The organism is Exiguobacterium sp. s146, assembly GCF_018618415.1.
In the GTDB taxonomy this organism is placed as follows: Bacteria; Bacillota; Bacilli; order Exiguobacteriales; family Exiguobacteriaceae; genus Exiguobacterium.
Genome location: NZ_JACSMA010000001.1, coordinates 970,654 through 1,025,878, shown reverse-complemented (window position 1 = coordinate 1,025,878; position 55,225 = coordinate 970,654). Strand labels below are relative to the sequence as shown.

At 55.0% G+C, this 55,225-nt stretch carries 66 protein-coding genes (1 of these 66 cut by a window edge); 9 read left to right on the top strand and 57 right to left on the bottom strand.

Annotation, left to right across the window (positions count from 1 at the left end):
* Both KNP83_RS05300 and KNP83_RS05295 read right to left on the bottom strand, forming a co-directional pair.
* A protein-coding gene (locus tag KNP83_RS05300) for a peptidase U32 family protein (RefSeq protein WP_214761171.1) crosses the window boundary here: on the bottom strand, positions 1-728 show its 5' portion. 526 nt of this gene lie to the left of the window's left edge; the window shows 728 of its 1,254 coding nt (coding positions 1-728); its start codon is at positions 726-728; the stop codon falls past the left edge of the window.
* Between the two features lie 9 nt (positions 729-737).
* On the bottom strand, positions 738-1,640 hold the full coding sequence (locus KNP83_RS05295) for a peptidase U32 family protein (RefSeq protein ID WP_214761169.1): 903 nt from the start codon (positions 1,638-1,640) through the stop codon (positions 738-740).
* 150 nt (positions 1,641-1,790) lie between these two features.
* Between KNP83_RS05295 and KNP83_RS05290 the strand changes: the two genes are divergently transcribed.
* A complete protein-coding gene (locus KNP83_RS05290) occupies positions 1,791-2,585 on the top strand; it encodes an SDR family NAD(P)-dependent oxidoreductase (RefSeq protein WP_251139189.1) in 795 nt (264 codons plus the stop codon).
* Positions 2,586-2,655: 70 nt separating this feature from the next.
* Here the strand turns inward: KNP83_RS05290 and KNP83_RS05285 are convergent, their stop codons facing one another.
* From KNP83_RS05285 to rnz, 7 genes are read right to left on the bottom strand one after another with little or no spacing between them, the layout of a single operon-like run.
* Positions 2,656-2,976, bottom strand: a complete 321-nt coding sequence (locus KNP83_RS05285) for a hypothetical protein (RefSeq protein ID WP_214761167.1) — start codon at positions 2,974-2,976, stop codon at positions 2,656-2,658.
* Positions 2,977-3,011: 35 nt separating this feature from the next.
* Positions 3,012-3,557, bottom strand: coding sequence for a hypothetical protein (locus tag KNP83_RS05280; RefSeq protein WP_214761165.1), 546 nt, complete (start codon positions 3,555-3,557; stop codon positions 3,012-3,014).
* Entirely contained in the window at positions 3,530-4,492 is a 963-nt protein-coding gene (locus tag KNP83_RS05275) for an ATP-binding cassette domain-containing protein (RefSeq protein ID WP_214761163.1), read from the bottom strand. Before KNP83_RS05275 ends, KNP83_RS05280 begins: the two co-directional genes overlap by 28 nt.
* A complete protein-coding gene (locus tag KNP83_RS05270; protein ID WP_214761161.1) occupies positions 4,461-5,129 on the bottom strand; it encodes a hypothetical protein in 669 nt (222 codons plus the stop codon). The genes KNP83_RS05275 and KNP83_RS05270 overlap by 32 nt, the downstream gene beginning before the upstream one ends.
* Positions 5,107-5,517 carry a DUF4430 domain-containing protein gene (locus KNP83_RS05265; RefSeq protein ID WP_214711459.1) on the bottom strand — a complete coding sequence of 137 codons (411 nt, stop codon included), beginning with the start codon at positions 5,515-5,517 and terminating at the stop codon, positions 5,107-5,109. Before KNP83_RS05265 ends, KNP83_RS05270 begins: the two co-directional genes overlap by 23 nt.
* Positions 5,514-6,404, bottom strand: a complete 891-nt coding sequence (locus tag KNP83_RS05260; RefSeq protein WP_214761159.1) for a hypothetical protein — start codon at positions 6,402-6,404, stop codon at positions 5,514-5,516. The genes KNP83_RS05265 and KNP83_RS05260 overlap by 4 nt, the downstream gene beginning before the upstream one ends.
* A 1-nt stretch (position 6,405) precedes the next feature.
* Complete coding sequence (rnz, locus tag KNP83_RS05255; protein ID WP_214761156.1) at positions 6,406-7,311, bottom strand: ribonuclease Z; 906 nt, start codon at positions 7,309-7,311, stop codon at positions 6,406-6,408.
* Positions 7,312-7,386: 75 nt separating this feature from the next.
* Between rnz and KNP83_RS05250 the strand changes: the two genes are divergently transcribed.
* Positions 7,387-7,560, top strand: coding sequence for a hypothetical protein (locus tag KNP83_RS05250; RefSeq protein ID WP_214761154.1), 174 nt, complete (start codon positions 7,387-7,389; stop codon positions 7,558-7,560).
* Positions 7,561-7,604: 44 nt separating this feature from the next.
* On the opposite strand, the gene KNP83_RS05245 is transcribed toward KNP83_RS05250, so the two are convergent.
* A complete protein-coding gene (locus tag KNP83_RS05245) occupies positions 7,605-8,735 on the bottom strand; it encodes a M20/M25/M40 family metallo-hydrolase (protein ID WP_214761152.1) in 1,131 nt (376 codons plus the stop codon).
* Positions 8,736-8,914: 179 nt separating this feature from the next.
* Positions 8,915-9,904 (bottom strand): aromatic acid exporter family protein, encoded by a 990-nt coding sequence (locus KNP83_RS05240; protein WP_214761150.1) that lies wholly within the window; start codon positions 9,902-9,904, stop codon positions 8,915-8,917.
* A 67-nt stretch (positions 9,905-9,971) separates the two neighbouring features.
* Here KNP83_RS05240 and KNP83_RS05235 point away from each other — a divergent pair, with 67 nt between their 5' ends.
* On the top strand, positions 9,972-11,051 hold the full coding sequence (locus KNP83_RS05235) for an N-acetylglucosaminidase (RefSeq protein WP_353048523.1): 1,080 nt from the start codon (positions 9,972-9,974) through the stop codon (positions 11,049-11,051).
* Positions 11,052-11,144: 93 nt separating this feature from the next.
* Positions 11,145-11,909: a 2,4-dienoyl-CoA reductase gene (gene fadH / locus KNP83_RS05230; RefSeq protein ID WP_214761145.1), complete on the top strand. Its 765-nt coding sequence runs from the start codon at positions 11,145-11,147 to the stop codon at positions 11,907-11,909.
* Between the two features lie 33 nt (positions 11,910-11,942).
* Here fadH and KNP83_RS05225 read toward each other — a convergent pair whose 3' ends face one another.
* The 8 genes from KNP83_RS05225 to KNP83_RS05190 all read right to left on the bottom strand — a co-directional run bounded on the left by KNP83_RS05225 (position 11,943) and on the right by KNP83_RS05190 (position 17,698).
* Positions 11,943-12,530, bottom strand: a complete 588-nt coding sequence (locus KNP83_RS05225) for an HD domain-containing protein (protein WP_214761143.1) — start codon at positions 12,528-12,530, stop codon at positions 11,943-11,945.
* Positions 12,530-13,204 (bottom strand): metal-dependent hydrolase, encoded by a 675-nt coding sequence (locus KNP83_RS05220; protein ID WP_214761141.1) that lies wholly within the window; start codon positions 13,202-13,204, stop codon positions 12,530-12,532. Before KNP83_RS05220 ends, KNP83_RS05225 begins: the two co-directional genes overlap by 1 nt.
* 39 nt (positions 13,205-13,243) lie before the next feature.
* Positions 13,244-13,966 (bottom strand): amino acid ABC transporter ATP-binding protein, encoded by a 723-nt coding sequence (locus KNP83_RS05215; RefSeq protein WP_214761140.1) that lies wholly within the window; start codon positions 13,964-13,966, stop codon positions 13,244-13,246.
* On the bottom strand, positions 13,963-14,622 hold the full coding sequence (locus KNP83_RS05210) for an amino acid ABC transporter permease (RefSeq protein WP_214761137.1): 660 nt from the start codon (positions 14,620-14,622) through the stop codon (positions 13,963-13,965). Before KNP83_RS05210 ends, KNP83_RS05215 begins: the two co-directional genes overlap by 4 nt.
* 59 nt (positions 14,623-14,681) lie before the next feature.
* On the bottom strand, positions 14,682-15,470 hold the full coding sequence (locus KNP83_RS05205) for a transporter substrate-binding domain-containing protein (RefSeq protein ID WP_214761136.1): 789 nt from the start codon (positions 15,468-15,470) through the stop codon (positions 14,682-14,684).
* 183 nt (positions 15,471-15,653) lie between these two features.
* Positions 15,654-15,995, bottom strand: coding sequence for a DUF952 domain-containing protein (locus tag KNP83_RS05200; protein WP_214761134.1), 342 nt, complete (start codon positions 15,993-15,995; stop codon positions 15,654-15,656).
* Between the two features lie 55 nt (positions 15,996-16,050).
* Positions 16,051-16,479, bottom strand: coding sequence for a BrxA/BrxB family bacilliredoxin (locus tag KNP83_RS05195; RefSeq protein ID WP_034777946.1), 429 nt, complete (start codon positions 16,477-16,479; stop codon positions 16,051-16,053).
* A 34-nt stretch (positions 16,480-16,513) separates the two neighbouring features.
* Positions 16,514-17,698 carry a class I SAM-dependent methyltransferase gene (locus KNP83_RS05190; protein ID WP_353048514.1) on the bottom strand — a complete coding sequence of 395 codons (1,185 nt, stop codon included), beginning with the start codon at positions 17,696-17,698 and terminating at the stop codon, positions 16,514-16,516.
* A gap of 99 nt (positions 17,699-17,797) precedes the next feature.
* Here KNP83_RS05190 and KNP83_RS05185 point away from each other — a divergent pair, with 99 nt between their 5' ends.
* Positions 17,798-18,574, top strand: coding sequence for a sporulation protein (locus tag KNP83_RS05185; RefSeq protein ID WP_214761130.1), 777 nt, complete (start codon positions 17,798-17,800; stop codon positions 18,572-18,574).
* A gap of 81 nt (positions 18,575-18,655) precedes the next feature.
* On the opposite strand, the gene KNP83_RS05180 is transcribed toward KNP83_RS05185, so the two are convergent.
* The 8 genes from KNP83_RS05180 to KNP83_RS05145 form a co-directional block, all read right to left on the bottom strand.
* Positions 18,656-19,975, bottom strand: a complete 1,320-nt coding sequence (locus KNP83_RS05180; RefSeq protein ID WP_214761128.1) for a dihydrolipoamide acetyltransferase family protein — start codon at positions 19,973-19,975, stop codon at positions 18,656-18,658.
* A gap of 11 nt (positions 19,976-19,986) precedes the next feature.
* Entirely contained in the window at positions 19,987-20,964 is a 978-nt protein-coding gene (locus tag KNP83_RS05175) for an alpha-ketoacid dehydrogenase subunit beta (RefSeq protein WP_214761126.1), read from the bottom strand.
* Complete coding sequence (locus tag KNP83_RS05170) at positions 20,964-21,962, bottom strand: thiamine pyrophosphate-dependent dehydrogenase E1 component subunit alpha (protein WP_029595280.1); 999 nt, start codon at positions 21,960-21,962, stop codon at positions 20,964-20,966. The genes KNP83_RS05175 and KNP83_RS05170 overlap by 1 nt, the downstream gene beginning before the upstream one ends.
* A 21-nt stretch (positions 21,963-21,983) precedes the next feature.
* A complete protein-coding gene (lpdA, locus tag KNP83_RS05165; protein WP_214761124.1) occupies positions 21,984-23,393 on the bottom strand; it encodes a dihydrolipoyl dehydrogenase in 1,410 nt (469 codons plus the stop codon).
* Positions 23,377-24,468: a butyrate kinase gene (buk, locus tag KNP83_RS05160; RefSeq protein ID WP_214761121.1), complete on the bottom strand. Its 1,092-nt coding sequence runs from the start codon at positions 24,466-24,468 to the stop codon at positions 23,377-23,379. The genes lpdA and buk overlap by 17 nt, the downstream gene beginning before the upstream one ends.
* Position 24,469: 1 nt before the next feature.
* On the bottom strand, positions 24,470-25,591 hold the full coding sequence (locus tag KNP83_RS05155; protein WP_214761119.1) for a Glu/Leu/Phe/Val family dehydrogenase: 1,122 nt from the start codon (positions 25,589-25,591) through the stop codon (positions 24,470-24,472).
* A gap of 19 nt (positions 25,592-25,610) precedes the next feature.
* Entirely contained in the window at positions 25,611-26,507 is an 897-nt protein-coding gene (gene yqiS, locus KNP83_RS05150) for a phosphate butyryltransferase (protein WP_214761117.1), read from the bottom strand.
* A 122-nt stretch (positions 26,508-26,629) separates the two neighbouring features.
* Positions 26,630-28,267 (bottom strand): sigma 54-interacting transcriptional regulator, encoded by a 1,638-nt coding sequence (locus KNP83_RS05145; protein WP_214761115.1) that lies wholly within the window; start codon positions 28,265-28,267, stop codon positions 26,630-26,632.
* A 131-nt stretch (positions 28,268-28,398) separates the two neighbouring features.
* Here KNP83_RS05145 and KNP83_RS05140 point away from each other — a divergent pair, with 131 nt between their 5' ends.
* Positions 28,399-28,647 carry a DUF2627 family protein gene (locus KNP83_RS05140; protein ID WP_021067693.1) on the top strand — a complete coding sequence of 83 codons (249 nt, stop codon included), beginning with the start codon at positions 28,399-28,401 and terminating at the stop codon, positions 28,645-28,647.
* 612 nt (positions 28,648-29,259) lie between these two features.
* On the opposite strand, the gene spo0A is transcribed toward KNP83_RS05140, so the two are convergent.
* The 15 genes from spo0A to aroQ form a co-directional block, all read right to left on the bottom strand.
* Positions 29,260-29,991: a sporulation transcription factor Spo0A gene (gene spo0A, locus KNP83_RS05135; RefSeq protein ID WP_214753187.1), complete on the bottom strand. Its 732-nt coding sequence runs from the start codon at positions 29,989-29,991 to the stop codon at positions 29,260-29,262.
* The gene (recN, locus tag KNP83_RS05130) at positions 29,992-31,689 is read right to left on the bottom strand and encodes a DNA repair protein RecN (protein WP_214761112.1); all 1,698 of its coding nucleotides are present in this window, start codon (positions 31,687-31,689) and stop codon (positions 29,992-29,994) included.
* A 13-nt stretch (positions 31,690-31,702) separates the two neighbouring features.
* The gene (gene ahrC / locus KNP83_RS05125; RefSeq protein WP_214761110.1) at positions 31,703-32,152 is read right to left on the bottom strand and encodes a transcriptional regulator AhrC/ArgR; all 450 of its coding nucleotides are present in this window, start codon (positions 32,150-32,152) and stop codon (positions 31,703-31,705) included.
* Positions 32,153-32,293: 141 nt separating this feature from the next.
* Complete coding sequence (locus tag KNP83_RS05120) at positions 32,294-33,115, bottom strand: TlyA family RNA methyltransferase (RefSeq protein ID WP_214761107.1); 822 nt, start codon at positions 33,113-33,115, stop codon at positions 32,294-32,296.
* Between the two features lie 6 nt (positions 33,116-33,121).
* Positions 33,122-35,014 carry a 1-deoxy-D-xylulose-5-phosphate synthase gene (gene dxs, locus KNP83_RS05115; protein WP_214761105.1) on the bottom strand — a complete coding sequence of 631 codons (1,893 nt, stop codon included), beginning with the start codon at positions 35,012-35,014 and terminating at the stop codon, positions 33,122-33,124.
* Positions 35,015-35,137: 123 nt separating this feature from the next.
* On the bottom strand, positions 35,138-36,016 hold the full coding sequence (locus tag KNP83_RS05110) for a polyprenyl synthetase family protein (RefSeq protein ID WP_214761103.1): 879 nt from the start codon (positions 36,014-36,016) through the stop codon (positions 35,138-35,140).
* Entirely contained in the window at positions 36,013-36,243 is a 231-nt protein-coding gene (gene xseB / locus KNP83_RS05105; protein WP_214761101.1) for an exodeoxyribonuclease VII small subunit, read from the bottom strand. Before xseB ends, KNP83_RS05110 begins: the two co-directional genes overlap by 4 nt.
* Positions 36,212-37,561, bottom strand: a complete 1,350-nt coding sequence (xseA, locus tag KNP83_RS05100) for an exodeoxyribonuclease VII large subunit (RefSeq protein ID WP_214761099.1) — start codon at positions 37,559-37,561, stop codon at positions 36,212-36,214. Before xseA ends, xseB begins: the two co-directional genes overlap by 32 nt.
* Complete coding sequence (folD, locus tag KNP83_RS05095) at positions 37,554-38,390, bottom strand: bifunctional methylenetetrahydrofolate dehydrogenase/methenyltetrahydrofolate cyclohydrolase FolD (protein ID WP_214761097.1); 837 nt, start codon at positions 38,388-38,390, stop codon at positions 37,554-37,556. Before folD ends, xseA begins: the two co-directional genes overlap by 8 nt.
* A gap of 87 nt (positions 38,391-38,477) precedes the next feature.
* Positions 38,478-38,861: a transcription antitermination factor NusB gene (gene nusB, locus KNP83_RS05090; RefSeq protein ID WP_214720370.1), complete on the bottom strand. Its 384-nt coding sequence runs from the start codon at positions 38,859-38,861 to the stop codon at positions 38,478-38,480.
* Positions 38,862-38,973: 112 nt separating this feature from the next.
* Positions 38,974-40,317, bottom strand: a complete 1,344-nt coding sequence (gene accC / locus KNP83_RS05085; RefSeq protein WP_214761095.1) for an acetyl-CoA carboxylase biotin carboxylase subunit — start codon at positions 40,315-40,317, stop codon at positions 38,974-38,976.
* 7 nt (positions 40,318-40,324) lie between these two features.
* The gene (accB, locus tag KNP83_RS05080) at positions 40,325-40,780 is read right to left on the bottom strand and encodes an acetyl-CoA carboxylase biotin carboxyl carrier protein (protein WP_214761092.1); all 456 of its coding nucleotides are present in this window, start codon (positions 40,778-40,780) and stop codon (positions 40,325-40,327) included.
* A 113-nt stretch (positions 40,781-40,893) separates the two neighbouring features.
* A complete protein-coding gene (gene efp / locus KNP83_RS05075) occupies positions 40,894-41,460 on the bottom strand; it encodes an elongation factor P (protein WP_021067706.1) in 567 nt (188 codons plus the stop codon).
* A 29-nt stretch (positions 41,461-41,489) separates the two neighbouring features.
* Positions 41,490-42,557, bottom strand: coding sequence for a M24 family metallopeptidase (locus KNP83_RS05070; RefSeq protein ID WP_483297897.1), 1,068 nt, complete (start codon positions 42,555-42,557; stop codon positions 41,490-41,492).
* Complete coding sequence (aroQ, locus tag KNP83_RS05065) at positions 42,553-42,990, bottom strand: type II 3-dehydroquinate dehydratase (protein WP_128122294.1); 438 nt, start codon at positions 42,988-42,990, stop codon at positions 42,553-42,555. Before aroQ ends, KNP83_RS05070 begins: the two co-directional genes overlap by 5 nt.
* 142 nt (positions 42,991-43,132) lie before the next feature.
* Here aroQ and KNP83_RS05060 point away from each other — a divergent pair, with 142 nt between their 5' ends.
* Together KNP83_RS05060 and KNP83_RS05055 are read left to right on the top strand one after the other, a co-directional pair.
* Positions 43,133-44,077, top strand: coding sequence for a DUF1385 domain-containing protein (locus KNP83_RS05060; RefSeq protein ID WP_214761088.1), 945 nt, complete (start codon positions 43,133-43,135; stop codon positions 44,075-44,077).
* 16 nt (positions 44,078-44,093) lie between these two features.
* Entirely contained in the window at positions 44,094-44,507 is a 414-nt protein-coding gene (locus KNP83_RS05055; protein ID WP_214761086.1) for an SA1362 family protein, read from the top strand.
* 37 nt (positions 44,508-44,544) lie between these two features.
* Here KNP83_RS05055 and hpt read toward each other — a convergent pair whose 3' ends face one another.
* A complete protein-coding gene (gene hpt, locus KNP83_RS05050) occupies positions 44,545-45,072 on the bottom strand; it encodes a hypoxanthine phosphoribosyltransferase (RefSeq protein WP_214761671.1) in 528 nt (175 codons plus the stop codon).
* A gap of 177 nt (positions 45,073-45,249) precedes the next feature.
* Positions 45,250-45,678, bottom strand: a complete 429-nt coding sequence (mntR, locus tag KNP83_RS05045) for a transcriptional regulator MntR (protein ID WP_214761084.1) — start codon at positions 45,676-45,678, stop codon at positions 45,250-45,252.
* Positions 45,679-45,848: 170 nt separating this feature from the next.
* Between mntR and KNP83_RS05040 the strand changes: the two genes are divergently transcribed.
* A complete protein-coding gene (locus KNP83_RS05040; protein WP_081637957.1) occupies positions 45,849-46,223 on the top strand; it encodes a rhodanese-like domain-containing protein in 375 nt (124 codons plus the stop codon).
* An 86-nt stretch (positions 46,224-46,309) separates the two neighbouring features.
* On the opposite strand, the gene gcvPB is transcribed toward KNP83_RS05040, so the two are convergent.
* From gcvPB to KNP83_RS04975, 13 genes are all read right to left on the bottom strand, one after another.
* On the bottom strand, positions 46,310-47,785 hold the full coding sequence (gene gcvPB / locus KNP83_RS05035) for an aminomethyl-transferring glycine dehydrogenase subunit GcvPB (protein WP_214761081.1): 1,476 nt from the start codon (positions 47,783-47,785) through the stop codon (positions 46,310-46,312).
* A complete protein-coding gene (gene gcvPA / locus KNP83_RS05030) occupies positions 47,785-49,122 on the bottom strand; it encodes an aminomethyl-transferring glycine dehydrogenase subunit GcvPA (protein ID WP_214761669.1) in 1,338 nt (445 codons plus the stop codon). The genes gcvPB and gcvPA overlap by 1 nt, the downstream gene beginning before the upstream one ends.
* Before the next feature lie 25 nt (positions 49,123-49,147).
* Positions 49,148-50,221: a glycine cleavage system aminomethyltransferase GcvT gene (gcvT, locus tag KNP83_RS05025; RefSeq protein ID WP_214761079.1), complete on the bottom strand. Its 1,074-nt coding sequence runs from the start codon at positions 50,219-50,221 to the stop codon at positions 49,148-49,150.
* Positions 50,222-50,368: 147 nt separating this feature from the next.
* The gene (locus KNP83_RS05020; RefSeq protein ID WP_214761076.1) at positions 50,369-50,707 is read right to left on the bottom strand and encodes a hypothetical protein; all 339 of its coding nucleotides are present in this window, start codon (positions 50,705-50,707) and stop codon (positions 50,369-50,371) included.
* Entirely contained in the window at positions 50,704-51,189 is a 486-nt protein-coding gene (locus KNP83_RS05015; RefSeq protein WP_251139187.1) for a shikimate kinase, read from the bottom strand. Before KNP83_RS05015 ends, KNP83_RS05020 begins: the two co-directional genes overlap by 4 nt.
* Positions 51,182-51,460, bottom strand: coding sequence for a hypothetical protein (locus KNP83_RS05010; protein ID WP_214761073.1), 279 nt, complete (start codon positions 51,458-51,460; stop codon positions 51,182-51,184). Before KNP83_RS05010 ends, KNP83_RS05015 begins: the two co-directional genes overlap by 8 nt.
* The gene (locus KNP83_RS05005; protein ID WP_214761071.1) at positions 51,460-51,942 is read right to left on the bottom strand and encodes a hypothetical protein; all 483 of its coding nucleotides are present in this window, start codon (positions 51,940-51,942) and stop codon (positions 51,460-51,462) included. The genes KNP83_RS05010 and KNP83_RS05005 overlap by 1 nt, the downstream gene beginning before the upstream one ends.
* The gene (locus tag KNP83_RS05000; protein ID WP_214761069.1) at positions 51,878-52,111 is read right to left on the bottom strand and encodes a hypothetical protein; all 234 of its coding nucleotides are present in this window, start codon (positions 52,109-52,111) and stop codon (positions 51,878-51,880) included. The genes KNP83_RS05005 and KNP83_RS05000 overlap by 65 nt, the downstream gene beginning before the upstream one ends.
* A complete protein-coding gene (locus KNP83_RS04995; protein ID WP_214761067.1) occupies positions 52,101-52,538 on the bottom strand; it encodes a prepilin-type N-terminal cleavage/methylation domain-containing protein in 438 nt (145 codons plus the stop codon). Before KNP83_RS04995 ends, KNP83_RS05000 begins: the two co-directional genes overlap by 11 nt.
* Positions 52,535-52,846, bottom strand: coding sequence for a prepilin-type N-terminal cleavage/methylation domain-containing protein (locus tag KNP83_RS04990; RefSeq protein WP_214761065.1), 312 nt, complete (start codon positions 52,844-52,846; stop codon positions 52,535-52,537). The genes KNP83_RS04995 and KNP83_RS04990 overlap by 4 nt, the downstream gene beginning before the upstream one ends.
* Positions 52,847-52,863: 17 nt before the next feature.
* Positions 52,864-53,841 (bottom strand): type II secretion system F family protein, encoded by a 978-nt coding sequence (locus KNP83_RS04985; protein ID WP_214761063.1) that lies wholly within the window; start codon positions 53,839-53,841, stop codon positions 52,864-52,866.
* Entirely contained in the window at positions 53,823-54,629 is an 807-nt protein-coding gene (locus KNP83_RS04980; RefSeq protein WP_214761061.1) for an ATPase, T2SS/T4P/T4SS family, read from the bottom strand. The genes KNP83_RS04985 and KNP83_RS04980 overlap by 19 nt, the downstream gene beginning before the upstream one ends.
* Positions 54,630-54,687: 58 nt before the next feature.
* Positions 54,688-55,074 (bottom strand): Spx/MgsR family RNA polymerase-binding regulatory protein, encoded by a 387-nt coding sequence (locus KNP83_RS04975; RefSeq protein ID WP_021067726.1) that lies wholly within the window; start codon positions 55,072-55,074, stop codon positions 54,688-54,690.
* Between the last annotated feature and the right edge of the window lie 151 nt (positions 55,075-55,225).

The window sequence follows — 55,225 nt, the reverse complement described above, 5'->3', positions numbered from 1 at the left end:
ACACCAGCCTCGACCAAATCGGGGATATGGCGCACCATCGCCAAATCGACCGAGCTCATCGAGAACGGTTCTTCGTCACGTGCCGCCATCTCATCGGTCAATAGCTCATCCGCTTCAAAGAAACCGTATTTCCAACGGCACGACTGGGCGCAACCACCACGGTTCGCATCACGAAGTGCCATATGGTTCGACAGCGTGCAACGACCCGAGTACGAAATGCACATCGCCCCATGGACGAACGCCTCAATCTCGACATCGACTTGGCGCTTCATTTCTTTAATCTCTTCCATCGATACTTCTCGGGCGAGGACAATTCGCTCCAACCCTTCCTCTCGCCAAAAACGAAGCGTCTCATAGTTCGTCGCCGATGCCTGCGTCGACAGATGGACCGGCAGCCCCGGAGCATCCGTGAGACAAACCTCAATCATGGCCGGGTCGGAGACGATGACTGCATCGATGCCGATATCACGGAGTTTACAGAAAAACGCTCCCGCGCCATCGATATCGCCTTCATGGGTGACCATGTTCGCGGCGACGTATACTTTCGCCCCACGTTCATGGGCGAACGCGACGCCCTCGGCCATCTCGTCATAGCCGAAGTTGCCGGCCCGCGAGCGGAGCCCGAACTGTTGCCCGCCGATAAAGACCGCATCCGCCCCATACAAAATCGCCATCTTCAATTTTTCTAAATTGCCGGCCGGTGCTAATAATTCTGGACGTTTTTTCATCTCAATCCCTCACTTGATCTCTTCTGGATTTCGTAACAATAATCCCGTCCCGAGCCGGAATTGTTCCGGTTGCAGTTCGGCGAGGCGCCGTTCCATGCCGAGACGGTCGAAGCGACCGTTCAACAAATCGGAGCGGGCCTTATCAAACAGGCGGACGATGTCGACGAACGCGTCACCCGCGTGCCAACCCTCGAGCTTCCACGTATGCAATCCACCCGTCAACAGGACGGGCAGTTGTCCCATGAGCGTCAAATCTTCAGAGAACACATGCGTCCCGTTTTCATCTTCATACACGGGATAGCGGCTCGTCGCGTCGGATGGTTCACTGACGTAATATTCACGCATGCCCGCCTGGTCACTCGGCCGACCGATTTCTTTGAAATAGTTCGTCAACAACGGGCGCTTCGAGTGGTGGATGCACGTCGGGCCATACACTTGAACTTCGACCGGCAATCCGATTTGCTGTTGAATCAGCCCGAGTTCGACCAGCGTCACTTCCCGGGCCGCGATGGCCCCGATGGCATCGCGCTTTCCCCAAAATTGAATGTGTCGGGCCGAGGTGACGAGCGTTTGAGCATCATACCAATAGGGGATATTTGCATTACGGATTAAGCGGATGGCGCCCGGGTCACCGGCCGTCACACTATCGATTCCGATGTCTTTCAATGCCGTTAAATAATCAGGCAACGTCTCAATCTGATGATTGTGCATCAAATTATTGACGGCGACGGTGACTTCTTTGCCATAACGGTGGGCGATGGCTGTGACTTCCCGCACAGCCTCCAACGACCAATCCCCTTTGTGGCGTAACCCGTATGTTGCTTCTCCGATATAGATGCGGTCAGAACCGGCCATCATTAGCGCCTCGGCCTGTTCGACGCTCTGTGCTGTAGTCACTAGCTGAATCATCATCTGGTTTCTTCTCCTCACTTTGTGAGCCTAATCACATATTCTCGCTATACTCTAGCACACGTTTTGACGGGATGACCGAGCAGGAATTTAACAACTCGTGAAGAAATCAGTAACAATGTATGACTTTTTACATCGAAGGAGTGAACGATTTTGACAAAAACAGCCTTAATCACTGGAGCCTCGACCGGAATCGGACTCGACCTTGCCGTCTTGGCGGCGCGGGATGGATTTGATTGCATCCTCGTGTCTCGCAATGAGCCGCGGTTACACGAATTAAAAAAAGTACTCGAGAAGCGTTACCGTGTCAGCGTTCATGTCTTCGCTCTCGACTTGTCTGAACATCAGGCCGTAAAACGGCTGACGAGTGCGATTGCCGACGCCGGGCTGACGGTCGACTTTTTAATCAACAACGCCGGTTTCGGAACGGCCGGCGAGTTCATCGAGCTCGATGCCGAGACCGAGGCCGAAGAAGTCCGATTGAACGTCAACGCCTTGACGGAATTGACGAAAGCGTATTTGCCGGGCATGGTGGAACGGAACCATGGCTACGTGTTGAACGTCGCCTCGGTCGCCGCCTTCCAACCAGGTCCGTATATGGCGGTCTACTATGCGACGAAAGCGTACGTATTATCACTCACCGAAGCGCTGCATGCCGAGATGAAAGGGACTGGCGTGCATGTGAGCGTCCTCTGTCCGGGTCCGACCGATACCGGTTTCTTCAATCGGGCCGGCAGTGAGATGATGGTGTCGAAAATGCCGTCTCATCTCGTCGCGTTCTTCGGCTATAAAGGTGTCATGACCAACAAACGTGTCATCGTGCCGGGCGTCTCGAACCAACTGCTCGTCGCCGCGGCCAAGCTGATGCCGCGTGCGGTCAGCCTGGAGATATTGCGCCGCTTCCAAAAACCATCGGATGGCGGATCGGAAGAAGCGTCAACGGTCTGAAGTGATGTTGTATATAAAAAAAGGAGGAGGTCCCCGTTGTGGGGCCTCCTCCTTGCGTTATGACATTTTCTTAAGACTTTGACAGCTGAATCATGCGCCGGATGAGTGACACGCCCGGGATACACACCATCAGTGCCGTCGCCACGACGACCGACCAAGCCAACGCGCTTTCGAGCGTGAGCGCTCGCTCCGTCAGCCCGCCAAGGACACTTCCGCCTCGGACGGACAAGACGATCATGAGTGCCGGCCAGACGCTAGCCCCGAGGATGCTGAGCATCCCGTAGCGCGTCCGTAAGAACCGACGTGACATCAACAATAGATTGAGTCCCATAAACAACAGTCCGATGAAAAGAAACCAACCAATTTCAACCAGATTGACGTATCCGCTCATGCACGTGTCACCTCACTCGGTGTGATATCCTTTTTTTACCCGTCTTCCCGCACAAATATGCGAACGAATAGATCGTGCAACAAGACGAGGAAGACGGCGTTCCCGATGCCGTGGGCCGCATCGAACGGCAGACTGAGTACGAGCAGCTTGACGAAGTCGGCTCCGATGACCTCCGCGAACGATAGATTGGCCGTCCAGCCGTAGAGGAACCCGGACAAGAGACCGACGCCAGCAAGCAGAGAGCGCGAGCGTCGGAGCAACGGTTTGAGCAGGATGACCACGAGTACGACGAGGAGCCATCCTAAAAATTGAAACAAGACGAACGGTCCGAGCCCGAGCAACAGTCCCGATAAAATCGGGACGAACAGCGCCAGCATGGCGGCGCTCGTAAACCCGAAATACAAGGCCGTCAACATGAGCAACGCCGTCGATGGTTGCACGTTCGGGATGGCCACGAACAGCCAGCGTCCGATGACGGCCAGGGCGAGAATTTGGGTCAAAACGGCGATCGGGAGATCCGTCCGCTCAAATCTTGACATGACTCCCGCCGCAATCAACAGGATGACGACGTATGTGACCATAGCGCACTCCGTTCCGTATACTCGGCTACAGTTCCATCAAAGACGAGTGTGCCGTTCGACAGGCACACGATTCGATCCGCCGCCTGAATCAATCGTTCGTCATGGGTCGCACATAAAATATGTGCCGTCATGGCTTTCTCGATTAACGCCCGTTCAAACTGAAATCGCTCTTGCTCGGTCAAGCCGACGCTCGGCTCGTCCAGTAAGAACAGCGAGGCTTCGGATGCGAAGACAGCCTGCAGTTGGGCGACGCGACGATTCTTCGCATGCGGGAACGGGCCATACTCTTGTTCGGCCGGTAAATAGACCGGCCGTTCTGTCCACTTGACCTTCCCATACAACGGACGGACGCTTTTGGCGATCAATTCGAGCAATGTCGATTTGCCGCTCCCGTTCGTTCCGATGCAGATGGTCAGTCCCGCTCGCTCCGCCTTATACGATACATGCTCGACCGCATAGGACGCCTGTAACGGATGACGATAGGACACGTCCGTGACGACGAGCCGGGGCTCGTTCACGGTCGGATTGACGTCGAAGGTCACCGACGAGGTATGTTCGCGCGTCCTGTCCGTGTAAGCGACCCGAACACCGAGTGCGGTCAGTCGGCTGAGTAACATCGTCAAATGCTCGACGCGAAACCGATCCAAATGTCGGAACGGCTCAATCAAGACGAGTGCCTCGGATGAATCCGCGAGCGCGTGCGCGATTCGAACGAGTTGCCGTTCCCCGCTCGAGCATTCGTCGAACCGTTTATGGAATAGGTGATCGATTTGAAGAATGGCTGCCAGCTCGGCTCCGCGCAGGGCGTCACTTCCAGAAATGAGCGACGCGACCTTCCCGGCGAGCGGGGTATCGAGGTGGACGACTCGCGCGTGTTCCGCCTCTACCCATTGCTCCAATTCCTCATGTCCGTCTACCAAGGATAACCAACGCATCTCGTACCCCTCCCTTCGTCAAATATGGATACAGAAGCCAAACGACCGGTGTGACCAGCAACGCCAGCGACCCGAATCCAGCAAGGACGAGGCATTGAATCCAGTCATGTTTTTCAAAGCCTTGCATCCGATTCGTCACGTACACCGGCTCGAGGCGTTGACTGTCGATGCCGACGACGACCGCCTCTTGCCAGTCACGTCGCGGATGACTGGCCAACGATAGACGGACCGCCCGTTCCATCGTCGGGACGAGCGCCCACCCGCCGTAAAGCAATCGCGTCGAGCGGGGCCACTTGTTCAAGAGCGGCAATAAGCGTTCGAGACGCATGAACCGATTGACCCAAATCATGCCGAACAAAAAAGTCGCCAGCGGAATCAGTTGATTCGACACAGCACCGAGCGAGATTCGCCATCCGAGGACGAACGGAGTGAGTGAAATCAGTAAGAACGCCAGGATGATACCAAGCATCGCCAGGGGAAACCGTCGTTCGAGTAGCAATAAACCGAATAGACCGAGGAGAAGCCAAATCGAGTCGTTCACGTACGTTAATACGTACAAATGGACGAGTAAGAAGAAAAGGAGCGTGACCGGATGTCTGCGCTCCCAATCTGCCTCATTCGAAGAAAGAAATCGCATCTTCTTCGAACCGCCATTGAATGATGTCGGTTGATTCCACTTCTTTGGCTCCGGCGCCTTCATCGCCCGGGCTGCCATTGAAGGCATAGACCCAACCGGATGATTGTCCGGCCGACTTCTCTTCGATGTCGTCAATCGCTGTCACATACGTCATCTCACCACTGCCGACCGATTCGATGTCCAACTCGGTCGCTTCAAGGGCATCGAGCACCGTCGCCCCCTCTTCCAAGCAGACACTCTTCTCATTGAACAACGTCTCTTCTGTCGACGCATTGTAAACCGAGATGGTCGGCTCGACGTCACAAGTCTTCTTCTCGGTCGAGGTTGTATCCCCTCCACATGCGGTTAAGAGTGGGACGAGTAAACTCATCAGTAGCAATTTTTTCATAAATCAGTCAAATCCTCTCGTTGATGGATAGAGTAGTTGTATAAAATCGTATATTTTTCACCCGTGGTCCGCCCTTGCTGGCTCAGACCCGACAATTGGATGCTGTTCGCGAGCACCGGCTCGCGTTGCAACCAAAACTTGACGAGACGGTTGTCCCGATTGATCATGAGCATCGACTCGTTCTCGAACGTATACATGTCATACAGCCCGTCGAATGAGAGCTGCAACAACGGCGCATCGACTTGTGCCGTGAACTCGGACCAGGCCGGTTTCCGGATTGCGTCGAGCATATGTTCAAAGTCGACGAGCTTCTCGAAGAACGCACTGCCCGAATCCTTGTTCAGTTCGTCGACTTGACGATACGTCAGCTCGCCCGACTCATCGTAGTTGATTCGAATCTGTTGGTATGAGTTCGCGCGTTCGACCATGAGCAAATATTCGAGCGAACGGAGTTCACCGTCCTCGGTGACAATCATTTTGCTGCGATCGAGTTTGATCGAGTCGCTGTTGATGCGGCGCAGAATGTTGTCCGTCAGCTCGTCAAACGTCTCATCTTGAACCGACACCGTGCCAATCTGTTGCGACTCGGCACGAAATTCGGATTGATCGAACAGCGGGACGAACAACAGGACGATGAAGAAAAAGAATCCGACGAGCGCCCCGTACCATTTATAGCGGCTATTGCGTTTCGGGAAGAATAAGAACGACATCAAAAAGCCGATCGGAATATGAAAGCCGCCGATTGGGAACGAGACGATTCCGAGCAATGAGAAAAATAAAAACTTGATGAAAAAGTTCGGTTCCGGTTCTTTCAATTGATTTAAGCGTAAACCTAGCAACGTACTGATGACGAAAAAGCCTAGCCATACGTATAGTTGTACTGTCACGTTAATCCCCCACTGTAAACTCGAAGAAGTCACTAGCTACATGGCTATCTGGAAACACGCTGCGCACTTCGTCGACAAACGCCTCGTCTCGTCCTTGATAGCGGGCCGAGATATGCGTGACGATTAAACGGCCGACTTGCGCCGTGTTCGCCAGCGTCGCCGCCTCGACTGTCGTCGAGTGACCGTATTGACGGGCGAGCTTTGCTTCCGCCTGCATGAACGTCGCTTCATGGACGAGCACGTCGACCCCTGCGGCGAGGATAGCGGCGTTCGGACAAGGGACCGTGTCGCCTAGAATCGCCACGACGGGCCCTGGGACCGCATCAGTGACGTATTCTTTAGAGGCGTACGTTTTTCCTTCAAATTCGAATGTGTCAGACTGCTTGATCGTCCGATAAATCGGTCCGCTCGGGATGCCGAGCGCCTTCACTTTGTCGACGCGCAGTGCGCCCGGTCGTTCCGGTGCTTCAATGCGGAATCCGTATGACGGGAAGCGATGGTCGAGTCGTTTGACCGTGACGAGGTGCCCATCTTGCTCGAACGTATCGCCGTCCTCGTACTCGACGATCGTCAAATCATAGCCGAGATAAGAGCCGGTCACTTTCATCGTCAACTCGAGCCATTTCTTGATGCCTTTCGGTCCATACAACGTAAGCGGACTCGACCCATCGAGCGCTGAACGCGTCGATAGGAATCCGGGCAGACCGAAGACGTGGTCTCCGTGAAGGTGTGTCACCCAGACGGCGGAGACTTTGCGCGGTTTGACTTTTGTATGCAGCATTTGGTGCTGGGTCGCCTCGCCACAATCGATGAGCCACGTCTGTTTCGCCAGCGTAACGGCCAGTCCCGAGACGTTCCGTTGTTTCGAGGGCATGCCTGATCCAGTTCCTAGAAATTGTAACTTCATAAATAATATTGTCCTTTCTTGTCGTCCATTCCATGCTATACTGAAGGCAATCGTCGAAAAAGGATGTGATCCGTGATGAATAAAGTTGAACATACCGACTCGATCTATCAACTGATCCGGGAACGGGCGACTTCAATGAATCGCAAACACCAACAAGAATTAGGCACCTCGATCCACATTCACGACATAGCGATGGAACTTCACTGTTCAGACGAACTCGTCTTAGAATCGTTGGAGTTCGCCGCATAATAGCTCGAACACATAGGAAGAGCCGACAACATGTCGGCTCTTTTTTATTTCGTTTCCGGTGTCGCGACATGCTCGACAATTTGAACGACATATTCAACCAACTTGTACAGTTCGACGAGTGGCATGCGCTCGTTCGTCGTATGAATCTCTTCATATCCGACAGCGAGGTTGACGGTCGGAATCCCACCGCCCGCAATCACGTTCGCGTCCGAACCGCCGCCCGAATGCAAGATTCGTGTCGGACGTCCGATGGCCGCGGCCGCTGCTTTGGCGACTTCCACGACTTCGTCCCCTTCTTCGAACTTGAAGCCTGGATACATGATGTCGATGTCGACTTCCGCACGTCCACCATGGGCCGCGGCGGCTTCGACGTATGCCTGTTTCATCGCTTCCGCCTGTGTTTCCATCTTGTCATGAATCAATGAACGCGCCTCGGCGAGCACCTCGACATAATCGCAGACGATGTTCGTGGCACGGCCGCCTTCGAAGCGTCCGATGTTCGCCGTCGTCTCGTCATCGATTCGACCGAGCGGCATCTTCGCGATCGCTTTCGCCGCGATTTGAATCGCCGAGATTCCTTTTTCAGGAGCGACGCCGGCATGCGCCGTCTTGCCGTAGATTTTGGCATTCACTTTCGCCTGGGTCGGTGCTGCGACGATGATGTCGCCGACCGGGCCGTCCGAGTCGAGCGCGAAGCCGAACTTCGCATCGATTTTCGACAGATCGAGCACTTTCGCCCCGACGAGCCCAGATTCTTCCCCGACCGTGATCACGAACTGGATCTGACCGTGTGGAATCGCCTGTTCTGTCAACACGCGAACGAGTTCGATCATCGCCGTCAATCCGGTTTTATCATCTGCCCCGAGGATGGTCGTCCCGTCCGTCACGACGTAACCGTCTTGAATACTCGTCTTGATGCCTTTACCTGGGGTGACCGTATCCATATGAGCTGTGAAATAAATCGGGTCGACGCCCTGCTTTGTCGCAGGTAGCGTGATGATCAAGTTGTTACCTGAATGATCCGTTTTCGTCGACGCATCGTCTTCATAGACGTCGCATCCGAGCTCTGTGAAGACCGCCTTTAAATGCTCACAGATGACTGCTTCTTCTTTCGTCTCTGAGTCGATCCCGACCAGTTGTAAAAATGTGTCAAGCACTCGTTTCTCGTTTACCATGAAAACATCCCTCCATCCAAACATTTCTAGGTCATTATAACAAACTCGTGCCGTTTGCACGAACCTTTTCCATTCTGTACAATGAGGACAAACACATTTGGAGGCACGTCATGAGTAATAAACAGAAAAAGCGTCAACGCATCATTCAAATCGGTGTCGTCGTCATCGTATCCATCTTTTTATTGAGCACGTTTTTGTCTGGGATGGCTATGTTCTTGTAACAACAGGATATACCGCTCTTTCAAAATCAAGTAGCTCTTCACATCCGACAATATATTTAATAGCGATGAACGTACCTCAAATTCCTCACGCGATGTGGGGAGGGGTACGTTTTTTCGATAATGCTCAATCGTCTCTTCAAGCTCACGTAGGAACGTCGAAGCATCGGCCCGTTGGTTGACGTTGTCCCCGACGCGTCGCAGGAACGTCGCCACCGGTTTGGCCTCATTGACGACCATCGTGATTTCCCGAGAGTTCTCGGCGATGCGCTTCAAAATGTCATACTGCCGTTCCCTCATCCGAAAATACAAATAATCGATGTCTTCGTTCCGCTTCCCGATCGAGTTCCCCATGCGACGGAGCGCGAGGTCTTTCCCTTGTTTCAAATAATCCCGCGTCTTCAAGAGCATCATCGAATGATCGTTATAGACACCGGTCTCGACACAGGCGGCTACATCATAAAAGTGAACGGCGAGGGCCCGGTCGATATTGTCCTTGATGCGCTCGATCTCTTTATCGAGTGTTGGCATGTACATGTTGACGACGAGTCCGACCCCGACGCCGATCGCAATCAATAACAGCTCGTTGACGAACAGGTCAAGCGAGAAACGCCCTTCCGTATACAGATGGGTCAAGATGACGACACTCGTGATCATGCCGTCCTGCAGTTTGAGCTGTTGTACGAGCGGGATGAACATGACAAAATAAAGTGTGAGCGTCGCCGGTGAATATCCGAGCAAGGTGAACATCAACGCTCCCATGCCGATGGCAATCAGGCTGGCCATGACCCGCTCATAGGAGGCCCGAAACGATTTTTTCCGCGTCTCCTGAATACTGAGGATGGCGATGATGGCTGCGAAGACGTAGTAATCGAGATGAATCGTCTCGGAGATGAGCATGGCGATTCCGGCCGCCGCCGCCGTCTTGAGCGTGCGTGATCCGATTTTCATAATATCTCCTCCTCTCTCACAAAATTGTTCACTAGTTTCTTCCGTTTGGCAATCCATATGTTTGGAAGTGATCGTATTGAAAAGAAAAAAACGCGGCGTGATTCCCACACTGCTCACGCTCGCCCTCGCCGTTCTCGGCTTCCTGTGGCTCCAAGACCGTCCGAGCGGCTCATATACCGTTCAGACGTATGATAATGGCGACGTCTCGACCCGGTCGTTCGAGTCGCTCGACGAGGCGCGGGCTTATATGGAACGGGGCGGCAACCGGACCTTGCTTGACTCGTCTGGGGACGTCATCGACTTCACGGGCAGCGGCATCGCCGTCACCCCGACCGACCGCATCACGAACCTGTATCAAGACGCCGAGTTCAAGAAACGGCAATCGTACGTCGCCGGTGGGACCCGCCTCCGTCTCGTGCAGACGAGTGACAAGCATTTGTTGGTGAACATCTCCGGCGCCGACGTCTACGTGAAACCGGCCGACATGACGCTTTACCCCGACGCCATCGTCGAGCGGCGCGGCTTCTATCAGATGCGGGAAGGGCAGGTGTTCCATACTGTCGAGGCGAACGGCAATCTGGCCGGGACGTTCCTCGTCGGTCCGGCACCGCAAGAATCGTCCGACCGCTATTATACCGAGGACGTGCGCGACGTGTTCGATTCGCCATATCAATTCGCCTCAATCGCGTCGAAGGCACCGTATACGGCCCGTGAGCTCGATACGTTCCTCGCCTCACTCGATGACAGCCCGCTCGCCGGGAAGGGCGACGCCTTCAAGGACGCCGAGGCGGAGTTCGGCATCAATGCCTTGTTCCTCATGGCCGTCGCCGGACACGAATCCGGTTTCGGTACGTCCGCCATCGCCCGGGACAAGAATAACTTGTTCGGCTTCCAGGCGACCGATAACGACCCGAGCGGAAATGCGGCCTCCTATCCGTCGGTCGAGGCGAGCATCGACGCCGCGGCTCGGCTATTCGCCGAAAAGTACGTGACGGGCGCCTATGACCGCGGGCCCTTCCCTGGCAATAAACAAGAGGGCGTCAACGTCAATTACGCCTCAGATCCGTATTGGGGTGAGAAAGTCGCGGGGACGATGTATCGCATCGACCGCGTCCTCGGGTTGACCTATTTAGAGCAACTGAAGTGACGGCCTTACGGTCGTCACTTTTTTTTGCAGGAATCCCCCCACATTGGGCGAATACATAAACTGAACGATCATTCATTCCAAAGGGGGATTCGTATGAAAACGATTTGGATCACAGGTGGCTCATCGGGGATGGGCAAGGCGATGGCGCTAAAATTCAAGACCGAGGGCTGGAACGTCGCCATCAGCGGGCGCAACGAGGAGCGGCTACAAGAAGCGATGGGCGAACTGGAGTCCATTGGGGCCGGTGCAGCGATGGCCGTGCAACACGATGTCCGTGACTATGAGGGCTGTGCCGTAGCGCTCGATCAAATCATCGAACGGTTTGGACCGGTGCACGCGCTCGTCAACAACGCGGCCGGCAACTTCGTCTGCCCGACGCTCGACTTGACGCCGAACGGATGGACGAGCGTCATCGACATCGTCTTGAACGGGACGTTCAACTGCACCCACGTGCTCGGCAAACATTGGGAACGGGAGCGATTGCGTGACGGCTCCATCATCAACATGGTCGCGTCGTACGCCTGGCAAGCGGGTGCCGGTGTCGCACCGAGCGCCGCTGCCAAGGCCGGTGTGCTCAATTTGACGCGGACGCTCGCCGTCGAGTGGGGCTATCAGTTCGGGGCGCGCGTGAACGCGATTAGCCCGGGCCCGATTGAACGGACCGGCGGTGCCGACAAGCTGGCCGTCCACGTCAAAGAAGTCGAGCGCATCCGCCGCAACGTGCCGCTCGGTCGGTTCGGGACACCGGAAGAGATTGCCGATCTCGCCTATTGGATGACGTCGGACGAGATGCGTTATTTGAACGGGGACTGCATCTCCCTCGACGGTGGCCATTGGCTCAATAAACATCCGTTCTGACCAAAAAACGGCCGAGGAGTCTCCTCGGCCGTTTCATATGTCTCGTCCCGTCCATTCCGCTTCGAACCGATCCAAAAAAGTGAGCATGAACGCATGGCGTTCCCGGGCGATTCGTCTCGCCCGATCCGTATGCATCTGATGGGCGAGCCGGAGCAACTTCTCCTCGAAGTGAGCGACCGCGCTCGTCGGATTATCCTCGCCGTACAGGCTATGGCCACGTGCACCGGCGAATTGGAACGTTCGGGCGATGCCGATCGCCCCGATCGCGTCGAGCCGGTCGGCGTCTTGAAGCATCGCGCTCTCACGTGACGACGGAGATCGTCCTTTTGAAAAGGACGTCTCTTCAATCATCGTCAGGATGTGTGTCCGTTGTTTCGGATTGAGCGCCAACGTGTCGAGATGGCGAGCGACGAGACCTTTGTCACGCCCGAGTTTCTCATCCTCGACATCATGCAAGAGTGCCGCAAGCGTCAAAGCGAGACCGTCGACCGCCTCACCTTCGGCGAGATGCATCGCCAAACGGCGGACGCGGTCGAGATGAGCCATGTCATGCCCGGTATGGTCTCCGGCATGGAGCTTCGTCACGTACCGCTCGGTCTCGAGCACCGCTGGATGACTCATCAAATCTCAATCGTCGTGTTCGGCTCAATCAAGAGGCCGCGTTGATGCAATTGATCGCAGAACGCCCGCGCGTCTTGTTTGATGGGCGGGAACGTATCAAAATGAATCGGCACGACTCGTTTCGCTTGGAGCCAGTGCGCCGCATCGAGCGCGTCGACCGGTCCCATCGTGAAGTTGTCTCCGATCGGGAGGAAGGCGACGTCAATCTCGAAACGTTCGCCGTACAGTTTCATATCCGAGAACAGTGCCGTGTCCCCGGCGTGATACACCGTGAGCGCGTTCGTCTCGATGATGAATCCGCCAGGCATCCCCATATAGACCGGGACGTCGCCCATGTCGAGACTCGAGCTATGGAACGCTTGCGTCATCGTAACGCGGCCAAAAGCGAATGAATGGCCGCCCCCGATATTCATGCCGTGTACCGAGTAGCCCTTCTTCTCATAGTATGTCGCCAGTTCGTGCGTCGCGACGATCGTCGCACCCGTCTGTTTCGCAATCAACTCGACGTCTTCGATATGGTCGAAATGGGCGTGGGTGAGCAGGATATAATCTGCTTTGATGCTCGCCGGGTCGACGTCCGTGTGCGGATTGCTCGTCAGGAACGGGTCAATCAAGACGGACGTCCCGTCGATATCGAGTTGTACGGTTGCATGGCCATAATAGGTGATCTTCATTGAAATCCTCCCTTTCTGGTATCAGATGGAACGTTTCACTTATAAGACTTTTTCTAAGAAGCGTTTCGCGCGGTCGGTCTGCGGGTTGAGGAGCAGGTCGGCCGGTTTGCCTTCTTCCATCAAGATGCCTTCGTCGAGGAAGAGGACGCGGTCTGCCACTTCACGGGCGAAGCCCATCTCGTGCGTGACGACGACCATCGTCATCCCTGACTCGGCGAGCCCTTTCATGACGTCGAGCACTTCGTTGACCATCTCCGGGTCGAGCGCTGACGTCGGCTCATCGAACAACATGACGTTCGGCTCCATGGCGAGCGCCCGAGCGATGGCGACACGTTGCTTTTGTCCACCTGACAATTGACTCGGGTAGGCGTCAATCTTCTCAGACAATCCGACGCGTTCGAGGAGCTTTTTCGCCCGTTCGATTGCCTCGGCCTTGCTTACTTTCAAGACGTTGATCGGGGCATACGTCAAATTGTCGAGCACGCTCATGTGCGGGAACAAGTTGAACTGTTGGAACACCATCCCGATGTTTTGACGCGCCTTCGAGACGTTGGCGCCTTTTTTCGTGAGCTCATACCCGTCGACGCTGACTGAGCCAGACGTCGGTACCTCGAGCATGTTCAAGCAACGGAGAAACGTCGATTTCCCTGAACCGGACGGACCGATGACGGCGACGACTTCCCCTTTCTGAATCGATGTCGTAATGCCTTTGAGGACCTCGAGGTCGCCAAATTGTTTGTATAAATCTTTTACTTCTATCATCTGCCATCACTCTTTCTTAGCCGTTTTTCTAGACGTTGACCAAGATACGTCAACACCATCACTATTGTAAAGTATATCACACCGGCAAACAGGAGCGGTTCAAAGTAGATCGCCTTCTGCCCACCGACGATTTGCGCCCGGCGCATGATGTCGAGCACACCGACCGTCGAGACGAGCGCCGATTCTTTCGTGAGCGTGATCATCTCGTTGACGAGGGCCGGCAAGATGTTTTTGAACGCCTGCGGCAAGATGATCGACCGCAATTGTTTGACGTACGGGACGCCGAGCGCATCCGACGCCTCCCACTGGCCCTTGTCGACCGCTTGAATCCCGGCCCGAATGATTTCCGAGATGTAGGCGGCCGAGTTGAGTGAGAAGGCGATGACGGCCGATTGATACGGCGACGTGATATAACCGGTCAATTGTGGCAACCCGAAGTGGATAATCGCGAGTTGCAAGATGAGCGGTGTCCCGCGGAACACGGCCGTATAGGCGTGCCCGATGAAGTTGACGAGACGGTTTGGCACGATTTTGAATGTGGCGACGACGACGCCAAGCGTGATCCCGAACAAGGCCGAGAAGAGCACGACTTGGAACATGACGGGAATCCCTTCGAGAATATACGGGATAGAATCATAAATCCGACTAAAATCCATTGTGAGTTCCTCCTAAAAAAGGCTGACTGATGCTTTCAGTCAGCCTTCTACAATCTTTATTATTCAGCTGGTGCTGCTTCTTGTTCGAACCATTTTTGAGCCAACTTCTCGATCTCTCCTGAGTCGATCATCTTGTTCAACTCTTCGTTGAACTGATCGCGAAGCTCGTCGTCCTTGCGGAAGGCAGCTGCCGAGCCGGCCTCTTCCTCGTCGACGATTTCAAACGTCGTGAGTTCGCTGTCTTGGTCGAGATATTTCTTCGCGACCGTGTCCTCGATGACCATCGCATCGATGCGGCCGGTCTTGATTTCCTGGATGATCTCCGGAATCTTGTTCAAGGCGACGATTTCAGCGCCCGGGATTTGCTCTTTGGCGATCCCTTCTTGAATCGAACCGAGTTGGACCCCGACTTGTTTTCCGTCCAAGTCTTCAAGCGACTGGATGGCATCCCCTTTTGACAAAATCAAGTTCTTCGCCGTGAAGTAGATGTCTGAGAAATCAGCGTTCTCTTTTCGTTCTTCCGTCGGCGTCATCCCTGCCATGACGAAATCGACACGACCGGCGTTGAGCGCTCCGAGCAGGCTCCCGAAGTCCATGTCTTCAATTTTCAATTCGTAGCCCATGTTCTCGGCCACTTGCTTGGCGATATCGATATCGAATCCGACAATCTCATCCCCGTTCGCCGTGTCGACGAATTCATATGGGAAGTAGTCCGCACTCGTCCCCATGACGATGACTTTGTCATCCTCATCGGTCGATGTCGAACCTCCTTCGTTCACGTCTGCCCCACAGGCTACTGAAAAAGCGGCTAGGCTTGCGATACATAATGCTAGAAAACCTTTTTTCATGTTCATCGTCCCTTTCTTCAATAGGATGAAATTATCAGAACTTTAACAAAATTATGACATATACGTGAATGTTGCTCAACTGTCCTCTGACTCATCATATGTCCGACTTGTTCTTAAACCACTATATACACATAATTATTACTTGTAAAGTATATTCATGCATAAAATCCAAAAAAAATACGGTCACATTCGCTCGTAATCAAAATACGTGACCGTACCGTTGTCGCGAGAGCCGTAGGGCTGCACTCGTTTGACGGAAGCGATAGGAATGGCGCTATACACGTGGGGATAGCGTTCCCCGTCCTCGTCAAACTCATAGTGGAGCAGGCTGCCGAGACGTCCGACATGGAACGAGACGAGGACGACTCGCTCCCCATGATAATACCGACGCACAAATTTTCCGATCTGTTGCGGGGTGCAACAACGAATGTACCCTTCCGTTTGGAGGGTCGGTTCATTGATTTCACCACGCGACAAGGCGATTGTATATTCGGCCTCGCTCATGATTTTGACGACTGGTTCCATCTCATCGATCCCTTCTTAAGGAAAAGCGCAAAGGCAATGCCTCTGCGCTCATGTCTTAGGCGTAATAAATATCGAACAACGTCTGTAACTGCTCGACGAGCTCTTCGGCCGTCGATGACTCGATTGTGCTCCGCTCGACCATCGTGACGATGTTGCCGTCTTCTAACAGGGCGATCGATGGTGACGACGGGGCGTAACCTTCGAAGTATTCACGGGCGCGGTCCGTCGCTTCACGGTCTTGACCCGCGAACACGGTGACGAACTGGTCCGGTTTGACGCCTTCCATCTTATTCACGTATGCCGCTGCTGGACGGGCGATACCACCGGCACAGCCACATACCGAGTTGACGAGCACGAGCGTCTTGCCTTCTTTCGTTAACGCCGCGTCGACTTCTTCCGGTGTCGTGAGCTCGGTATATCCGGCTGCGCGTACCTCGTTGCGTGCTTGTTCGACTACATCTTGAAAGTATAATTGAAAATCCATATTGTTTCCCCTTTCGACTTGCGTCTGTTCTATCTTATTTTACGTCTAGTGGATCGGTTAGGACAAGTCTATCGTTCAATTGTCCTTCGAGGAACGGTGTCGCGTTCAACATCGTCTTGAAGGCCACGTAGCGGGCCCGCGCTTCTGCGGTCGCTTCCCGGTTCGTCAAATAGGCCCGGATGAGGATATTTTTCGGCGTGTGCTCCATATCGATGAACTCGAGCAGTTGCGCCTCGTAGCCGACGAGACCGAGCAATTCGGCCCGAATCGAATCGGTGGCCAGCGCCGCGAACCGTTCTTTGACGAGACCATGTTGCAACATGACGTCGAGGCTCGGAGCCTCCAATTGACGGTTCAATTCTTTTTGACAACACGGTACGCTCAAAATGACTTTCGCTCCCCACCGTACGGCGCGGGCGAGTGCCATATCCGTCGCGACGTCGCACGCATGGAGCGTGACGACCATATCGACCGCCGTCTCGCCCTCGAACTCGTTGATGTCGCCGACGAGGAACTCGAGACGGTCATAACCGAGGTCGCGGGCAATCCCCGCACATTCCTCGATGACTTCTTTCTTCAAATCGAGTCCGGTGATGTGGACGTCATAGCCTTTCATCTCATGCAGGAAGTGATAGAGCGCGAACGTCAAATATGACTTACCTGAGCCGAAATCGAGAATCCGAATCGTCCGGTCGGTCGGCAAGTGTTTGATCGAGTCCTCGATAAACTCGAGGAAGCGGTTGATTTGTTTGAACTTGTCATACTTTTGACGTTTCACTTTCCCATCCTCGGACTGGACCCCGAGTCGGATGAGGAACGGTACCGGTTCATCGAGCGGCAGGACATACTGCTTCTCGCGGTTATGGCTCAGTTTCACTTGTTTGACGGCCGTCTCGCGTTCCCTGAACGTCACTTTGAACTTTTTAGACAGCTGGAAGTGGAACTCGGACGCCTTCAGTTGGAACTGTCCTTGGCGGAACGTCTCGAGCAACTCGTCGAGTTCGAGAATCGCCTCGTCCGGCGTGAGATTTTTATGTTTCATCACCCGTTCAAATTGGTATTCGAATTGTATATGGTACTCGCCCTTCAACAGGACCGGCTTCAATTTGACCCGGCGCAAATCGTTCGACTTTTGACGCGGTTGACTGATTGTCGCTGTCACGAGCTCGTTCTGGCGAATCACATCAGCGAGCCGTTCAGTTAATGCTGTATATTCCACTGCGTTCATCCTTTTTTCAGTAGTTTCGAAACTTTTGTTCACGTGTATTCGTACATACTATTACACGAACACGTGCAAACGTCAAAGGAGGATCATTGTATGTTCAAAAAGTTATTATCATCAATCGGAATCGGTGCCGCGACGGTGGATACGCGACTCGAAGAGAGCGCCTGTGTGCCGGGCGGGACGCTGAACGGTGTCGTCCATATCAAGGGTGGCAGCACCGAGCAATCGGTCGACCGGATTTACATCTTCTTCAACACGCTCTATAAGCACGAGGTGAACGACAAGACGACGTATTCGACGTTCACGATCGAGAAGATCTTGTTGAACGAAGCACCGTTCATGATCGGTCCCGAAGAAGTGAAGGAGATCCCGTTCACGATCGACGTGCCGTTCAACACGCCAATCTCGGTCAGCCAATCAAAATCATGGATCGAGACGGGTCTTGATATCGCCCAGGCCGTCGACCCGAAAGACGAGGACTCGATTCTCGTCAAACCGAACCCGGCCCAGCAAGTCATCCTCGACGTGCTCGACGACATCGGCTTCCGCTTGAAGAAGGCCGATACGGAGATGCTTCCGGCCCGCCATCGCTCCGGCCGTCTCCCGATCGCCCAAGAGCTCGAATACTCGCCGAACGGGACGAGCTACGGACGTAAACTCGATGAGCTTGAAGTCGTCATGCTCCAAACCGAGACATCGTTAGATTTGTTGATTCAAGTCGACAAGAGCGTCCACAACCTCGGCAGCCTGTTCGCCGACTTGACCGGGACCGACGAATCGACACACCGCCTCAGCTACACGAACGCCGAGCTCTCCTCGCCCGAGCGCATCCGCCGCGATATCGTTTCTTTGATTGAACGTTCCATCTGAACCATGCAGCCACGGACATGTCCGTGGCTTATTTATTTTTCATATGAAAAAGCCTGCCCTCGAATGAAGGCAGGACGTGAATCAATAGAGCGTATACGTGTCCGGGTCGATGGACTCGAGCGACTGTTTGATCGCCTGCAAGAACTGACCGGCGACGAGACCGTCGAGGACGCGGTGGTCGACCGACATGCATAGGTTGACCATGTCGCGCGCCGCGAACATCCCGTTCACCCACACCGGACGCTTCACGATCGACTCGACCGACAAAATCGCCGCTTGCGGGTAGTTCAGAATCGGTGCCGATTGAATCGAACCGAACGCCCCCGTATTGTTGATCGTGAACGTGCCGCCCCGCATCTCGTCCGCTTTTAAGCGGTTGCCACGGGCACGGGCCGCGACGTCTTGGAGCGCGACGGCGAGACCTTTGATGTTCTTCTCATCCGCGTGCTTGATGACCGGGACGTAGAGGGCGTCGTTCGCCGCGACGGCGACCGACAGATGGATGTCTTGATGGACTTTGATGTGATCGCCCGCCCATTCCGAGTTCATCATCGGATGCTTCTTGAGCGCCTCGATGGCCGCCTTCATGAAGAACGGCATGAACGTCAGCTTGACGCCTTCCCGTTTAAAGAACTCGTCTTTCAACTTGGCACGCGCTGCGACCAGGTTCGTCACATCGACCTCGATCATGAGCCACGCATGCGGGGCCTCATGTTTCGAGCGGACCATGTTGTTGGCGATCGCTTGACGAACACCTGCCGTCGGGATGAGTTCGACTCGGTCCGACGACGCGCCGGTTGCCGGCACAGATGGCGTCACGGTAGGTGTCGCGACCGTATCAGGTACGTCGAGCTTCGTTTGTGTCATCGTCTCTTGGACCGGGACTTGCGTCGCCGCTTCCGGCTTGACCGGACGGCCTTCCGATAAGTAGCGGAGGACATCTTTGCGCGTGATGCGACCCCCGAGGCCGCTCCCGTCAAGCTCGTTTAAGTCGATCGCGTTCTCATTGGCGAGTCGGATGACGGCCGGCGAGAAACGGCCGTTATTCTGTTTTCGTGGCGCGGCCGACGTTGCAGTGACCGCTTGTTTCGTCTCGACCGGGGCCGCTTCGACTTGTGCCGGTTCTGCTTCTACTTCTGCTTTCGCCGGCGCCGACTCGGCACCTTCGACTTCCATGACGAGGACCGGCGTGCCGACGGCGACCGTGTCGCCTTCACTAATCAAAATCTGTTTCACGACGCCGGCATTTGTCGCCGGAATCTCGGCCGTCACTTTATCGGTCATGACCTCGGCGAGCGGCTCGTACTCCTCGACACGGTCACCTGGTTTGACGAGAAACGTCGTGATTGTCCCCTCGGTGACACTCTCACCGAGTTGGGGCATGTTGATTGTCTGTTCCATACGACCCCTCCTTAAAACGCGGCGAGCTGACGTGCCCGCTCCGCGATTTTTTCAGGGGATACGATGAAGAACTTCTCCATCGGTGGTGCATACGGCATCGACGGGACGTCCGGTCCCGCGAGACGCTCGATTGGCGCATCGAGTTCGAATAGCGCTTTCTCGGCAATGATGGCCGCGACTTCCCCAAGGATGCTGCCTTCTTTATTGTCTTCGGTGACGAGGAGTACTTTCCCGGTCTTTTTGACGGCTTCGACGATCCCGTCTTGGTCGAGCGGATAAATCGTACGCAAATCGAGGATGTGCGTGCTGATGCCTTCGGCTTCGAGCGTTTTCGCAGCTTCCTGGGCCATATGGACGCACAGCCCGTACGTGATGATCGTGATGTCGTCACCTTCACGCTTGACGGCGGCCTTGCCGATTTCGACCGTATAGTCATCGGTCGGTAGGTCGGCTTTCAAGAGGCGGTACGCCCGCTTATGTTCGAAGAAGAGGACCGGGTCGTTCGAGCGGATGGCTGACTTGAGCAACCCTTTCGCATCGACCGGGTCGGACGGAATGACGATTTTGAGGCCAGGCGTAGAGTTGAACATCGCCTCGACCGATTGAGAGTGATAGAGCGCGCCGTGAATCCCACCGCCGAACGGTGCACGGATGACCATCGGACACGTCCAATCATTGTTCGACCGATAGCGGATTTTCGCCGCTTCCGAGACGATTTGGTTGACCGCCGGCATGATGAAGTCAGCGAACTGCATCTCGGCGATCGGACGCATGCCGTACATGGCCGCGCCGATGCCGACACCTGCGATCGCGCTCTCGGCGAGCGGCGCATCGATGACGCGGTCCTCGCCGTATTTCTCAATCAAGCCTTGCGTCGCGCGGAACACACCGCCGCGGACGCCGACATCTTCACCGAGCACGAAGACGTTCTCATCGCGTTCCATCTCTTCATGAATCGCTTCATTGATCGCTTCAATAAACGTTTTCATCACATTTCCCCCTCGTACACATGGTCCATCGTCGATTCAGGAGACGCATACGGTGCCTTGTCAGCGTACGCCGTCGCCTCATTGACTTCACGATCGACGTTTGCCTCGATCTCTGCGAGTTCTTCCTCGGTCATGACGCCGTCCTCAATCAAACGCTTGCGGAACAATTGATTCCCGTCGCGGTTCTTGAGATCAGCCAACTCCTCGACCGAGCGGTACGCCTTGTCATCATCATCCGATGAGTGCGGCACGAGACGCTCGACCTCGGCTTCAATCAGTGTCGGGCCTTCGCCGCGAAGGGCGCGGGCACGGGCTTCTTTCACGGCGACATAGACGGCGATCGGATCGGTTCCATCGACCGTGACGCCAGGCATGCCGTAGCCTTTGGCGCGGTCCGATACGCGCTCGCAGGCGAGCTGTTTCGAGAGCGGTACCGAGATGGCGTACTTGTTGTTCTCACAGAACAAAATCACCGGCAATTTATGAACGCCCGCGAAGTTCGCGCCTTCGTGGAAGTCCCCTTGGTTCGATGAGCCTTCTCCGAACGAGACGAACGTGACGAGCTCTTCTTTTTTTAGCTTGGCGGCGAGCGCCACACCGACAGCATGCGGGACTTGCGTCGTCACAGGAGACGAGCCCGTCACGATGCGATGCTGTTTCGAACCGAAATGGCCCGGCATTTGACGGCCTCCCGAGTTCGGGTCCTCCGCCTTGGCGAACGCCGACAACATCAAGTCGCGAGCCGTCTGTCCGAAGTGAAGAACGACGGCGACATCACGGTAATACGGAAGGATATAGTCCGTCCCTTTCTCGAGCGCGAACGCCGCCCCGACTTGGGCCGCCTCTTGTCCTTGACACGAGACGACGAACGGGATTTTTCCGGCACGGTTCAATTTCCACATGCGCTCATCGATTTTCCTGGCGCGGACCATCGTTTCGTACATCGCACCGAGGTCTTGTTTCGTCAGCCCTAGTTCCTCATATGAATTCACAGTCATCTGTTCCATTCTGTTTCCTCCTTAGGCGTGAATCGGTAATCCGTCAACGGCCAGTGCCGCTTCTTGGAACGCTTCGCTCAGCGCCGGGTGAGGATGGACGAGTTGGCCCATTTCCCATGCCGTGGCGTTCAAGACGAGAGCGAGTCCGCCTTCTGTGATTAATTCTGTCGCTTTCGGCCCGACGATGTGCACCCCAAGCAGGTCGTCCGTCGTCTTGTCCGATACGAGTTTGACAAAGCCATCCGCTTGTCCCTCGATGCGGGCCTTGCCGAGACCGTTGAAGCGATACGTGCCCGTCTTGACGTCGTGCCCGGCCGCTTTGGCTGCTTCCTCGGTCATGCCGACCGAGGCGACTTCCGGCACTCCATAGACGCAACGCGGGATCAAGGCGTAATCGAGCGGTGTCGGCTCATGGCCGAGAATCGTCTCGACCGCCTTCACCCCTTCCGCCGAGGCGACATGGGCGAGCTGAAGCTTTCCGATGCAGTCTCCGATGGCGAAGATGTGACGCTCTTTCGTCCGATACTGTTCATCGACTTGGATGACACCGTTCTCGACGACGATCGAGGTGTTCTGTAGCCCGAGATGTTCCGTATTGGCGACCCGACCGACCGAGACGAGGACGCACTCGACCGAAATCGTCTCTTCGCCGACCGCGAGCGCGACGGCGTCGGTTGCCACTTCCGTCCGTTCCGGATCGACGGTGACGTTTCTCAACACGCGGACGCCCCTTTTTTTGAGAAGTCGTTCGACTTCCCGTGACACCGCTTTGTCTTCGAGCGGCAACAGACGCTCCCCGACTTCAATCAGCGTGACCGCGACATCGAGGTCGATGAGCATCGAGGCCCATTCGACACCGATGACCCCACCGCCGACGATGGCGATGGATTCCGGCAACTGCTCGAACTGGAGTAGGTCGTCCGAGTTCAAGATGCGTGTATGGTCAAACGGCAGGCCAGGCAGTTCACGCGGGATTGACCCGGTCGCGATGATGAGCTGGTTTGGCAAGATGAGCTCGGACTCGCCCGATGCGTCTTCGACCGAGACCGTTCCCGGCTGCGGCGAGAAGATGCTTGGTCCTAAAATCGATGCCTTTCCTCGAAACACCTCGATTTTGCCTTGCTTCATCAAATGCTCGATGCCTTTCTCTAACCCAGCGACCAAGTCGCGCTTGAACGACTGGGCCCGCTCCATATTGAACGTGACGTCTCCCGTCTCGACGCCGTACGCGCTCCCGTGTTTTGCCGTCTGATAGACGTGGGCCGCTTTCAACAACGCCTTCGTCGGGATGCAGCCTTTATGTAGACATGTCCCGCCGAGTTTCTCGGCCTCCACGATTGCGACAGTTTTCCCGGCTTGGGCCGCCTTGATGGCCGCTACGTATCCGCCAGGACCGCCGCCGATGACGACGATCTCAAATTCTCGTGCCATGTGTATCCCCCTCATATTCTCGAACTGCTTCTTCATGTCGGATGGCCCGGAGTGCGCCCTCGGCGAGTGCCTTCAGCTCATCTTCACCCGGATAGATGTGGACCGGCGCCAAATAGCCGACGCGCGCACTGATTTGCTCGGTCAGCCAAGTCGAATAGGCGATGCCGCCCGTCAACAGAATCGCGTCGACGTCGCCGCGTAGCGTGGCGCCGTGTTTGGCGATCTCCTGGGCGACGCGGTACGCCATCGTCTCGTAAAGAAGAACGGCCTGTTCATCACCATCTGCCATGCGCTGTTCGATCTCAATCGCGTCGAACGTCCCGAGATGGGCGAACAACCCGCCGCGACCGACGATTTTCTGTTTCATTTCCGACTCTTTATACCTGGTACTATAACATAGTTCTACTACCTGTCCAACAGGAATCGAGCCAGCCCGTTCCGGTGCGAGCGGCCCGTCGCCGTCGAGTCCGTTGTTCACATCGATGACGGCCCCTTTGGCATGGGCACCGACAGTGATGCCGCCTCCGAGATGCGCAATAATCAAGTTCAACTCTTTGTAATCGCTTCCATTTTCAGCCGCGAATCGTTTTGCGACCGCCTTTTGGTTCAAGGCGTGGAAGATGCTACGACGGTTGATTTCGGGCATTCCCGTCATTCGCGCGAGCGGACCGAGCTCGTCGACGACGACCGGATCGACGATAAAATTCGGTACTTGAAATAATTCCCCGAGCTTGTGAGCGAGTAGCCCGCCCAAATTCGAGGCGTGCATCCCGAAGCGACCGCTCGCCAAATCCTCACGCATGAGCGGGTTGACGGCGTACGTCCCCGATGTCATCGGGGCCAGCAAGCCGCCGCGACCGACGATCGCGGACAACTCCTCGCCCGCGATATTCGATTCGGCCAATAAGTCCCGCACTTCGCGCTCGCGATGCGGCAATTGCTCCGGAAGTGACAATCCTGTGACGTCGGCCCCGTGACGGACGGTACGAGACAAGATCTCGTCCGCTCCGTCAAACAAACCGACCTTCGTCGACGTCGAACCGGGGTTGATGGCAAGAATGAGCTGTCGTGTCATCTCAGCGCCCACCCAATAAGCTCTTTTCCACTTTCAAGAACTGGCTGCGTGAACGGGACATCATCTGAATCCGTTCCTCTGCCATCTTCTCGGCGGCGACATGCGTCGGTACGCCATCGCGCTCGGCGATCTCGAAGACGCGCTGCATGTTGTCATAGATGAGCTCGACTTTCTTCATCGCCCGCTCACGGTTATAGCCTTCGAGTTCATCGGCCACGTTGATGACGCCACCCGCGTTGATGACGAAGTCCGGCGCATAGAGAATGCCGCGCTCCTCGAGCACGTCGCCATGACGATCCTCGGCGAGCTGGTTGTTGGCCGCACCTGCGACGATTTGGGCTTTCAGTTGCGGAATCGTTTTGTCGTTGATAATCGCACCGAGCGCACACGGGGCGAAGATGTCACAATCGACCGCATAAATCTCATCCGGTTTGACGACCGTCGCGCCGAAGTCCGTCTCGGCACGCTTGAGCGCCTCTTCGTTAATGTCGGTGACGACCAAGTGGGCCCCTTCTTCATGCAGGTGACGACACAAGTTGTAGGCCACGTTGCCGACGCCTTGGACGGCGACCGTCTTGCCGGCGAGCGAGTCTGAACCGAACTTCCATTTCGCCGCCGCTTTCATGCCGCGGTACACGCCATACGCCGTCACCGGTGACGGGTTGCCGCTCGATCCGAACGCCGGACTGACGCCGGTCACGTAATCCGTCTCCATATGGATGAAGTCCATGTCGGCGACCGACGTGTTGACGTCCTCGGCCGTGATATAGCGTCCGCTGAGCGATTGCACGTAACGACCGAACGCACGGAACAACGCCTCCGACTTGTCCGTCTTCGCATTGCCGATGATGACCGCCTTCCCGCCACCGAGATTGAGTCCTGCCGCCGCGTTTTTGTACGTCATCCCTTTGGCCAGACGAAGGACGTCCGTGAGCGCTTCTTCTTCCGACGCATAGTTCCACATCCGCAGCCCCCCGAGAGCTGGTCCGAGTGTCGTGTCATGAATCGCGATAATCGCCTTCAGTCCTGACGCCTGGTCTTGGCAAAAGACGATTTGCTCATAGTCGTCGGCCTGCAAGACGTCGAAAATTCGAAAGCGTGGTTCCATGTTTGTTTCCATCATTGATGATTCCTCCATAAATTTATTTTTTAGCGTGCAAGAGCGCGAACGCGAGTGAATACAGTTTGGCCTCGGCCGTATCGGCCCGGCTCGTCAAGACGACCGGAGCGCTAGCGCCGACGACGATCGCCGCCACGCTCGCTCCGGCAAAGTACATCATCGACTTATAAAGGACGTTGCCGACCTCTATGTATGGGACGAGCAATAGGTCGGCTTGTCCGGCGACTTCGCTAGCGATGCCTTTCTGTTTGGCCGCGACCATATCGACGGCGTTATCGAGCGCGAGCGGTCCATCGACGACACAGCATTTGATTTGGCCGCGTCGGTTCATTTGGGCGAGCAGTGCGGCGTCCGTCGTGGCAGCCATCTGTGGATTGACCACTTCGACGGCGGCGATGGCCGCGACGCGCGGCAACTCGTAGCCGATGTCCGTCATCGCATCGACCGCATTGGCGATGATGTCCACTTTTTCCTCGAGCGTCGGCGCGATGTGGATGGCCGCATCGGTCACCCCGATCAATCGTTCCCGGTTCGGAATTTGAAACAAGGCGATATGGCTCAGTGTCCGGCTCGTCCGGAGTCCCGTCTCACGACTGAGCACGGCCTTCATGAACGTCGACGTCGCGACCATTCCTTTCATGAGCACATCCGCTTCCCCGGTCTTGACCGCGAGCGTCGCCCGCTTGGCAATCTCTTTGTCGCCTTTGACGTGGATGATATCGACCGCGTCCTCTTCGATGCCGTGCTCGTCACATAACCGCTTAATCTCCCGGGCATCTCCAATCAATTTAAATCGGGAAAGACCGTGGTCGGTCGCGAGCTTGACGGCGCGGATGACCTCCACGTCGGCAGCGCCGGCAATCGAAACGGTTTTCCCGTCCAGCCGTTGTGCCTTTTCGAGCATCCGTTCAAAATTCATGCATGTCCCCCCTTGCCTGTCTTCATCTTTTATCATGCAAGATTGTTTCCACTTTTGAAAGCGCTTTAATCGGTCGTTTACTATGCACTTTTGTGCATGGTGTGAAAAAAAGTGCAGGTAAATTATTGCATGCGTTCGAGTTTATTATACAGCGTCCGAATCGAAATGTGTAATCGACGCGCAGCCTCCGACTTGTTGCCGTCCGCCTCCTCGATGGCCCGTTCAATCAAATCCCGCTCATAGCGCGAGACGGCGTCTTGTAACGACAGCGAATCGGTCGGTCGGGCCGAAGCGACGCGAGGTGACAGTTGCAGGTGGTGCGGCGCGATCCATTGCTCGGAAGTCGCCATATAGATGATGGCCCGCCCGAGGACGTTCTCGAGCTCACGAACGTTCCCTTTCCAATATTGATTCTTCAATAGCTCGGTCGCCTCGCGGTTCACCCCGCGCACGCTCCGCCCGTACTCTTGGTTCAGCTTGCGGACGATGCGTTCGCAGAGCGGCTCGATTTCTTCGAGCCGGTCCCGGAGCGGCGGGATATGGATTGGCATCCGGTTGATTCGATAGTATAGGTCCTCACGGAACGTGCCGTCCGTCACTTTCTGTTCAAGGTCGGCATTCGTCGCCGCGATGATGCGGACATCGACCGGGATCGCATTCGTGCCCCCGACCCGGACGATTTCATGCTCCTGCAGCACACGGAGCAGTTTGACTTGGACATCGACCGGCAGTTCGCCAATCTCGTCTAAGAAGAGCGAGCCGCCATCGGCCTCTTCGAAATAACCGACCTTGCCCCCACGTTTCGCCCCGCTGAAGGCGCCGTTCTCGTAGCCGAACAATTCACTCTCGAGGAGCGTCGGGGAGATGGCCGCGCAATTGACACGGACGAATTTCTTATATTTGCGCGGGGACTCGCCATGAATGGCGTGGGCGAACAGTTCCTTGCCCGTCCCCGACTCCCCGCGAATGAGGACGGTGACCGGCGTGACCGCGGCAAGACGGGCCTGTTCGATGACGAAGCGCATCGCGTCGCTCGATGCGATGATGTCGGCGAACTGGTATTTCGCCTCGAGGTTGCGGATGCGCGTCTTCGCTTCTTGCAGCTCGTCACGGAGCGCCCGAATTTGAGACACGTCCCGGATGACACCGACCGACCCGCGCAATTTCCCTTCGACGATAATCGGTTCGGCGTTGACGAGAATATCGCGCCGCGTCGCCCCGATTTGCATCCGGATATCGCGGACGCCTTGCCCGGTCGACAACACTTTCAAGTGGACGCTCTCCTGCATGCCGATGTCGGCCGTCGCCGGCTTGTCGACGACGTCTTCTTTCTTGAATCCTGTCAGCCGCGTATAGGACGGGTTGATTAAAATCGTGTTCCCGTGATGGTCGGCGACGGAGATCGCCTCGCTCGTACAGTCGATAATCGCCTCGAGCATCTGTTGGTTCTGCTTCAACCGTTCGACGACGATGCGGATGAACTCGCCGGGCAGAACGACCGCTTCCGCGAAATGTCCTTTCAATTCATCGAACGTCTCGGAGCGGCCAGTCGTCTCAATCACAAAATCGAGACGTTTGTCGGCACACGCCCGCCAATCTCCCGCCGTCATAATCCCCTGGTTCCGTGCGAGTTGCATCCCTTCGGCCGTCGACTCCGGGTCGATGACGGCGACGACGGTGGCGAGCGGCGAGTCGAGCAACATTTTCAACACCTCGGTCCCGCCTTTCCCCGCACCGACAATCATCAATCGTTTATTCATTCTGAAATCCCCCAATTTTACCGTTCTGCATTCATGCTACTGAACCTGAACTGATTTCGCAACCTCACAAAAAAGACCGTGTCGACCTATGTATTTTCTGTTAAAATAATGAGTGTTAAGGAGGAGATCCTATGCGCATCATCGCACTGTTGATCTTAATCATCCCTGGCCTCTTCGGTGTCTACGGCATCAAGTTACTTCGCGACAGTTTCTTCCTCAAGACGAGCGTCCCGTTTTCTTGGATCGAGTCGGTGGCAGCCGCCTCGATGTTACAAGGAACGTTTGGACTGTTGATCGCGATGGGCGGGATCGGTTTCGTGGCAGGTTATATCTTCAATCGTGACAAGAAAACAGGCAAAGTCCCACGAATAGATTCTTGAACACAAAAAAGGTTCCCTAACTTGACTTCATTTCAAGTGCGGAACCTTTTTATTCGTATTGAATTGTGATCACTACGGATGATCTCCTTTCCTACTTGCTACAATCTTGTGACATGAGGTCCAATGGTCTTCTTAATGAAGAAGTTTGAAAGAAATTAGTAACTGCCGTCTTGCGTGAACGGAAACGTACCCATTCGAGTTACTAACGATTATTCATCGGGTCATGTCGAACCATCCATCGTGAAGTCGAACGCTTGCCATAAACTGTTCAACGGTTGACAACACTCCTTTTGGTCAACTGAACGATTCGTTTTCCCCGGCACGGTCCCTAGCTTCGAACGCGATGCCGGAATCGCCTCGCGAATGAGCGAACGTCGCGACCTCTCGTCGGGACGATGACGATTTGAGATGTCGTTCCCACCTCTGAGCTATTGACGGATAGCGGTCCGAGATGATTTCTTGCTCTAACCTGTTCCGGAACACGTTAGAAAGCGTTCATCTGACGCTCGTCCAAGTAACTTGGTACACCTTTATTATAACAAGTTTCGCTCGATTTGCAAGCGCTTTCTTTCACAAAGTAAAAGAAAATCAGGAGGAGGGCCTCCTGATCGTTTATTGTTGTTTGAACGATTGATACGTGACGAAATAGGAGATGAATTCCGAGTTTTTCGGACTGCGTTCGCGCTCGGGGCGTCCGTCGAACATCTCATGATCGCGCATCCCGTTTTCCCAAGCCGTCTTGATGGCGTGACGCATCGCCCGCTCGACACGCGACGAAGTCGTCTCATGTTCTTTCGCGACCATCGGATAAAGCTCCTTCGTAATCAATCCGAGCAGTTCCTGACGCTCCCGGACGTACACGACGGCTTGACGGATGTACTTGAATCCTTTGATGCGCGGCGAGATGCCGAGCTGTTGCAACAACAACGAGATATCGAGTTCTTCCGGCGACATCGCCTCGAACTCTCGGCTCGAACCGGCGGCGAGTTCACGGATTTTCGTGATCAGTTGTTGAATGTTGAACGGCTTGACCAAAAAGTAAGAAGCGCCGAGTTGCACGGCCTGCTTCGTGACCTCATCTTTCCCGAACGCACTGAGCATAATCACTTCCGGCTTGGCGTGCGCCAATTCCGTCTGTAATCGTTCGAGGACACCGATACCGTCTAGGTGAGGCATGATGATGTCGAGCAGAAGCACGTCCGGCTGGTGTGTCTTGACGACGTCTAAGCATGCCTCGCCGTCGTAGGCGGTCCCGACGACTTTTAAATCGTCTTCGGACTCGAGTTGGCGGGTCAACAAATCGACGATTTCTCGATTGTCGTCCGCGATGCATAATGTGATCAATTAAGACACCCCTTCGATAAACTTCCGTTTTAATTGGAGGGACATGGTGAGCAGTTCCTCCACGTGTTGCTTCGTCAAATCCGTCATCTGCGCCCCGGCAATCATCCGTCCGAGCTCATCGACCCGGTCGGCATGGCCGAGCGTCGAGACGTTCGTCTTCGTGCGCTCATCCGTCTCCGTCTTCGTGATATACAAGTGCTGGTCGGCCATGGCGGCGACTTGGGCCAAGTGGGTGATGCAGAGCACTTGCGACCCGACCGACAGGCGGAAAATCTTCTCACCCATCGCTTGGGCGACACGTCCCGACACGCCTGTATCGACTTCATCGAAGATGATGGACGCGACACCGACCGTGCGCGAGAAAATTGACTTCAACGCGAGCATGACACGCGACAGTTCTCCGCCTGATGCCACTTTGGCGAGCGGTTTGAACGGTTCCCCGACGTTCGTCATCATATAGAATTCGACTTGGTCGAGTCCGTCCGCTTTGAACGGCCCTTCTTTGAATCGAACTTCGAACTGGGTCTTCTCCATATACAATTCTTTCAATTCACGCTGAATCGCTTTCTCGAGCTCGGTCGCCGCTTGTTTGCGGGCTGCCGATAACGCGAGTCCGGTCGTGCGCACTTGTTGCTCGAGCCGGGCGAGCCGGTCCGAGAGTTCTTGCAAGTGTTCTTCCCGATTCGTCATCGATTTTAACTCTTCGGCGATTTTCTCCCCATATGTGATGACCTCATCAATCGTGGCCCCGTATTTTCGTTTCAACTGTTGGAACAAGGCGAGCCTCGTCTCAATCTCGTCAAGACGGATTGGGTCGAACTCGAGCGAGTCGAGCTGGTCCCGCAACTGGAATTTGGCGTCCTCGAGCAAGAAGTAAGCGTTCGAGATCGTCTCAGCCATCGGCGCAAGTGATGTCGACAGCGAGGACGCTTCCTCCATCTCTCGCATGGCGATCCCGATTTGGTCGAGCCCTTTCGATTCGTCCGCGACGGCCTCATACGATAACCGGACGTGCTGATGAATCCGCTCGAAGTTGGCGAGCTCATTCCGTTCCTCGGTGAGCGCCTGTTCTTCGCCGACTTTTAGTTCGGCCGCCTCAATCTCATTCGTCTGGAACGCGAGCAGGTCCATCCGCTGGGCCAGCTCTTGTTCGCTTTGACTCAATCGTTTCAACTCATCGGCGACGTTCTTCCAATCGACATAAGCCTCACGATAACGCTCAAGGAGCGGCGCGAGCTCGGCTTCGGCAAAACTATCCAAAATGCCGAGATGGTATTCGGCATCCATCAAGTGTTGGTGCTCATGCTGGCCGTGAATATCGACGAGTAGACGTCCGAGCTCGCGAAGTGTCGACAACGGCATCATCTTGCCGTTGACACGGCAAACGCTCTTTCCGCTGCTATGTAGGTCGCGGCGCAAGATGACGGTCCCTTCTTCAATCTCGATACCGTATTGCGTCGCCGCTTCGATAATCGGATGATCGGGTTCGACGTTGAACAGCCCTTCGATTTCTGCCTTGTCTTGGCCATAGCGGACGAACTCACTCGAACCGCGGCCCCCGACGAGCAGGCCGATGGCATCGAGTAAGATGGATTTCCCCGCCCCGGTCTCACCCGTCAATACGGTCATCCCACGCTTGAACGTGATATTCAGTTCATCGATGATCGCAAATTGTTTGATCGATAGTTCTGCTAACATACGATAATTCACCTCATAACATTCCGAGTAGTCGTTCGATGATTCGCTTCGCTTGCGCTTCGTCCCGGGCAATCATCAAAATCGTATCATCGCCACACACCGTGCCAATCAACTCATCCCATGACAAGTGGTCGATCAACACACCGATCGCATCCGCATTGCCGGGCAACACTTTCATGACGACCAAGTTTTGGGCCGAGTCGACCGAGACGAAGCTGTCACCGAGAATCCGCTTCATTTTGCCGTACGGGTTAAAGCGCTGATCGGCCGGCAGACTATATTTATAGCGGCCGTCATTGAGCGGTACTTTGACGAGATGGAGCTCTTTAATGTCCCGTGACACCGTTGCCTGGGTCACTGGATATCCAGAGCGATGCAGCTCGTCGACGAGCTCGTCTTGCGTCTCGATTTCACGGTTTGTCACGATTTCTCGAATTTTAATCAAACGCTGTCCTTTATTCATACTCGCTGACACCTCATTTGTTGTTTCACATACTCAGTATCATTCTAAAGTATTGTCGAAAAAAGGTCTAGCATTCGCAGGATGATTTCCCCAGTCGGTCGCATCCACGCATGAAAAAGCTGCAGACGAAACGTCTGCAGCTCAAGCGTTCTTCTTCAATTGTGCGTGGGCGGCGTCGATGACCGCGTCCACGTCGATGGCAGGGTCGACACTGCCGACACCTGTGAAACGGGCGAATAACAAGAATTCGATATTCCCATCCCCACCCGTGATTGGTGAAAAATCGAGTCCCGCGACTTCGAACCCTTCCGAGGCGAAGTAACGGACCATGTCGTCGACGACCCGTTCATGTATGGCCCGATCCCGGACGATGCCTTTTTTGCCGACATCGGCCTTCCCGGCCTCAAATTGCGGCTTGACGAGCGCCATGACGATACCGCCCGGCTTCAAAATCGTCTTCAGCGGCGGAATCATGAGCCGGAGCGAAATGAACGAGACATCGATTGTCGCGAAATCCGGCGCCACCGGGAACTGGTCCGCGGTCGCATGGCGGAAGTTCATCCGCTCCATGACGACGACGCGGTCGTCGCTCCGAAGCTTCCATGCCAACTGGTTATAGCCGACATCGACCGCATACATCTGCGTGGCCCCGTTTTGGAGCGCACAATCAGTGAACCCGCCTGTCGATGAGCCGATATCGATACCGATGTTACCCGCCACATCGAACGGGAAGACTTGGAGCGCTTTTTCAAGCTTCAGTCCGCCCCGTCCGACGTATGGCAACACCTGGCCTTTCACTTCGAGCGGGATGTCGTCGAACACTTTGTCGCCGGCCTTATCGAGCCGCTCGGTCCCGCTATAGACGAGCCCGGCCATGACCGACCGCTTCGCCTTCTCTCTCGTCTCCGCTAAACCGCGGTCGACGAGGAGCACATCTAATCTAGTTTTCTTTCGTTTTTCCATAGTTCCTCACACATTCTGTCGATTTGTCACTTGAACGAACTGCTGAACCGAGTCAGCGATTTGCGTCGGACGGAGCCCGATTTCTTCGAGCAGCTGATTGACGCCGCCGTGTTCGATATAGCGGTCCGGAATGCCGAGTCGGAGCACGCGCGGGAACTGGCCGGCATCGCTCGCATGTTCGAGCACACTGCTGCCGAATCCGCCGGCGAGTGCCGCTTCCTCTAACGTGACGAGCGGGATGCCTTCCGCATATAAAGCGGAGAGCATGGCATCGTCGAGCGGCTTGATCGTCCGGGCGTTGATGACGCGGACGCTCACTTGACCTTCAAGCAGGGCGCGCACTTCGAGCGCGTCTTGCACTTGCGGACCGAACGTCAAGATGGCGACGTCCGTCCCATCTGCGACCGTCTCCCACACATCGAGCGGTAATTCGCGGAGGGTCTCGCTCATCGGTGTGCCGATTCCCTCCCCACGCGGGAACCGGACGGCAATCGGACCGTCGTCATACTTCAAGGCCGAATAGACGAGATGTTGCAATTCGTCCTCATCTTTCGCCATCAAGATGCGAATGTTCGGCACGTGACGCATAAAGGCGATATCGAATACCCCTTGATGCGTCTCCCCGTCCGCTCCGACGAGACCAGAACGGTCAATCGTGAAGACGACGTTCAAGTTTTGACGGCAAATGTCGTGCACGAGCTGATCATAGGCACGTTGGAAGAACGTCGAATAAATCGAGACGACCGGCTTCAAGCCTTGTGTCGCTTGTCCCCCGGCCAATGTGACCGCATGCTGTTCGGCGATGCCGACGTCAAACATCCGCTCTGGGAATTGCTTGTTGAAGCAATCGAGTTTCGAGCCGACGCTCATCGCTGGTGTGATGAGTGTCACGCGCTCGTCCGTCTCGGCGACTTTCGTAATCGTCTCCGCGACGACCTTCGAATAGCTCGGTCCTTTGACCTTGCCTTTGATGACTTCGCCAGACTCGATTTTATACGGTCCGAGACCGTGCCACGTGCCAACACCATCGAGTTCGGCCGGGCGATAGCCCTTCCCTTTTTTCGTGATGACGTGGACGATGACCGGCCCATCGATTTTCTTGGCGTACTCGAGCGTCTCGAGCAGATCGCGTAAATCATGACCGTCTGTCGGTCCGAAGTACGTGAAGCCGAGCTCTTCGAAGAACGTCCCCGGGATGAGCGCTGATTTCAGCATATCCTTCACGCGTTCCCCGCTCCGTTCGAGCGAATTGCCGACGATCGGGATGTGTTTGATGAGCGTCTCGACTTCCTCACGGGCGTGTTTCAGTTTACGAGACGAGCGCATCCGGCCGAGCATGTTGTGCATCGCACCGACGTTCGGCGCGATTGACATCTCATTGTCGTTCAAGATGACGATGACGTTTTGTTTTTCGGCGCCGATATGGTTCAGTGCTTCGAGCGCCATCCCCCCAGTGAGCGCCCCGTCCCCGATGATGGCGATGGCCCGGTCGTTCGTGCGGCCTTTCAATTCGTTCGCGATAGCGATTCCCATCGCGGCCGATAAGGACGTCGAGCTGTGGCCCGTCTCCCAGACGTCGTGATCGCTCTCACAACGCTTCGGGAACCCACATAAGCCGTTGTATTGGCGGAGTGTGTCGAACTGGCTCGTCCGGCCTGTCAAAATTTTGTGGACGTAGGCTTGATGCCCTACATCCCATACGAGTTGGTCTTTCGGACTGTCAAATACACGGTGCAAGGCAAGCGTCAATTCGACAACCCCTAGGTTTGGTCCCAAGTGCCCTCCCGTTTCAGCCAATTTTTCAATCAAAAACCGTCTGATGTCCGCGCCGAGTGCTTCTAACTCGGGCACCGACATCCTTTTTAAAAATGACGGGTCTTGAATGGATGTCAAGTCCATGATGACCATCCTTTCTCCTATCTTATTACTGATTCGTACCTTACATTTTACAAGAATGTGTCCATAGATGCTATACATTCACAAAAACAAAGGTGACACGATGTGCTCATCGTGTCACCGAGATTAATGATTGCGCTGTACGACGAAGTCGAGAAGCTCTCGTAAACGCGGGGCCTCGACCGATAGTTCAGCCAATGCGGCCTCACTTCCCGTGACTTCCCGTTCGAGCGCTTGCTTCGCCCCATCGAGACCGAGCAGCTTCGGGTACGTCGCTTTATCGTTGCCTTCGTCCGAACCGACCCGCTTGCCGATGAGCGCCTCGTCTCCTTCGACGTCCAAAATATCGTCTTGGATTTGGAAGGCGACCCCGAGATGTTTCCCGAAGCGAACGAGCGCCTGCCGGTCTGCTACCGGGGCGTCCGCCAAAATCGCACCCGCTTCAAGGGCGTAGACGAGGAGTGCCCCCGTCTTCCGCTCATGAATCGATTGCAAAGTCGACAGCGACACTCCAGTACGTTTTTCGGCGAGCATGTCATCGAGCTGCCCCCCGACCATGCCGGCGCTGCCTGCCGCTTCACTGAAGCGGGCGATAAGCGCGACGCTCTTCGCCGGTTCGAGTTCCGCCTGAGCCAAGATTCGGAACGCGTCCGTCAACAAGGCGTCACCCGCAAGAATCGCGGTCGCCTCATCGAACTGGCGGTGATTCGTCGGACGGCCACGCCTGACGTCGTCATCATCCATCGCCGGAAGGTCGTCATGGATGAGGGAGTACGTGTGGACCATCTCGAGGGCGACGGCCGCTTCATGACCGAGCGCCCGCGGACGGCCGTATGTATCGAGGACGGCATAAAGGAGAGCCGGACGAATCCGTTTCCCGCCTGCCTCGAGTGAGTACATCATCGACTGGAATAAACGTTCCGGCATCGACGCCTCACCGATAAGACGGCGTGTCGCCGTCTCGACTTCCTGTTTCCACTCTTGGAGATAGACGTGCGCACTCATACGGTGCCACCCTTTTCACGGAGAGTTCCGTCGAGTTCGAGAATCTCATCCATCTTCTGTTCCGCTGCCGTCAACTTCGTCTGACAAAGTGCCGACAAGCGGACCCCTTCCTCATAGAGCGTCATCGCCTCTTCAAGGGCGACTTCTCCCGTCTCGAGTTGCGTCACGATTTCCTCGAGGCGGGCGAGCGCCGCTTCAAACGTCTGTTCTGCTGGTTGTTTCGCCATCATGTCTCTCCTTCACTTCCGCAACGGCGTGGCCATCCCGAAATCGGATCGTGACCAGGCCGTCATGTAGTTGTTTGACATCTTTCACGTACGTCCCGTCCTGCTCGATGAACGTATAGCCCCGAGCGAGCACGGCGAGCGGGCTGACCGCGTTCAAGCGGCCGACTTGAGCTGCGAAGCGGTCCGCCGGTCGTTCGAGTGGCCGAATGCGCTTCAGGCGACCGTCGAGTTGACGGTGTGTCTCATCGTTGCGATGAAGCGTCTGCGCCAGCTTCCTGACATCGAGCTGTTGTCGGGACTGGGCAAGGCGGTGTTTGGCATGCGTCACTTGCTTCGTGACACCTTGCTCGAGCCGAATCTCGGCTTGTTCGAACCGCTCCCGTTTTTGGGTGAGCGTGAAACGGGGCGACTTCAAACCGTAACTGTTCGTCGCCCGACCGAGCCGTTCCCGAATCGACGACATCTGATTCGTGACGGTCCGGGTCAACTGGGACGATAACCGCTCGACGTCTTTTCGTTGCGCCTCGATCGTCGCTGTTGCGAGTTCCGCAGCCGCTGTCGGCGTCGCGGCCCGCACGTCGGCGACAAAGTCAGCCAACGTGAAATCGGTCTCGTGCCCGACGGCCGAGATGACAGGAATCCTGGATTCATAAATCGCCTCGACGACGACGTCCTCGTTGAACGCCCATAACTCTTCGATTGACCCGCCACCACGGCCGACGATCAATACGTCGCAATCGGTCCGTTCGTTCATCCACCGAATCGCGCTCGCCACTTGCGGGGCAGATTGATCGCCTTGGACGGCGACGGGCGCGAACGTGATGGCCACGTGCGGCGCACGTCGTCTAAGTGTCGTGGCGATATCGTGAAGGGCCGCACCTTTCGGCGAGGTGACAATCCCGATTCGCTCCGGGAAAGCCGGCAGTGGACGTTTCCGTTCTGCTGCGAACCACCCCTTCGCCTCGAGTTCGCGTTTTCGCGCCTCATAGCGTTCGAACAACATCCCGATGCCGTCCTGTCGCATCAGTTCGACGTACAGCTGGATGTCACCGGTCGACTCGTACATCGTCACACGGGCGACGACGATCACGTTCATCCCGTCTTTTGGTTCAAAATTGAGTGTCCGAGCGTCACGCGAGAACATAACCGCCTTCATCCGAGAGGATTCGTCTTTGAGGGTGAAATAACAGTGCCCGGAAGCGTACCGTTTGAAGTTCGAGATTTCGCCGATGACGGCAAGTTGTTGCAGAATCGGGTCATCGTCGAGCTGGCGCTTCACGTAGTGGACGACTTCGGAAACTTGAATCGGATTAGCCACGAGAGGCGACCTCGACCGTATTATGCATGAGCATCGTAATCGTCATCGGGCCGACACCACCCGGAACAGGCGTGATGGCACTCGCGACATCACGAACACCGGAAAAGTCGACATCCCCGACGAGACGGCCGTTGACGCGGTTGACACCGACATCGATGACGATTGCCCCAGGTTTGATCATGTCCGCTGTGACGAGACCGGCCCGACCGACGGCGACAATCAAAATATCGGCCTGACGTGTCATCGCCCCGAGGTCATCCGTCTTCGAATGACAGTAGGTCACGGTGGCGGATTCGTTCAAGAACAGCATCCCGACCGGTTTCCCGACGATTTGGCTGCGACCGACGACGACGACGTGCTTGCCGACCAAGTCGGTCTGCGTCTTGACGAGGTGCAGAATCCCGTGTGGTGTACATGGCAATAGTGTCTCGAGACCGAGCATCATCTTCCCAACGTTCGTCGGATGGAACCCATCCACGTCTTTGTCCGGTGAGATGCGCATGATGACGCGATTCTCATCGATATGCTTCGGTAACGGCAACTGCACGAGAATGCCGTGCAACGCGTCGTCCGCGTTCATCGAATCAATCAGTTCGAGCACTTCCCGTTCTGAAATCGTGTCATCGAAGCGAATCACTTGCGAATCGATGCCGATTTCAGCCGCCGCCCGTTCTTTTCCCCGGACGTAGCTGTGGCTCGCCGGATCATCCCCAATCAAAATGACTTTCAATTTCGGTACGATACCTCGTGCGCGTAACGCACTGACCCGTTCTTTCAACGTCTCCCGATATGATGCTGCGATTTGTTTCCCGTCGATCACTACTGCCATCTCTCTCATCCCCCGTTGTCTTAGGTTTCTCTGTAGTTGGTGTGGTGTCTTCTCTATTTGTTTAACAGACCGTATGCTTGTCTTCGCTTACGCTTTGATGATATTGCCGAGCACGCCGTTGACGAGCTTGGCCGCTTCTTCATCGGCGAACGATTTGGCGAGTTCGACCGCCTCGTTGATCGTCACTTTGTCCGGAATCGTCTCGACGTAGAGCAATTCGTACGTCGCCATGCGGAGAATCGTCCGCTCGACATTTCCGAGACGGTCGAGTCTCCAGTTTTTCAAGTTCTCGATGAGCAATTCATCAATCTCGTCTTTCTTTTCTAACGTCTCAACGACGAGTTGTTCGTAGAATGGATCCGAATCCATGCCATCGAGGGCAAATTCGATGGCCTCGTCTACCTCAAGTTTTGATACTTCGATTTGAAAAAGCGTTTGAATCGCTTTTTCCCGTGCTTCATGACGTTTCATTCAGATACTCTCCTTTTGCATGCTTTCATTGTGATAGTTTAGCATAAAGCCTCCATAAATTCAGTACAAAAAACCAGGAAGCCCAAATAATGTTCGGGCTTCCTGGTCAAGCTCATTTTGTGAGCGTCATTTCTTTTTCGACAAATTTCGTGTCGAACGCACCCGTCCGGAAACGCTCGTGGGCCATGACTTGTTGATGGAACGGAATCGTCGTGTGGATGCCCGATACCGTGAACTCGTCGAGGGCGCGAAGCATCTTCGCAATCGCCTCTTCCCGCGTCGGCGCATGAACAATCAGTTTCGCCACCATCGAATCATAGAACGGCGGGATGACGGCACCGGCATAGAGACCGCTGTCGACCCGGACGCCCATGCCGCCAGGAACGATATACTGATCGATTTTTCCGGCCATCGGACGGAAATCCGCAAACGGGTCTTCCGCGTTTATGCGGCACTCGATCGAGTGGCCGCCGAACGTGATATCCGATTGGCTGATGGCCAGCGGATGCCCGAGCGCGACTTCGAGTTGCGCTTGGACGAGGTCGAAGCCGGTAATCATTTCGGTTACCGGATGTTCGACCTGAATCCGCGTGTTCATCTCCATGAAATAAAACTCGTTCGATTCCGGCACGTAGATGAACTCGATCGTACCCGCACCCGAATACTGAATCGCTTTCGCCGCTTTCACGGCCGCGTCGCCCATCGCTTGACGGGTCGTCTCATCGATGACTGGAGACGGTGCTTCCTCGACCAACTTCTGCATCCGGCGCTGAATCGTACAGTCCCGCTCCCCGAGATGGATGACGTTGCCGTATTGATCGGCGAGCACTTGCACCTCGACGTGGCGGAACGACTCGATATATTTTTCCAAATAGACGTCACCGTTGCCGAACGCCTGCTTTGCTTCTTTCCGCGTGTCGGTGAGCCCTTTCACGAGCTCGGACTCGTCGAAAGCGACCCGGATTCCACGTCCGCCGCCTCCGGCCGTCGCCTTGATGATGACCGGATATCCGATTTCACGGGCGAGTTCGATTGCTTCCTCATCGGTGACGACTCCGCTCGAGCCCGGGACGACCGGAACGCCCGACTCGATCATCGTTCGTTTCGCCTCGTCCTTGATGCCCATCTTCCGAATCGCATAGCTGCTCGGTCCGACAAATTGGATGCCGCACGCCTCGCTCATCTCGGCGAACTCGGCATTCTCGGCCAAGAAACCATACCCTGGGTGAATCATCGTCGCATCGACCGCGCACGCGACCGATAGGATGTTCGGGATATTCAAATAGGAGTCTTTCGACGGGTTCGGCCCGATGCAGTACGCCTCATCGGCCAGACGGACGTGTAACGCCTCGCGGTCTGCTTCCGAGAAGACGGCGACCGTCGGGATATTCAACTCTTTCGCGGCCCGAATGATGCGGACCGCAATCTCTCCACGGTTGGCAATGAGTAGTTTCATAAATACCTCACTTCACGCTGAAGAGCGCTTGGCCGTATTCGACTAAATCGCCATCTGCGACGAGGATCTCGACGATCTCCCCGCTGATTTCCGTCTCGACATCGTTGAACAGTTTCATCGCTTCTAAAATACAGACGACTTGTCCGGCTTCGACACGGTCGCCGACTTGAACGTAAGCGTCTTTGTCCGGCGCCGGGCGCGAATAGAACGTCCCGACCATCGGTGATGTGATCGTGCGCAAGTTGCTCGGCGCAGGTGTCGGTGCCGATTCTTGTTCTGTCTCGGTGACAGGCGCAGGTGCTGCGACCGGGGCCGCGTGCACGATTGGTGTATGAGTAGCGGCGAATTGTGGGGCCGCTTCTTTTTTCAATGAAAGTTTAAACTCCGGCGTCTCGAGTTCCATCTCGTGAACGGACGTCTGATCGAGTAATGTGATCAGCTCTTTAATGTGTTCGATTTGCATGAAATAACCCCCTGTTTATACCTGGTACTAATCTCTACTCTACTATAACTGGTCAGACCAGTGAATGCAACGACAAAAAAAGGGCCCATTCCGAAGAATGGACACCTCTTGGTTTACCCGTTATAGCGGCCTGTGAACTCGCCTGTGCGCGTGTCGACCGTTACTTTTTCGCCTGGCTCGATGAAGAGCGGCACTTGAATGATGTGGCCTGTTTCGACCGTCGCGTTTTTCTTCACGTTCGATGCCGTGTCGCCTTTGACGCCTGGATCGGCTTCGACAATCGTCAAGACGACCGTCGTCGGGAGCTCGATACCGAGAATCTCGCCGTCATAGTCCGCGATACTCACTTCCATGTTCTCGAGCATGTACGGGAGCGCCGCTTTCACTTGCTCGCCCGTCAATTCGAGCTGTTCATACGACTCCGTGTCCATGAACACGTACGTGTCGCCCATCGGATAGAGGTACTGCATGCGTTTCCGCTCGATGTGCGCGCGCTCGATGCGCTCGCCGCCACGGAACGTCGTCTCTTGAATCGCACCCGTGCGCAAGTTACGCATTTTCGTGCGGACGAAGGCCGCGCCTTTACCTGGCTTGACGTGTTGGAACTCGATGACTTGCCAAATCGAACCGTCAGACGTCTTGACCGTTAAGCCTGTTTTTAAATCGTTCACTGATACCATATTGATTTCCTCCTAAAATGAGCTGAAGCTCAAGCCTCAATCGTAATTAACTCTTTTGGCGACTGCGTGAGACGGATGTTTCCTGTCTCCGTGACGACCACGTCATCCTCGATGCGGCAACCGCCGACACCGGCGATGTAAATCCCTGGTTCAATCGTGACGACCATCCCCGGCTCGAGTACCGTCTCCGAACGGAACGACAATCCTGGCGCCTCATGCACTTCCATGCCGAGACCATGTCCTGTCGAATGTCCGAAGTATTCACCGTAGCCCGCTTCTTTGATGACGTCACGTGTTAACGCGTCCGCCTCGATTCCTGTGATGCCGGCTTTCGTGCCCTCGACACCTGCGAGTTGAGCCCGGAGCACCGTATCGTAAATCGTGCGCAACTCGTCCGAGATATCCCCGATGGCGAGCGTACGTGTGATGTCCGAGCAGTACCCTTGATAGTAAGCACCGAAATCGAGTGTCACGAGCTCACCGGCCTCGATGACCTTGTCGCTCGCCACACCGTGCGGCAATGCCGAGCGGTGCCCTGACGCGACGATCATATCGAATGAAGATGAGTCCGCGCCTTGGGCCCTCATGAACATTTCCAATTCATTCGCGACTTCTTTTTCGGTCCGCCCTGGACGGATGAACGTTTGGATGTGCGTAAACGCCGCGTCCGCAATCGCCGCGGCTTCCTTCATTATCTTAATCTCTGACTCATCCTTAATCAAGCGTAGCTTTTCAACGATTCCTGACGTTTCGACGAGCTCGGCTGCGACTTCTTTTTCATACGTCCGGAACTGACCGACCGTCATGTCATCTTGTTCGATGCCGAGGCGCTTCACCGCTTGCTCCGTCACGACGTCTGCGACCGACTTGATGAGCGACGTCTTATGCTCGATGATGTCGAAGCCCTTCACTTGGCTCGCAGCTTGTTCCGTGTAGCGGAAATCGGTGATGAAGCTTGCCGACTGTGCCGTGATGACGAGGACACCGCTCGACCCGGTGAAACCAGATAAGTAGCGGATGTTCTCCCGTTTCGTCACGAGCAATCCGTCGATGCCGTTCGCTTCTAGCTGAGCTTGCAGTTTGTTGACCCGTTCAATCATGTCGATTCCTCCAATGTGCGAGCAATGCCTGCAACGCGAGCGTATAGCTCGTCAAACCGAAACCGCTGATGACACCGAGACAGACGGCGGCAAGTTTCGATTCATGACGAAACGACTCCCGTGCATGCACGTTCGAAATATGTACTTCGACGACCGGGGCCTTGATGGCGGCGATGGCATCCCGGAGCGCAATCGACGTATGTGTGTACGCCCCCGCGTTGAAGATGACCCCCGCATAATCGTACGCTTCATGGAGCGCGTCGATCAGTTCGCCTTCATGGTTAGATTGGACGAACGTCAACTGAACATCCTCCGGGGCGGCGAGCAAGAGTTCCGCCGTCAATCCCTTCAACGAGACGTCCCCGTATACGTCCGGTTCCCGCTTCCCGAGCAGATTCAAATTCGGTCCATTTAAGACGAGTATATGCACAAGTCTTCCCCCCTGTTCGTCAAGTCGCCTCTATTGTAACAAATTTAACGGTTCGTGCGACAATCGACGTTCGTGATGTTTCGTTTTTTACGTGAATCACGGTATAATTCAACTATATAACTGTAGGAATCGAGGAAATGACATGAAAACTAAACCATTGATTCCCGTCGGCGGCCAGGCGCTCGTGGAAGGCGTCATGTTTCAAGGACGCGCCGAGAGCGCTTCGGCGATTCGACGGAAAGACGGATCCATCGAGACGTTCCAGCAACCCCGGATTCTCGTCCCATGGGTCCAATCGCTAAAAAAAGTCCCATTCCTGCGCGGTGTGGTCGCACTCTACGAATCGCTCAAAAACGGTTCGGCCCATATGACGTTCGCGAGCGATCGCTATGACGTCGATCCGAGTGAGGACGAAGCAACAAAACCGGAAGAGAAAAAACAGAACATCTTGATGGTCGTCATGATCGCCATCGTCGGCGTCATCTCATACGTATTCGGCAAGCTGATTTTCAATGTCACCCCCGCCCTTCTTGCCGCCATGTTCCAAAGCGTGCCCGCATTGTCCGGTCATGTGATTCAAAACCTCCTCGAAGGGGGAATAAAATTAGTATTGTTGCTCAGTTACCTCTATTTGATTTCCTTAACGCCGCTCATCCGGCGCGTGTTCCAATATCACGGGGCCGAGCATAAGGTGATTAACTGTTATGAATCCGGACGACCGATCACCGTCGAGAACGTTCGGGCGAGCTCGCGCCTTCACTACCGATGTGGATCGAGCTTCATCTTATTCACCGTTTTCGTCGGCATCGGCGTTTACATGATCGTCCCGATCGACCCGCTCTGGGTCCGACTCGTCAGCCGCATCGCCTTGTTGCCAGTGGTCATCGGCATCTCGTTCGAGGTGCTCCAGTTCACAAACCGCTTCCGCGAACATCGCTTCTTATCCGTTCTCGGCAAGCCTGGATTGTCTTTACAATTGTTGACGACGCGCGAACCGAATGACGAACAAATCCGTGTCGCCATCGAGGCGTTCGAGACATGGGAACGTTCAGAACTAGGTCAACCGGACGTGCAAAGAGAGGGATAAAGAGGAGGAAAGCACCATGATCAGACAAAGAATCGGCTCGACCGCAGCCACGATCGTGTTCATCTTAGGCTTCATCGGTGTCGGACATATGCTCGCGACCGACCCTGGTCGATTGTTCAGGCAGTTGCTCTTCATCGGAATTTTCGGGTTGATCTTCTACGTGATTTATCGGGTGTTCATGGCGCCGAAAATCTCGGCCGAGGATATGCGTTACCGCAAGACCGCCCAAGCCTCGAAAAAACGGATGCAACGTCCGGGTACGAATCCAAAAGTCAAACCGTCCACTGCCGCCAAAAAGAAAGTGAAGCCCAGTTCGAACGTGACGAAACTGTCGAAGCGTCCGACCCGCTCGACGCATCGCGGTGACGCCCCTCACTTGACCGTCATCGAAGGCAAGAAAGGCAAGAAGAAAAAGAAAGCCAATATGTGAAAAATGAACCAGGCCACATGCGGCCTGGTTCATTTTTTTAGTCTGTCTCGACGAAGCCGATATACGGCAGATTGCGATACTGTTCGGCGTAATCGATGCCATACCCGATGACGAACTCATCTGGAATCTCGAAACCGACATAGTCCGCATCCAACGTGACGAGCCGGCGGGCCGGTTTATCGAGCAACGTACAAATCTTCAATTCTCCCGGTTGATGCAACGTCATATGCTGGCATAAGAACTTGAGCGTCTGTCCCGTATCGATGATGTCCTCGATGATGACGACATATTTCCCTTCGACATCAAGATCTAAATCTTTACGGAGTTGGACGTTCCCGCTCGAAACCGATTTCTTTCCGTACGACGACGTCGCGACCGTGTCGAGTTGGACACTGCCTGTCATTTCGCGCATCAAATCGGCTGCGAAGACGAGCGACCCTTTCAAGACGGCCACGAGGACGATCGGTGTCCCGGCCGCATCGCATTCGATTTGTTGAGCGAGTTCCGCCACACGTTGTTTGATTTGTGCTTCGTCAAACAGTTTCCCTTTGATTTGAATATCCATATTGCCGGCGATTGTTCGCCGCCACCCCCTTATAATTCTTACCAGCACCCATTCTATCATAAATCCAGTTAAAAAACAGACTTTTCATGACATTCAATTAGTGAACGTTCGGTTTTAACTATACTAAAGTCAAAAAAAACGCTACCGATTGGTTTCATCGGTAGCGGTCTGTTAGTTTCATTCGTCTTCCGTGCGGTTCAGCTCTTGAAATGCGCGAAACTGCGCCATCAGTTCCGGCTTGTCTTCGAAAAATTCGACGAATTGGGTCATGCAGTCGAGCGTATTTGAACTTAAGTGATGCTCAATCCCTTCGACGTCCTCGTACACGTGTGCCTCATCGACGCCAATCAAGCGCAGGAATGACTCGAGCATCGCATGCCGTTCGACGAGCCGTTTCCCGATTTTTTGACCTTTGTTCGTCAGCATGAGACCTCTATATTTCTCATAAATCAGATAGTCTTCCCGGTCGAGCTTTTGCACCATTTTCGTGACAGAGGAGGGATGCACCCCTAAATGTTCGGCGATATCGGACACGCGGGCGTATCCTTTCTCGACCATCAGCAAATAAATTCGTTCTAAGTAATCTTCCATACTCGGTGTCGGCATGGGCGTGGCCTCCCCTTATGTTCCGTTCTGCAACCTCTATTTTAACGCAACGACTTGCAAACCGAAAGCAGAACGGGGAAATCCATCAGTCAATCATTGTCTCGTGACCTTATATTCTTTATAATGGATGTTGGTGAAACTTAATAGAGAAAGGGAGAACATCAATGGGAATCGAAACTATCCTCGTCATCATCCTCTGGGCTGCGCTCATCGCATACATCGTCTGGCGTTTCTTGCCGGCTCGCGGTTTGAAGAAAATGAAGCAAGAAGAATTTCGTGCGTCGCTCCGTAAAGGTCAATTGATCGACGTCCGTGAACCGAACGAGTATAAGGGAGGCCACATCGTCGGCGCCCGCAACATCCCGGTCGGACAAATGAAACTGCGCATGAAAGAGCTTCGCAAAGATCAACCGATCCTCATGTATTGCCAAGGCAAATCACGTACGAACCAAGCGGCCAAGTTGCTCATGAAAAATGGGTATACGGACATCTACATGCTCGATGGCGGCTTCAAAAACTGGAAAGGGAAAGTCAAAAAGGACTGACCCGCTCACTACGCCCTCTCCCTTTCAGCGGAGATGGGCGTTTTTTGTACCAAAAAACCCGCTCGCCATAAGCGAACGGGTCAGATTCAGTTGATGGACGACGGTTGACGTCGTTCGTATTTAAGTACCGGTTTCCGAGCGGCGAGCGTCTCGTCGAGTCGCTTGACGACCGTCGTATGCGGGGCCGTTTGAACGATTTCCGGATTTTCTTCTGCCTCTTTAACAATTTGGAGCATCGCGTCGCAGAACGCGTCGAGCGTCTCTTTCGATTCCGTCTCCGTCGGTTCGACCATGATGCACTCCTCGACGTTGAGCGGGAAGTAAATCGTCGGCGGGTGGTAGCCGAAATCGAGCAGGCGTTTGGCGATGTCGAGCGTACGCACGCCGAGCGCCTTCTGACGCTTACCAGACAGGACGAACTCGTGCTTGCAGAACGTATCGTACGGGACGTCGAACGCGTCTTTCAAGCGGGCGAACATATAGTTGGCGTTCAGTACCGCTTCGCGCGAGACGCGCGTCAACCCTTCCGCCCCCATCGTCTTAATGTAACTATAGGCACGGACGTTGATGCCGAAATTGCCATAGAACGGTTTAATACGTCCAATCGATTGCGGACGGTCGTAATCGAGCGTGAAGCCCGATTCGGCACGGCGCGCGATCGGCGTCGGCAAGTACGGAATCAAATCGCGTTTCACTCCGACCGGTCCAGATCCTGGGCCGCCACCGCCGTGAGGGCCAGTGAACGTCTTATGCAAGTTCAAGTGGACGACGTCGAAGCCCATATCCCCAGGACGGGCGATCCCTAAAATCGCATTCGAGTTGGCTCCGTCGTAATAGAGCTTCCCGCCGGCCTCGTGGACGACTTTGGCGATTTCCAAAATATCAGCTTCGAACAAACCGAGCGTGTTCGGGTTCGTCAGCATGAGCGCTGCCGTGTCGGCCCCGACTTTCGACTTCAAATCTTCCAAATCGACGAGTCCACGCTCATCCGATTTGACGGTCACCGTCTCGAAACCGGCGACGACGGCCGAGGCCGGGTTCGTCCCGTGCGCCGAATCCGGCACGAGCACTTTCGTCCGTCCCATATCGCCGTTGTGATGGTGGAACGCCTTTATCAGCATGAGACCGGTCCATTCCCCGTGGGCCCCGGCTGCCGGTTGAAGCGTCACTTCATCCATGCCCGTGATCTCGGCAAGCTGTTCTTGCAGGTCGACCATGAGCTCGAGCGCACCTTGAATCGACTCGACCGGTTGCAACGGATGGATATGGGCGAAGCCAGGGAGGCGGGCCATATCTTCATTCACTTTCGGGTTATACTTCATCGTACACGAGCCGAGCGGATAGAAGCCCGAATCGACGCCGTGGTTGCGTGTCGACAACGACGTATAGTGGCGCACGACATCCAACTCAGACACTTCCGGAAGTTCGGCCGCTTCTTGACGAATCATCGACGCCGGTAAGAGCGTCTCCAAATCGACTTCTGGCACGGTCGGTGTCGGCAAGTTATAGCCGGTCCGTCCAGGACGTGACACTTCGAAAATTAACGTTTGTTCGTGTTGCATCAGTTCATCCCCCCAACCACTTCAACAAATAAATCGATTTCTTCTTTCGTCCGTAGCTCTGTCGCGCAGAGCAACATGTGCGTCTGGCGCTCAGAGTCATATGCGCCGAGCGGTAAGCCGCCGATGATGCCGTTGTCAAGCAGATGACGCGACACGAGACCCGCATCAACCCCGAAGTCGACGACGAACTCATTGAACATCGGGCCTTCATCGACTACCGTATAACCGGCCGTCTTGAGTGCTTCCTTCATGTAATGGGCCGTTTGAATATTACGGACGGCCATGTCACGAATTCCGTATTTTCCAAGAGCTGACATGGTAATCGACGCCGCGAGCGCATTGAGCGCTTGGTTCGAGCAGATGTTGGACGTCGCCTTGTCACGACGGATGTGTTGTTCACGGGCCTGTAGCGTCAAGACGAAACCACGCTTCCCGTCCTCATCGACCGTTTGACCGACGAGTCGACCCGGCAGTTTACGCATGAGTGCTTGTTTGACGGCGAAGTATCCACATGAAGGACCGCCGAAACTTTGCGGAATCCCGAATGGCTGGGCGTCACCGACCGTGATGTCGGCGCCGAGCGCACCTGGCGACTCCAAAATCCCGAGCGCGAGCGGATTGCTCGACACGACAAACAGCGCGCCGGCGTCATGCGCTGCTTTCGCGAGGGCGGCCAAGTCTTCGACGCGACCATAGAAGTTTGGATATTGAACGACGAGGCAAGAGGCGTCCATCAAATCGATGTCAGCCAAGTCGGTCACCCCGGCGTTCACGTCCGTATATTCGACTGTGAGGCCCGGCCCACCGGCGTATGTGCGGATGACATCCTGCGCTTCCGGATGGACCGCTCCCGATACGACGACCCGCTTTTTCTTCGTATGGGCACTCGCCAGATACGTCGCTTCGGCGAGTGCCGTGATGCCGTCATACATCGACGAGTTGGCCACGTCCATCCCCGTCAATTCGCAAATCATCGTCTGGAACTCAAACATCGCTTGAAGTTCACCTTGCGAGATTTCTGGCTGATACGGCGTATAGGCTGTATAGAACTCGGAACGGAGCAGCATATGGTTCATGACGCTCGGTGAGAGGTGATCGTACATGCCGGCCCCGAGGAAACTCGGAGTCGATTTCGTGTGCACGTTCTTCTCGGCCAGCTTCGTCATGTGACGAACGAGGTCAACTTCCGGAAGCGGAGCACCGATTGCGGCCAAAGAAGCCGTCTCCCGAAGCGATGCCGGAATGTCCTCGAGTAGGTTCTCAATCGACTCGACGCCAATCGTCTGCAACATGTCACGCTCATCTTGCTCTGTCATCGGTAAATAACGAAACTCCATTCTGTTCATTCTGAATCCCCCTGTATCATTTACGTTTGTAAAACGGTGTCGGTACACGTTCGGCTTCTATTTTTTTACCCCGAACTTCAACGATAAAGTGTGTCGCTTCCGCGAAACGGCGGTCGACGCGCGCCCAGGCGATTGATTCGTTCACCGTCGGTGGCATCGTACCAGTCGTGACAACGCCAATCGTCTCGCCGTCCACTTCGACCGTCGCACCTTGTCGGGCGATGCCGCGTCCAAGCAGGCGCAAGCCGATTAAACGGCGCGGGATGTCTTCTTTTTGTTTCACGAGGGCATCCTTGCCGATGAAATCGGTGTCGAGTTTGACGGCAAAGTTCAAGTTCGCCTCGAACGGAGTGACCGTCTCATCGAGTTCGTGCCCATAGAGCGGGAGACATGCCTCAAAGCGAAGCGTATCACGCGAGCCGAGACCGCACGGCGTCACGCCTTCGGCTTCCAACGCTGACCAGATGGCGGCCACGTCTTCGGCGCGGGCGTACAACTCAAACCCGTCCTCCCCCGTATAACCGCTGCGTGAGACGATCGTCGACACACCGGCCACGTCACCGGTCATGAACCGGAAAAACTTGATGTCGGCCAACGGCAAATCCGTCAAACGGCCGAGCACTTGTTCAGCCATCGGTCCTTGAATGGCGATTTGACCGTAGCCGTCCGACTCATCCGTCACCGTGACGTCTCCTGTGACATATGCACGGACATGCGCCACGTCTTTGTCGATATTCGAAGCGTTGACGACGAGCCAAAATGCGTCCTCATCAAGTCGATAGACGAGTAAATCGTCGACGACACCACCGTTCGGCAGACAGAACAAATTATATTGCGCCTGACCAATCTGCAATTTTGACACATCGTTCGTGACGAGACGTTGCACGTTCTCGAGCGCATCTGGTCCCTCGATGCGAATCTCCCCCATGTGTGACACATCGAACATCCCTACCTCGTTGCGAACCGCTTGATGCTCTTCTTTAATCGACGAGAACATGATCGGCATCTCAAACCCCGCAAAATCCACCATCTTCGCCTTCACGGAAATCAAATCATATAAAGGCGTACGTTTCAACGATACTTTCTCCATATTATCCCCCAATCCCGAACGTAAATAATGTATTTCGTGAAATATTTCGTTTTCTATTCCACTTTATCAATTTTTTGTGACTCTGCCTAGCAAAAATGGGCAAAAATAAAGAGGATGGAAAACGAAAACGTTTTCATCCTCATTATTTCATATTTTGGTCTCAGTGGAAACGTCTGGGCGTTCGATTCCAGCGGTCCGCTTAATTTCTTTCGTCAAGCCGACGGTCGCCTGTTTCAGTTCCATCGTCTCGTCCTTCACTTTCACCGAATAGGCCTTCATCTGTTTCACCGATGCATTGACCGTATCCACGTGCTGTTTAATCTCGTTGACGAGTCCTTGGATGACGTCGGCACGGATTTGGAACCGCTCCGTCAAGCGCTTCACGCGACGAAGGTCCGTCTTCATTTTATTACGATACAAGAAGAAGCCATACAAGCCGAGCCCGACAAGCGCGAGCACGATAATTCCAAGATTAATCCAAATCATCCTTCTACCCCTTTCAACTGGTCCAATGTATGGGCGATGGCCTCCGTGCTGAGCGAAGCGTCAAGCACGTGATCAGCGCGTGCATAGAGCGGCCGGCGCCGTTCATACAACGCGCGAACGGCCACTTTCCCGTTGCGAACGAGTGGACGGTCCGAGTCTTTGATGCGCTCCCAACATACCTCAAACGGCAAGTCGAGCGCGATGATGATACCTTGTCCTCGCATCCACTCCATATTCGCTTCCCGTTCGACAATCCCTCCGCCCGTCACGATATAGTCAGCGCGTGCGTGTTGTAACAGCCGGCTCTCTTGGAGCCGAAACGCCGTTTCGCCATAACGGTCAAAGTAGGATGGGATGTCGATTCCGGTATGTGTTTCAAACAGCTCGTCCAAATCGATGACGTGATTCGATTTCTCAAGATATTGTTTTAAGCTTGATTTACCTGTACCCATAAATCCAATGATGTAAAACGGTTTACTCATCGAAATAAATCACCTCTTTATGTCGTTCACCGGTCTGCAGGCGGATGTCGACCTCGACCGTCCCGGTGCCGAGCGGACGGCATTGGATTGTTCCGGTCGGTTTCGTCAACGTCACTGTGGTCGATCCGCACGTCCGTTCCGCCACCATCACATGCGCCTCAAAGCGGATTGCCAAAGCGTCGAGCGCCAATTGTTTGGTGCTGCGTTCGATATCAGTATACCAAAACATCGCTCCGCCGAGTAACCACGTCAATATGATTAACGTCGACATCACAAAGTAACCGCTCGCATGCACATCACGTTTTTCTCGCGCGGTCCGGTCGAATCGGTCCATTGGATTTGAAAACCTTCTCCTACCGGTTCGACCCGATACGCCTCGATTCCTCTTAAAAATAACAAATTCCCTCCCCCGTCTCCGACCATGACCAAGTTCCGGTCGATCTGTTTGAGCGTCCACGACCACGTCGTCCCGTCCGTTCGCACGTGCGTACCGACGAGACGGCCCGACACGATCTCGCAATCTCGGCTCTCGAACAGTTTCCGCACCATCAGTTGCGGTGTCGTCTGAACCTTCTCCCGAGGTTGTTCATAAAGAGCTTGTCCGAGGACGAGAAAGTGGACCGTCAGCCCGATGAACAGCGGGATTAACAACAATGTGAAGCTCACTTCGAGCAACGTGAAGCCCGAATCAAAGCGTCGGCAGGCAAAGGTCGCCGTCACAGACCGCTTGACGTCCGCTCGGATTCGCGGCATCGCGCAACACCTCCCCTTGGAGTCGTTCATACGTGCGGACGGTCGTCTCGAGGCGTTCGACCCGTTCCGTCGCCGCCTCGATGAACGGGGCAACGACACCGATCCATGCCAGCAAGAGCGCCAGACTGAGGCAAATCTCCCAAAACGTGACCCCTTGCTCATTTCCCATCAACGCGCAGCACCTCCGGTTCGTATGTCCCCATCCTGAATTTCAGCGTCACCATCGTCGTTCCTGAATAGAATTTCCACTGGCCCGCATATGTGGCCGCTGTGCGTGAGAAGATGATTTCACCATTGGTCGGCAGACTCATGTCGACCCCGTCCGGCACCACGCGGGACACGATTGGCGTCGTCCCGCAAGCGATTTGATAGCGCCGTTCTTTTATGTACCAACGCAGCCGCGGCACACATGAAGCATCGGTCGCGACGTAGGGCGCTTGTCCCACTTCGGCGATATCACTCACGAGCGCCTCCGTGAAATCGAATAGCGCTAACCGGTCCATCGAACGGACGACCGGTGTCGCCATGAGGAGCAGGAGTGCCAAGATGACAAGCACGGCCGCCGTCTCGATCAACGTATAACCGCCCTGCCTCACTGTTTCGTCAACGTACCGGTTGTCGGCGCATACGTATACACGAGTGACTGACAACTGTACTCGAGCGCATCATCGGCCGAGGCACGATCGATGGCCGCTAACGTTTCAGGGTACTTTTTGTGCTCCGCGTAATACAAATTGATTTCGGACTCGACGATGCGCACACTGCCTTCGCAACTGACGCTGTCCGCCCGCGACTTCCCATCGGACATCGACGGGACGAGAAGCAAGAGCAACACCGAGATAATCAACAAGACGGCGGCCATTTCGACGAGCGTAAATCCTTGTTCTGATTTGAAGCGTGTCATAATCAGATTCCTCCTTGTCATAGTTGAGACATGATTAGTTTGACCGGCAAATAAATCGTATAAAAGATCATCGTGACCATCACCGTCAAAAATCCGTATAACATCGGTTCGGCCTTGGCAATCAGTTGTTTCCAATACAGCTCCATCTCTTCGAACACGAGATCCCGATGAATCATCATAATCAACCCGAGCTCCCCGCTCACCGTCCCGACGCCGAACAGACTGACGACCTCATGCTCGAGCAAACGCTCTTGCCGTGCCGCCGCCTCGAGTTCACACCCGTTCGACATGCGCTCATGCATCCGTCTCGCGATACTCGCCACTTCCCCGTCACCTCGCCCCAGCCGTTCGATGATTTGGCGGACCGAGCCCTGCCCTTCACTCAACAAGGCCAACTCGCTGACGAACAAGTATGTCACATACAGCCGCCTGCCTCGTTCGACGACACGGAGAGGGATGAGCCGCCCTTGTCGACCGTTCCAGTAGAGGCCAGCCCCGGTCACGAGCAGTCCGACGAACAGACCCGGGAAGAACCAGCGTGATAGAAGAATCGCGTTCAACCCATCAAGCGTCTCGACGTCCACCATCGTCAACAGTTTCGGGAAGATATATAAGGCATAAATCGCCCCGAGTCCGAGTAGCATCGTCAAAATGACGAGTGGGTACCGTGCCAACTGCCCGAGCTCCTGCTTCAGATTGCGACGCATCGTCGATAAGACGAGCACTTGCTCAAGTCCCTCCAAAAAATGATGGCCTCGTTCGGCCGTGACGAGCATTTCTCGCATCCTCGGGTCGCTGACGAGTCCCTCGAACACGTCGGCGAGCGGATGGCCCGCCTCGAGTTGCTGTCGCATCTCCCGGATGATTTGTTTCATTTTCCCTCGTTCATGCAGTTCGAGTGTCTCGAGCGTCTTCTTCAACCCGACGCCACGTGACTGGAGCCTGAGGAAGCGACGAATGATGGCCAGTTCCTTGCTCAATTGGTCTCGGACCATGTACAGCTCACCTCGTCTTCCCGATGCAGGATGCACCAATGCCGCGCGACTTCCATCTTTCCGCTGAGCTGTTCAAGCCGACGTTCACCATCGGCGACACTCGCCGTATGGAACGTCGCAATCGTCATATGGCCGCTGAGTGCTGCATCATGTGCGACCCGCAACTCCTCACTCGTCCGAACCTCTCCGATGACGATCACATCCGGGTCGGCCCGGAGCGTCTCTTTCAGCAACGTGCGATGATCGAGTCCCGCTTTCGGATTGACCTCGAGTTGAATCACACCCGGCACTTGCTTCTCTGGAGGATTCTCGATGGTGACGATGCGACGACCGACCAAACTTTGTAAGAATGCATACAGGACGGTCGTCTTGCCCGCTCCGGTCGCGCCGCCGATCAAGAGCAGGCCTTGCCGCAAGTCGGACCATTCTTTGAACCGGCGGACGTCGTTATCATCTAATAATTCGGCTAAATGGAACGAGGCGTTCGGAAGCCGCCACGACATGAGCGTCCGATCGAACGATGGTAGGAAGGTGACCCGGATCGCCTCGTCTGATCCGACGTACATACCGGACTGGGGCACACGGTGATCCGTTTCCGTCAGCGAGCACCAATACTTCATATGTAAGGTCAATCGTTCATAGTCCGTACGTGTCATCGACTCTAACCGTTGTAAGTGTGCGCCGTGCCGCACTTGAATCACCACCTCGTCCCCTAAAGGCATGAAATGGACATCACTCGCCTGCAACGTACGTGCCGCCTTCATCACTTGCTCAATCATTCGTATCATCTCCGCCACCTCAATAAGAGCATAAAAAAAAGCCCACTCGTTGGAAAGTGGACTTGTGTCAGGAAACGTTTGCAGTTGTCGATTCGAAACGGCGGGCATACGCCTCGATTGTCGCCTTGTCATAGCCGACAATGACTTCGTTGCCGTCCGTCAGAATCGGACGTTTCAACAGTTTTGGATTTTCGCTCATCAATTTGAGCAACTCGCTCAACTTCAAATCTTCGACGTCGATATCTAGTTGCTTGAACGCTTGGCTTCTCGTCGCGAGAAGCGAGTCGACTCCGTTTTCGCTCAGTGCCAATAATGTCTTCAATTCGTCCACGGTTGGGGCGTTGCGGAAGATATGGCGCTCGCTAACCTCAAGGTGCTGCTCCTGTAAAAATGCTTTCGTCTTACGGCATGAAGTACAACTCGGGTACGTGTAGAACATCAATTCATTTGCCATTTCAATACCTCCTCATAATGTGTGGAACGATTCGTTCGATGTGTGTAAGTTGATTATACAACCTTATACCCGTTTTGTACATAGTTTGTACAAGTTTTTTTATTTTTTTGTACAACTTTGTACAACGTCGTTATTTCACATATTTTTCACG

Excerpts from the sequence above, each read along its gene's own strand:
- KNP83_RS05295 (WP_214761169.1), bottom strand. The coding sequence starts at position 1,640 with ATGATGATTCAGCTAGTGACTACAGCACAGAGCGTCGAACAGGCCGAG.
- KNP83_RS05285 (WP_214761167.1), bottom strand. The coding sequence starts at position 2,976 with ATGAGCGGATACGTCAATCTGGTTGAAATTGGTTGGTTTCTTTTCATC.
- KNP83_RS05280 (WP_214761165.1), bottom strand. The coding sequence starts at position 3,557 with ATGGTCACATACGTCGTCATCCTGTTGATTGCGGCGGGAGTCATGTCA.
- KNP83_RS05275 (WP_214761163.1), bottom strand. The coding sequence starts at position 4,492 with ATGCGTTGGTTATCCTTGGTAGACGGACATGAGGAATTGGAGCAATGG.
- KNP83_RS05270 (WP_214761161.1), bottom strand. The coding sequence starts at position 5,129 with ATGCGATTTCTTTCTTCGAATGAGGCAGATTGGGAGCGCAGACATCCG.
- KNP83_RS05265 (WP_214711459.1), bottom strand. The coding sequence starts at position 5,517 with ATGAAAAAATTGCTACTGATGAGTTTACTCGTCCCACTCTTAACCGCA.
- rnz (WP_214761156.1), bottom strand. The coding sequence starts at position 7,311 with ATGAAGTTACAATTTCTAGGAACTGGATCAGGCATGCCCTCGAAACAA.
- KNP83_RS05250 (WP_214761154.1), top strand. The coding sequence starts at position 7,387 with ATGAATAAAGTTGAACATACCGACTCGATCTATCAACTGATCCGGGAA.
- KNP83_RS05245 (WP_214761152.1), bottom strand. The coding sequence starts at position 8,735 with ATGGTAAACGAGAAACGAGTGCTTGACACATTTTTACAACTGGTCGGG.
- KNP83_RS05240 (WP_214761150.1), bottom strand. The coding sequence starts at position 9,904 with ATGAAAATCGGATCACGCACGCTCAAGACGGCGGCGGCGGCCGGAATC.
- fadH (WP_214761145.1), top strand. The coding sequence starts at position 11,145 with ATGAAAACGATTTGGATCACAGGTGGCTCATCGGGGATGGGCAAGGCG.
- KNP83_RS05225 (WP_214761143.1), bottom strand. The coding sequence starts at position 12,530 with ATGAGTCATCCAGCGGTGCTCGAGACCGAGCGGTACGTGACGAAGCTC.
- KNP83_RS05220 (WP_214761141.1), bottom strand. The coding sequence starts at position 13,204 with ATGAAGATCACCTATTATGGCCATGCAACCGTACAACTCGATATCGAC.
- KNP83_RS05215 (WP_214761140.1), bottom strand. The coding sequence starts at position 13,966 with ATGATAGAAGTAAAAGATTTATACAAACAATTTGGCGACCTCGAGGTC.
- KNP83_RS05210 (WP_214761137.1), bottom strand. The coding sequence starts at position 14,622 with ATGGATTTTAGTCGGATTTATGATTCTATCCCGTATATTCTCGAAGGG.
- KNP83_RS05205 (WP_214761136.1), bottom strand. The coding sequence starts at position 15,470 with ATGAAAAAAGGTTTTCTAGCATTATGTATCGCAAGCCTAGCCGCTTTT.
- KNP83_RS05200 (WP_214761134.1), bottom strand. The coding sequence starts at position 15,995 with ATGGAACCAGTCGTCAAAATCATGAGCGAGGCCGAATATACAATCGCC.
- KNP83_RS05195 (WP_034777946.1), bottom strand. The coding sequence starts at position 16,479 with ATGGATTTTCAATTATACTTTCAAGATGTAGTCGAACAAGCACGCAAC.
- KNP83_RS05185 (WP_214761130.1), top strand. The coding sequence starts at position 17,798 with ATGTTCAAAAAGTTATTATCATCAATCGGAATCGGTGCCGCGACGGTG.
- KNP83_RS05180 (WP_214761128.1), bottom strand. The coding sequence starts at position 19,975 with ATGGAACAGACAATCAACATGCCCCAACTCGGTGAGAGTGTCACCGAG.
- KNP83_RS05175 (WP_214761126.1), bottom strand. The coding sequence starts at position 20,964 with ATGAAAACGTTTATTGAAGCGATCAATGAAGCGATTCATGAAGAGATG.
- KNP83_RS05170 (WP_029595280.1), bottom strand. The coding sequence starts at position 21,962 with ATGACTGTGAATTCATATGAGGAACTAGGGCTGACGAAACAAGACCTC.
- lpdA (WP_214761124.1), bottom strand. The coding sequence starts at position 23,393 with ATGGCACGAGAATTTGAGATCGTCGTCATCGGCGGCGGTCCTGGCGGA.
- buk (WP_214761121.1), bottom strand. The coding sequence starts at position 24,468 with ATGACACGACAGCTCATTCTTGCCATCAACCCCGGTTCGACGTCGACG.
- KNP83_RS05155 (WP_214761119.1), bottom strand. The coding sequence starts at position 25,591 with ATGATGGAAACAAACATGGAACCACGCTTTCGAATTTTCGACGTCTTG.
- yqiS (WP_214761117.1), bottom strand. The coding sequence starts at position 26,507 with ATGAATTTTGAACGGATGCTCGAAAAGGCACAACGGCTGGACGGGAAA.
- KNP83_RS05145 (WP_214761115.1), bottom strand. The coding sequence starts at position 28,267 with ATGAATAAACGATTGATGATTGTCGGTGCGGGGAAAGGCGGGACCGAG.
- KNP83_RS05140 (WP_021067693.1), top strand. The coding sequence starts at position 28,399 with ATGCGCATCATCGCACTGTTGATCTTAATCATCCCTGGCCTCTTCGGT.
- recN (WP_214761112.1), bottom strand. The coding sequence starts at position 31,689 with ATGTTAGCAGAACTATCGATCAAACAATTTGCGATCATCGATGAACTG.
- ahrC (WP_214761110.1), bottom strand. The coding sequence starts at position 32,152 with ATGAATAAAGGACAGCGTTTGATTAAAATTCGAGAAATCGTGACAAAC.
- KNP83_RS05120 (WP_214761107.1), bottom strand. The coding sequence starts at position 33,115 with ATGGAAAAACGAAAGAAAACTAGATTAGATGTGCTCCTCGTCGACCGC.
- dxs (WP_214761105.1), bottom strand. The coding sequence starts at position 35,014 with ATGGACTTGACATCCATTCAAGACCCGTCATTTTTAAAAAGGATGTCG.
- KNP83_RS05110 (WP_214761103.1), bottom strand. The coding sequence starts at position 36,016 with ATGAGTGCGCACGTCTATCTCCAAGAGTGGAAACAGGAAGTCGAGACG.
- xseB (WP_214761101.1), bottom strand. The coding sequence starts at position 36,243 with ATGGCGAAACAACCAGCAGAACAGACGTTTGAAGCGGCGCTCGCCCGC.
- folD (WP_214761097.1), bottom strand. The coding sequence starts at position 38,390 with ATGGCAGTAGTGATCGACGGGAAACAAATCGCAGCATCATATCGGGAG.
- nusB (WP_214720370.1), bottom strand. The coding sequence starts at position 38,861 with ATGAAACGTCATGAAGCACGGGAAAAAGCGATTCAAACGCTTTTTCAA.
- accC (WP_214761095.1), bottom strand. The coding sequence starts at position 40,317 with ATGAAACTACTCATTGCCAACCGTGGAGAGATTGCGGTCCGCATCATT.
- accB (WP_214761092.1), bottom strand. The coding sequence starts at position 40,780 with ATGCAAATCGAACACATTAAAGAGCTGATCACATTACTCGATCAGACG.
- efp (WP_021067706.1), bottom strand. The coding sequence starts at position 41,460 with ATGGTATCAGTGAACGATTTAAAAACAGGCTTAACGGTCAAGACGTCT.
- KNP83_RS05060 (WP_214761088.1), top strand. The coding sequence starts at position 43,133 with ATGAAAACTAAACCATTGATTCCCGTCGGCGGCCAGGCGCTCGTGGAA.
- KNP83_RS05055 (WP_214761086.1), top strand. The coding sequence starts at position 44,094 with ATGATCAGACAAAGAATCGGCTCGACCGCAGCCACGATCGTGTTCATC.
- hpt (WP_214761671.1), bottom strand. The coding sequence starts at position 45,072 with ATGGATATTCAAATCAAAGGGAAACTGTTTGACGAAGCACAAATCAAA.
- mntR (WP_214761084.1), bottom strand. The coding sequence starts at position 45,678 with ATGCCGACACCGAGTATGGAAGATTACTTAGAACGAATTTATTTGCTG.
- gcvPB (WP_214761081.1), bottom strand. The coding sequence starts at position 47,785 with ATGCAACACGAACAAACGTTAATTTTCGAAGTGTCACGTCCTGGACGG.
- gcvPA (WP_214761669.1), bottom strand. The coding sequence starts at position 49,122 with ATGGAGTTTCGTTATTTACCGATGACAGAGCAAGATGAGCGTGACATG.
- gcvT (WP_214761079.1), bottom strand. The coding sequence starts at position 50,221 with ATGGAGAAAGTATCGTTGAAACGTACGCCTTTATATGATTTGATTTCC.
- KNP83_RS05020 (WP_214761076.1), bottom strand. The coding sequence starts at position 50,707 with ATGATTTGGATTAATCTTGGAATTATCGTGCTCGCGCTTGTCGGGCTC.
- KNP83_RS05015 (WP_251139187.1), bottom strand. The coding sequence starts at position 51,189 with ATGAGTAAACCGTTTTACATCATTGGATTTATGGGTACAGGTAAATCA.
- KNP83_RS05010 (WP_214761073.1), bottom strand. The coding sequence starts at position 51,460 with ATGTCGACGTTAATCATATTGACGTGGTTACTCGGCGGAGCGATGTTT.
- KNP83_RS05005 (WP_214761071.1), bottom strand. The coding sequence starts at position 51,942 with ATGCCGCGAATCCGAGCGGACGTCAAGCGGTCTGTGACGGCGACCTTT.
- KNP83_RS05000 (WP_214761069.1), bottom strand. The coding sequence starts at position 52,111 with ATGGGAAATGAGCAAGGGGTCACGTTTTGGGAGATTTGCCTCAGTCTG.
- KNP83_RS04990 (WP_214761065.1), bottom strand. The coding sequence starts at position 52,846 with ATGACACGCTTCAAATCAGAACAAGGATTTACGCTCGTCGAAATGGCC.
- KNP83_RS04985 (WP_214761063.1), bottom strand. The coding sequence starts at position 53,841 with ATGGTCCGAGACCAATTGAGCAAGGAACTGGCCATCATTCGTCGCTTC.
- KNP83_RS04980 (WP_214761061.1), bottom strand. The coding sequence starts at position 54,629 with ATGATACGAATGATTGAGCAAGTGATGAAGGCGGCACGTACGTTGCAG.
- KNP83_RS04975 (WP_021067726.1), bottom strand. The coding sequence starts at position 55,074 with ATGGCAAATGAATTGATGTTCTACACGTACCCGAGTTGTACTTCATGC.